Raw genomic sequence first — 53,893 nt, forward strand, 5'->3', positions numbered from 1 at the left:
GGTGATGGCGATGACGAGGGCGCATCCCACGACGACCTGGGCGACGATCTCCGCCCGCGACGGCTGGGGTGGGCGGAGAGTTGCCTCCCAGAAGGAGCGGGGCCGTAGGCCGGGTGGGTCGGCGCGCCAGATGGTGAGGATGGTGCGGTGGGGCATGACGAACAGGTGGCCGGAGGTGAGCCCGAGTTTGATCCCGCCGTGGACGGGGGTGCGGGCGATGACCTTGAAGTGGCGGTCGCCGATGGTGAGTACGTCCCCGGTGAGGATGGATGCCGGGGTGACCTCGACGCGTCGCACATCGGTGGCGGACATTGCCGGGTGTCGCTTCGGCGGGTGCTCGTCGTGCCGGTGGGTCGGGGGCCAGTAGAGGAATGGCCAGAGGATGGCGGACTCCGGAAGGTCGTCGTGATGGGTGGGGGTCAGGGGTGGCCGTGCGGCTGGTCGGTCAGGTGCGGCGGGCGGTCGCGTTCGCTCGCGCCGTCCGCCCGTGGCTGCCGGGCGGTGCCGCTTTCCTGCCGGGCGGCCTTCCGCAGCCGTGCGACGGCGGCGCGGGCCTCGTCGTGGGCGGCGTGCCGTTGGTCGGCGTCGAGCGTGCGGTCCTTCGTGCTGGCCACGGCGGCCAGCAGCCGCCCGACCGGGGCGGCGAGCGCGGGGGACTCGCCCAACGGCGCGAGCGTGGCGACCAGTTCGCCCGGAACGATCTCCGGGTAGGCCAGCCGCGTCCCGTCGTGGCGCAGCGGGTGGAAGGTGAGCGGGATCAGCCGTTCACGGACGAGGCACGGACGGCACGCGCGGTGCGTCCACCCGCCCCCCGACCCGGCATGGTGCACCGCCACCACGACCAGCGGCGGCACCGTCGTCCCGCACGACGCACAGCGTTCGCTCACGACCCACCGCCCGCCCACACGTGGGCGGCGCGGTCGCGCACCCGCTCCGGGCAGCCGAGGCACAGGGCGAGCGGCACCGCGGGCGGACAGTCCCGCCCCACGATGAGCGTAGGCGGGTCGTCGCTCAACGGCGGCGGCGCGGGAGGCAGATGCTTGACCTTCCCCGTCATGGGTACTTCACGGCGAGTAGTCACAGGGCCGATGATGGTGTCCAACGCAAGATGCCCTCTAGGTCGAGACGTGGCCACTCCCGGCCACATCGCGGCCACGCTCAGGAGCCCCCCTCATGGCGCCGCACACTGATCCCGTGCACGGCAACGACAGACTGCGAGCAGCCCGACTCAAACGTGGCTGGCGCTCGGGCGAGGCCGCGGCCAAAGGCGTGTCGGCAGCAGGACGTAAGGCGCTTGATGATCCGTATTTCGAGGTGTCGCCTCGCACATGGCGGCGCTGGGAATCCTCCCGCCCCGGCTGGCCGCGGGAGGACTACGCCATTGCCCTGCATGCCGCATTCGGCCGCTGGCCGGAGGACTTGGGGTTCGATGTCCCCGAGGGGATGCGGCCCGCGCGGGATGAGACGGTGGACGACGTGCAGCGCCGCACCTTCATCTCCGTGACGGCGGCAGCGCTCAGTGCCGGGCCGACCCCGCCGCGGCATGTCGACCCCGCGCTCATCACGTACTTCCAGGAGCAGTTGGAAGGGCACTACCGCGCTGACATGCTGCTCGGGCCCCACGACCTGATCGGCACCGTCTCCGCGCAGTACCAGCTGATAGACCGTCTCATCCGCGTGGCCGCAGGCGAGACCAGGCGCGGCCTGTTGCGAGTTGGCGCGGCCTACGCCGCTCTCGTCGGCTGGCTCTACCAGGACGCCGGGGACTTGGGGGCTGCGGCATTCTGGCGCGGTATCACCCAGGACGTCGCCATGCGCTCCAGAGACGCGCAGCTCATCGGCTACAGCCTGGTCAACCAGGCGCAGGTGCGCACCGACCTCGGCGACGGCCTCGGCGTGACCGACTTGTGTGACGCGGCGCTCGAAGACGAACAGCGCCTCGCGCCCAAGGTCCGCGTCATGGCGCTCCAGCAGCGTGCGCACGGGGCGTCCCTGACCGGAGACCGCTCGGCGGTGGACCGGCTCATCGACAACGCCGCCGTGTTGCTGGATCGGGTGGACGATGAGCTCCCATGGGGCAACGCCTGCCGCAGGACACCCGGCTACTTGGAGGTGCAACGCGCGACGTGCTACGGACGGCTCGGCCTTGGCGCGGAGGCGGGAGGGTTGTGGGCCCAGGTGCTCGGGGCTGTCCCGGCCACGGCGCGGCGTGACCGCGGGGTCTACCTCGCGCGCCAGGCCACCGCAGCGGCGACCGCTGGCGACCCGGATCAGGCCCTCTCGGTCGCCCGCGAGGCTGCGCAGATCGCCGTGGACACCGGATCGATTCGCATGCGCCGGGAGTTGACGACCCTGGAGCGCACCATGCGGCCGTGGCAGGATGCCGCGGTCGGACAGGAGTTGGCCGATGTGCTCGCGCCGGTGACCGAGAGGGGATGACCGTGGCGGATACGCCCGTTCCCCTGACCGAGGAGGAGATCGCCGAAGGGCTCCGGCGCGTGCCCGGGTGGTCGCGGCAGGGCGAGGAGATCACCCGCACCTTCGGCATCCGCTACCACGGCGGGGTGGCGCTGATCGTGCATGTCGCCGACGTGGAGCGGCTGATCGGCCACCACGCGGACATCGATCTGCGTTGGGACACCGTGCGGTTCGCGATCACGACACACGACGCGGGCCATCGGCTGACCGCTGCGGACTTCGACTTGGCCGAGCGGATCAACGCGATCGCCGCCGCGCACGACGCACGCCCCCTCGACTGACGTCACACATGACAGAACGCCCCCGCGCGGCCTGATCCACCAGAAGCGGCACAGCGCCGCCACCGAGTACGCCACCGCCCGGGCCAACTCGCTGCGTTGCGATCTCGAACAGGGCGGCACCTCTGGCCTGTCCACCCTCGGCATGCTGTACCTCGTGGCGGCCGTCGGCGCCACAGGTGGGGGACGCAGCCCCGCCGCTGTCGCCACCGCGGATGACCGCCTCGGCGCAGCGGCCGAAGTTGCCGAGCAGCAGGGCGGGGACGGGGCGGACTTCACCAGCTTCGGCACCACCAACGTGCGGCTGCACGAAGCCGAGGTTCTGCTGCGCCTCGACGACGCCTGGGCAGCGGTCGAGGCCGGTCGCCGCGTCACACCCACCGCCCTCGCGTGTCTCGGCCGGGAACGCCGCGCCCGTCACCTCGTCACCACTGCACGCGCTTTGGCCTTGACACGTCAGCGCGACGACGCTGCAGCCGCACTCGTCGAGGCCGAACACCTGGCCCCCGAGGAAGTACGCCGCCCGGCCGTGGTGGCCGTGGTGCAGGATCTCCTGCTGCTCGTGCCGTCCCCCTCCCTGGAGTTGCGCTCGCTGGCCGAGCGCTGTGGACTCCGCGCATGACCACGGTGCTGTACCTCATCGCCTGTGCGGCCGGACCCGCGCGCCACATCGACCAGGGCGTCCAGCAGGCGCGGGCCGCCGGGTGGGACGTGTGCGTCGTTCTCTCGCCGTCGGCCGCGCGCTGGTGGGCCGAGCGGCGCGCGGAGCTGGAGGAGCTGACGGGGCGCCCGGTGCGGTCCGCGTACAAGCTGCCGGGCGAGCGCGACGCGCTGCCGAGGGCGTCGGCGATGCTCGTGGCGCCGCTCACCACGACGAGCGCCTGCAAGTGGGCCGCGGGGATCACCGACACGCTGGCCATCGGGCTTCCCGCCGAGGGCGTGCACCTCGGCGTGCCTGTGGTCGCGATGCCGTTCTGGTCCACCGCCCTTGGCGCCCAGCCCGCGGTCGGCCGGGCCGTGGAGACGCTGCGGGAACAGGGCGTGCGCGTGGTGTTCGCGCCCGGCGAGCCGCACGCGCCGAAGCAGGGCGACGCCCATGCGTTCGCCTGGTCGACCGGGCTCGCCGCACTGCGCGCATGACGAACGCCCACGCCTTCCTGGTTATCGCAGCCGTCATCGCCGAAGCGCGGCGGCGTGTCTGAGCCGGGCAGTGCCCAGCCCCCGCCGCATCCAGCGGCGGGGGCTCGGCTGCGTCTCTGACGAGCACGGCACCGTGTGGCCCTCGTCCACTGCTGTACCAGCGGATCACCCCCGCGCCTGCGGGGAGCGTACTTCCTGACCTGCCCGGATTCCCGGGGCAAGGCGCGGAATGTATTACTGCGGATGCTAGCGAACGGGGCCTTGGTCGTGCGGAGAACGCAGGAAGCCCGGCCACCGGTCGCGCTCCGGACTCCGGGGCCGCGTCTCATGGTCCGTGAGCTGCGCGGACTGGCCTGCGAAACCGTAACTCTCGGGCGCGCGCCCGGGAACGGCGAACAGCCCCTTCACCGCCTCAGGTTCCGGGAAAACGAGAAGGCGTCGGTCGCGGCGTTCGAGCTGGTGCGCGAGAGGTTCACGCTGGGTGTCGTGCTCGACGCGCTGGAGCGCGTGTACGCGCAGGTGCGCGGGGCGGGGACGACGGCGCGGCGGTGATCGGGACGGCCTGGCGCCGCGTCAGCGGCGCGTTCGCTCGTGCCGTCTCGCGCGGGGTGGGAGGAAGCCGGGGAGCTGGGAGATGTGGCGGCTGGCCCATAGGACGGTGAAGCAGCCCATGTGGAAGGACTCGCCTCCGTGGAAGTGCAGGAGCTTGCCGCCGCTGGCGAGTGCGCTCATGTCGCACACGGTGTAGGGCCGTCCGCCGACGACCAGCTGGTCGCCGACCCTGACCGTGGCGGCGGTGATCTCGATCGCCACCATTCCGGTGGGGTTCATCGCGCGATCACCGCCAGGGCGATGGCGATGACGAGGGCGCAGCCGACGACGACCTGGGCGATGATCTCCGCCCGGGTGGGCGGGGGTGGGCGGAGGGCTGTCTCCCAGAAGGAGCGGGGCCGTAAGCCGGGCGGGTCGGCGCGCCAGACGGTGAGGGTGGTGCGGTGGGACATCACGAACAGGGCACCCGAGGTGAGCCCCAGCCTGACCCCGCCGTGGACCCGGGTGCGCGTCAAGACCTTGAAGTACTGGTCGCCGATGGTGAGTACATCCCCGGTGAGGATGGATGCCGTGGTGACCTCGACGCGGCGCACGCTGTCGGTCGCGGACAGCGTCGCGTGTCGCTTCCGCGGGCGCTCGTCGTGCCGGTGGGACGGGGGCCGGTAGAGGAATGGCCAGAGGACGGCGGGCTCCCAAACGTGGTGGAGGGGTCAGGGGCGGTGGTGTGGCTGCTCGGCCGGGCGCGGCGGGGCGGTCGCGTTCGATCGCGCCGTCCGCCCGTGGCTGCCGAACGGTGCTGCTTTCCTGCCGGGCGGCCTTCCGCAGGTGTGCGACGGTGGCGCGGGCGGCGTCGTGGGCGGCGTGCCGCTGGTCGGCGTCGAGCGTGCGGTCCTTCGTGCTGGCCACGGCGGCCAGCAGCCGTGCGATCGGGGCGGCGAGCGCGGGGGACTCGCCCAACGGCGCGAGCGTGGCGACCAGTTCGCCCGGAACGATCTCCGGGTACGTCAGCCGCGTCCCGTCGTGGGTGAGCGGGTGGAAGGCGAGCGGGATCAGCCGCTCGCGGATCAGGCAGCTCGCGCACGCGCGATGCGTCCACCCGCCCCCCGACCCGGCATGGTGCACCGCCACCACCGTCAACGGCGACGTCCACGTCTCGCACGACCCGCACCACCCGCTCACGACCCACCGCCCGAACGCAGGCACACCCGGTCGCGACAGCCCAGACACAGATCAAGCGGCACCGCGGGCGGACAGTCCCGCCCGACGATCACCGTGATCGGCTCGTCATCGGACAACGGCGGCGGTGCGGGTTCGGGGATGTTGCGGTTCCACTCTGGCGGCTTGGTGGTCGCCATGCGGCATACCTCCCGGGGGGTGTCCGTCTCGCAACGGCGGGTAGTGCTCGGAGCAAATCGCGCGGCATCCTGCTGACACCAGCGATGACCCGCCGCCCGCATACAGCGATGCGGGCGGCGCATATCTGGACCCGAGATCCAGCCAGGGCACGGCACCATCGAATCAAGGGCGTAAGCACATGAACTGGTCGGCGAGCAGCGTCCGCGAGGCATCACGGCGCGGCGACTACGGACGCATCGTGCGCGATGCCCGCCGGGATGCCGGGGTCTCGCAACGACAACTGGGCGACGCCTGCGGGATCAGCCAGTCCGCAGTCTCACGGTTGGAGAACCACGGCGTCGGCACATACGACATGACCATCCTGGCGAGAGCCGCGACCCACCTGCATATCCCCAGACGGCTCGTCGGCCTCGCCGACCATCTCCCCCTGGACGGAACTGTGGAACGGCGCAACTTCCTGGCGTCGGGCGCGGCGGCGGCAGCAGCCCCACTGCTCGGGTCTCCCGCGCATGAGAGGCATTTCGTAGGGGGCGAACCCGCCACGCGCCGGACGGCAACGAGCGCCTTCCGGCGTCTGGACGGAACGACTCCCTCCCGGCAGCTGATCGAGCCCGTACTCGCGCACCTGCGCCTGACACAGCACCTCGCGAGCGACACGGCGGACGACGAGAAGCGCTCGCAGTTGGCAGCCGCGGGCAGCGAGGTGGCCAGCCTCGCGGGCTGGCTGTCCTGGGACATGGGAGACCTCGGGTCCGCGCGCACCTGGTATGGGTCCTCTGTTGCCGCCGCGCGCCGGTCCGCTGACCGGCTCCTCACCGCGTACCAGCTGGGCAGTCTTGCCCAGCTCGAAGCACACGTCGAGAACGCCGCCGCGGCGCTCAACCTGACGCGCTCCGCCCGCCGTCTCCTCGGACCCGAGGCACCGGCCATCGCACGAGCGTGGCTCTCCAGCGTCGAAGCGCTGGCCCACGCGGCAGCCGGAGTCGCGCACGACGCCGACCAAGCGCTCAACGCCTCGATGGAAGCAACGGCAGACATCGCCGCCGAAGGGGCTCCACCCTGGCCCTGGGTCTTCATCTTCCTCCCCAGCAAGGTGGCCGCTACACGGATGGCCTGTGGTGCGCGCCTTGCCCGGCCGGACTGGGTGTTCGACTCCCAGGACGCGGCTGCCGCCGCGCTCTCGTCCGGCCACGAGAAGCAACGGGCACAACTCGTGCTGGACCTGGCGTTCGCGCACCTCGCGGATGGTCGACTCGATGGCGCGTTCGCTCTCGGACGGCGCGCGCTCGAAACCGGCGTCCGATGCCGTTCCGGTCGCGTGGTGGAGCGGGCACGCGCATTGCGCCGGGCGTACACATCACCAGCTCCGCCGCGCGTCGTCCGCGAGTTCGACGAGGTCTTGCACGGCGTCTACCTGTAGAGACCTGGAAGGGAAACGGCATGCGCATAGGGATCACCGGTCACCGTGGCCTCCCGATCGAGGTGGAACGGCAGGTGCGGCAGCTCATCGCCGACGAACTGCGCGCCTCTTCTCCAGACGACTTGGTGGGTATCTCGTGCATCGCCGACGGCCCCGACGCCTGGTTCGCCGAAGCCGTGCTCCAACTCGGCGGCCGGGTCGAGGTCGTTGTCCCCGCGACCGCGTACCGTGACGGTCTGCCGGACTGGCACCACCCCACCTACGACCGGCTGCTCCGAGCGGCGACCGAGGTGCACCACACCGGCCTCGCACAGTCCGATTCCAGCGCACACATGGCCGGGAGCGAGATCCTTGTCGGCCAGGCGGACCGCCTCGTAGCCGTCTGGGACGGACTGCCCGCGCGTGGATACGGAGGCACCGCCGACGTGGTCGCCTACGCGGAACGCAACGGTGTCCCCGTCCGCGTGCTGTGGCCCGAAGGCGCTACCCGGGACTGACCCTCGGCATGACGAAGCGCCCCGCGCGCGCGGCCCGAAGGCTGCATGCGGGGGCGTTGAACGGCCGCCGCCGTCACGCGGCGGCGGCCTCCCGCCACGGGGGTGTCGCACCGGTGGAGCGCTGCTCGGGATCATCCCCGCGCCTGCGGGGAGCGCCTGACCTGCCCGGATTCCCGGGGCAAGGCGCGGAATGCATTGCTGCGGACGGGAGAACGCAGAAAGCCCCCGTTCACCACGCCCCCCGGGGGGAGCGCCGTGAACGGGGGCGGTTCGGCGGAGGAGGGCGATCAGACCCGATGCGGCGCCCGCGGCACCGGCCAGGGCCGCGACGTGGGCAGCGGCCACCGGGACTGGCCTGCGAAACCGTAACTCCCGGGTGCGCGCCCGGGAACGGCGAACAGCCCCTCCATCACCTCAGGTTCCAGCACCTCAGGTTCCAGCACCTCAGGTTCCAGCACCTCGGGTTCTACGATGAGGACGTCACAGCAGGCGTCAACAGACAGGAATCCCTGGTGATATCCGCGGTCGTCATGCCCGGGCCCGAGGCGCCGCTGGAGCGGTGGGAGTTCTCCCGGCCCGATCGTGAGCCCGGCGCGATCCTGTCGCGGACCCTCGGCAGCGGGGTGTGCGGCACGGACGCCCATCCGTGGCAGGGCCAGCCCGCGGGCGTGCCCTACCCGATCAATCCGGGTCATGTCAGCGTTGGACGGATCGCCGTTCAGCCTCCGTCCCCGGCGCGGGCGGCGGCCCGCCCCGCCTCGCGGGCCTTCACGCCGATCTGCCAGCGGTAGAAGCTCATCGCCCACGCGTAGTCCCAGCCCGCGCGCCCGTCGAGGAAGCCCAGGCGGTAGACGTACGCGTAGCCGAACGACAGCAGCGGCTTGAGCGGGGCGCGGTGGAAGATCTGGCCCTGGCGGGTCTTGGCCGTGCGGATCTCCTCGCGCACCTCGGGGTGCGTCTCCAGCCAAGCCTCCCAGTCCGAGTAGCGGTTGTGCCGCTCGAACCACGTGCGCACCGGGTCGAGGTCCAGGTGCTCGATCGGCCCGCGCAGCCGGTGCACCGGGTCGGCGAGCGGCTGGTAGTGGCCCTCCTGCTCGCCCATGCCCGGCGCGGCCAGGTCGTCGGGCTCGGGGAAGCGGGCCCTGGTGCGGTCGAGCAGGGCCCGCTTCACGATGGTGTGGCCATGGCGCAGCCGCTGCCCGGCGAACCAGTAGCGCAGCGGGATGTCGAACGCCGCGGGGCGGATCGGGCGGCCGTCGAGGAAGATCCGGCGCAGCTCAAGGAGGAGCTGGCCGCTTGGCGTCTCGTCGCCGTCGAGGAACAGCAGCCACGGGATGTCGGTGCGTATGTGGTCGAGGCACCACTGCTTCTTCTTCGGGTAGGCGCCGTCCCACGCGTAGGGGACGACCTCCGCGCCCTCGGCCTCGGCCAGCGCCCGCGTGTCGTCGGTGCTGTCGGAGTCCACCACGACGACGGCGGCGAAGTGGCCGATGGCCGAACGCACCGTGCTGGCGATGTTGGCGGCCTCGTTCTTTGTGGGGATCGCCACCACGATCGGCAGTCGCGTCACTGTTCTCCTCGCGCTTCGGTCAGCAACTCGGCGTATTCGGGGCACAGATGCTCGACGGCGGCCGCCGCGTCCGGGATCTCGCCGTCGCGCAGCGCCGCGACGGCCGCCGCGCGGTCGTGGCGCTCCAGATAGCCGATCCGGTCGCAGGTCTCGGCCCCGAGGTCGAGGATGGCCCCCGGGTCCACCCCCTCGGGCACCCGATCGGTGAGATACCCCTGCTGCTCCTCGCTGAACTCCCCCTCGGGAGGGGTGAGTGCGTCGGTGGGCACGGTCTCGTCCGGGATGCCGTCGTCCGCCTCCTCCTGCTCGTCCTCGGGCCCGGGCCCGGGCGCGTCCTCGTCCTCGGGCTCGGACGCCGAGGCGGACGCGGGCGCCGTCGGGGCCGCCCCGTCATCCCCGTCCCCGTCGTCCCCGCCCCCGCACGCGGTCAGCGCGAGGGCGAGGGCGGCGGCGAACACCGCGGAGAGCGGGGCGGCGGGCAGCGGGGCGCGGCGGCGCCGCATCAGGGCGCCCCGAACGTCAGCAGCAGCTGCGGCCGGTTCCCCGCGGAGGCCGCCTCGTCCGCCCACAGCCACAGGCTGTCGGTCCCGGTGCCGGTCAGCGCCACGTCGAACGTTCCGCCGAGCGCGCCCCTGACCGTCGCGAGGTCGAGCGGGACGCTGTGCGCGCCGCCGAGCGCCGCGGGCGCGCTCAGCGTGCCCAGCACCTCGGCGCCAAGGGCCGGGCGCGTCGCATAGGTGGTGCCCGTCTCCGTCCAGGCGCCCGTGATCGGGCGGACCGAGAAGTCGTCGAGCGACCCGGCCGCCGCGTCGTTGCTCACCCGCACCCGCAGCGCGGCCGCCTTGAGCACCTGCCCAGGGGGCGCCTCGGGCAGGTCGAACGCCAGATAGCTCTCGTAGGCCGGGGTGCCGCGCACGGCGAGCTGCTGGTGGGTGCCGTGAGGGGCGTTCACCGCCGCGCCGTTGACATAGGTGTCGGCGGTGGGCGCGAGCGCGGTCACCGCGTCCGTCGGGATCGACGCCGCGTCGTGGTGCGCGGCGACGCGCGCGGCGGACAGCTGCGCGGGATAGATCGCGGTGGCGTCCTGGCGGCCCGCGACATAGTCGCTCGCCGGGCGGTTGGGCCAGCCGGAGAGGCTGTCGCCGCCCGTGCGCCAGTACCCGGTGACGCTGCGCGCCGCCGTCACCGCGCCATTGGCCGCGACCTGCTCGCCGTCGACGTAGAGCCGCATGCCGTTCGCCCCGACGGACGCCGCGACATGGTGCCACTCGCCGTCGTTGAACGACTCGGCGCTGGTGATCGTCCGGTAGGTGTTGGTGTAGACGCCGAACGTGAGGCGGCCGTCGTTCAGCATGTAGACGTTGTGGTCGCGCCGCGAGCTGGGCTCGAGGATGCGGTCGCCCATCCCGATCAGCTTGCCGCCGCGCGTGGTCGTGGTGCTGAACCACGTCTCCACCGTGTAGCGCGTCATGCCCGCGTAGGTGCGGTCGCTGTAGGTGTAGGAGTCGGTGCCGTCATAGCCCACGGCCGCCGCCGCTGGGCCTGGGACGGCGGGCGGGGTGGTGCCGCGTTGGGGGCCGCCGCGGTGGATGCCGTTGCCGCCGTTGCCCGAGGCGTCCGAGGCGAAGTTCCCTGCCGTCTCGTCGTAGTTCCAGAAGATCACCGGGTCGTCGGCGAGAACGGCGTCCGCGTAGGGCTGTCCACCGCTGGACACCGTCACGCTCACCGGGGGTGACAGCGCGCTGGTGTTCCCGGCGCCGTCGGTGGCGGTCAGCCGGTAGCTATGGGTCTCCCCGGCCGCCACATCCGGGTCGGACCAGGTGAGTTGGGGCCTGCGCCAGGGCAGGGACGAGCCCTCGGCGGTGTGCACCGGCTGGCTGCCGCCGTCCCGGTAGACGCGGTAGGTCAGCAGGCTGTCGTCCAGGTCGAGGCTGGGCGCCCATGTGACGTCGACGCGGTCGGCGGCCGGGCTCGCGGCGTGCGCCTCGGGGACCGTGGGCGCGCCCGTGTCGGGCCCTGTGGCGAAGCGCGTCAGGCCCCACTGCGGCTGCCCGTTGACCGTGGTGAAGCCGCCGCCCACCCACATGAACGCGCGGTCGTCCGTGGGGTGTTCGCCCGCCACGGTCATCACGCGCGGGCCCAGCTGCTCGCCCAGGCCGTCGTTGGTGTTCGGGAACCAGCCAAGCAGCTCGGGGTCGTGCACCGACTGAGCCAGCAGGTGGTAGCGCGGCTGGTTCGGGAAGGCGCCCATGCTGGAGCAGTCGTGGGCGTGGTGGCCGCTGTAGAGCACGTCGTCGTGCACGGCCACGGCCTGGGTGGCGCCCAGGCACGTGTCGCGCCACTTCTGGTCGAACGTCTCCAGGTCGAGCGCGATGCGCCCGTCGAAGCCGCCGGTGCCCTCGTTGGCCGTGTAGAAGCCGTTCGCGTCCACCACGAGGTCCTGCACGGTGGAGCTTGACTCGATGAACGGCAGGGGATATGTGCGGACGTTGGCGCCCGTGTCGGCGTCGACGACCGCGAGGGCGTGGGAGTCGGCGCCGTTGATCGTGAAGAAGTCGCCGCCGAGGATGACGTGTTCGCCGTCGGGGGTCAGGGCGATGGCCTTGCCGATCTCGTCGCCGTCGGCCCGCCAGCCCTGCACGGCGCCCGCGGTGGAGACCGCGCCGAAGCGGGCCCTGGCGGTGCCGTTGAGCTGGGTGAAGTCCCCGCCCAGATAGACCCGTTCGTCGCTGGCCTCGATCGCGCGGACGATGCCGTTGGCGGCGACGGGGAACGGCAGGCGCGCGCACCCTTCGCCCAGGTCGAACGCGGCGACGCTGCTGGCGCCCACGCCGTTGACCGAGCCGAACGTGCCGCCCGCGTACAGCGTTTGGCCGTCGGGGGAGACGGCGAGGGAGCGGACGGTCGCGGTGCCCGAGCCCACCGTGAACGACAGGTCGCAGTCCACGGGCGCGCCCGTGGCGGCGTCCAGGGCCACGAAGTTGGCGGCGGGGACCTCCTGGGTGCCCGACGCGGCGCCCGGCGGGCGGACCGTGGAGAACGTGCCGCCGACGTAGACCACGCCGTTCGCCTCGGCGAGGGCGTAGACGATGCCGTTGGTCTGCCACGTCGGCAGGTCGTCCGCGGTCATGGTCAGCGGGGGCGTCAGCGCCCGCGCCGGAGGCGCCGAAGGGCCCCCCGTCCCGGCAAGCAGCCCCGCCGTCAGCGCCAGCACGGCGCCGAGCGCCCCACCGCGCACGCGCCACGCGCGTCTCGCCCGTCCCGATCCCGTCCTCATCGATCCACCATTCCCCGAACTCCCCTGTCCTCGCCGTCTATGTCGACCACTTGAGGCCGCTTCTGGTTGCGCGCGGAGGCGCACGCGGCCTGAACTCACCGGTCGATGCGCACCCGCGCGCCGCTCAACTCGGCGTCGAGCGCCGCCACATCCGCCTCCACCATCAGCCCGGCCAGCTCCTTCCAGTGCACCGATGGCTGCCAGCCAAGCAGCTCACGGGCCTTTGTCGCGTCGCCCACCAACGCGTCCACCTCGCTCGGGCGTTCGTACTTGGGGTCGAAGCGCACATGCTCCGCCCAGTCGAGCCCGCCCGCCGCGAACGCCGCATCGAGGAAGTCCCGCACGGTGGCGGGCACCCCGGTGGCGACGACGTAGTCGTCGGGCTCGTCCCGCTGGAGCATGCGCCACATCGCCTCGACATACTCCGGCGCATAGCCCCAGTCCCGCACCGCGTCCAGATTGCCCAGATAGAGGCGGTCCTGGAGCCCGGCCCTGATCCGGGCGACCGCCCTGCTGATCTTGCGGGTGACGAATGTCTCCCCGCGGCGCGGCGACTCATGGTTGAACAGGATCCCGTTCACCGCGAACAGCCCGTATGCCTCCCGGTAGTTCACGGTCGACCAGTAGCTGAACACCTTGGCGCAGCCGTAGGGGCTGCGCGGGTGGAACGGGGTGCGCTCGTGCTGCGGCGGCGGCGCCGCGCCGAACATCTCGGACGACGACGCCTGGTAGATGCGGGTGTCCACGCCGCTCGCCCTGATCGCCTCAAGCAGCCGCACGGTGCCAAGGCCCGTGACGTCCCCGGTGTACAGCGGCGCGTCGAACGACACCCGCACATGCGACTGGGCGCCCAGGTTGTAGACCTCGTCGGGCCGCGTCTCGCGCAGCAGGTTCACCAGCGCCACCCCGTCGGCCAGGTCGGCGTGGTGGAGCACCAGGGTGCGCCCCGGGTCCTGCGGGCCCTGGTAGATGTGGTCGATCCGCTCGGTGTTGAACGACGACGAGCGCCGCACCAGGCCGTGCACCGTGTAGCCCTTGGCGAGCAGCAGCTCCGCGAGATACGAGCCGTCCTGGCCCGTCACCCCGGTGATCAACGCGGTCTTGCCCATGGAGGGTCCCCTTCCGAGAGGTCGGTTTCCGAGAGGCCGGTTTCCGAGAGGTCGGCACGGACGGTGCGACGCGCCCCGCGCGCCCGCGCGCCCTGGCACAATCGCGTCGCATGACGACGCTGCTCGATCCCGAGGCCCGGATCTTTGTCGCGGGCCACCGGGGCCTGGCCGGATCCGCCATCGCCCGCGTCCTCGCGGACGCCGGTCACGAGGTGCTGACCAGGACCAGGGACGAACTCGACCTGCGCGACGCGGAGGCGACCGGCGCGTTCCTGCGCGCGGCGCGCCCCGACGCCGTGGTGCTCGCCGCGGCGACGGTGGGCGGCATCATGGCCAACCACACGCGCCCCGTGCCGTTCATCGAGGACAACCTCAGGATCCAGCTCAGCGTGATCGCGGGCGCGCACGCCGCGGACATCGACAGGCTGCTGTTCCTGGGGTCCTCGTGCATCTACCCCAGGCTCGCCCCGCAGCCGATCCCCGAAGAGGCGCTGCTGACGGGCCCGTTGGAGCCGACCAACGAGCCCTACGCCCTGGCGAAGATCGCGGGCATCTCCCAGGTCCGCTCGTACCGGCGGCAGTTCGGCAGGGCGTATATCGCCGCGATGCCCACCAACCTCTACGGCCCGCGCGACAACTTCGACCCCGAGACCTCGCACGTGCTGCCCGCGCTCATCCGCCGTCTGCACGACGCGAGGGAGGCGGGCCTTGACGAGGTGGTCCTGTGGGGCACGGGGACGCCGCGCAGGGAGTTCCTGCACAGCTCCGACCTGGCCCGCGCGTGCCTGCTGCTGCTGCGCTCCTACGACGGCGAGACGGCGGTCAACGTCGGCTGCGGCGAGGACGTCACCATCGCCGAGCTGGCCGCGACGGTCGCCGACGCGGTCGGCTTCACCGGCCGGATCGCCTGGGACCCGGCCAAGCCGGACGGCACCCCGCGCAAGCTGCTCGACACCACCAGGCTGCGGGCCCTCGGCTTCGCCCCGCGGACGCCGCTGGCGCGCGGCATCCGCGAGACATACGCGTGGTGGCTCGCCGAGGGCGAGGGCGAGGGCGGGGACGAGGGGCGGCGCCAGGACCGGGACCAGGACCGGGACCAGGGTCGGCGCGAGGCCCGGCACTAGTACGCCCCGCGGCCGTCGACGACCGCGCGCAGGGTGCGCGCGAGCACGTCGAGGTCGCCGGTGAGCGACCAGTTGTCCGCGTAGTGCAGGTCGAGCGCCAGGCCCTCGTCCCACGACAGCTCCGAGCGCCCGCTGATCTGCCATGGCCCGGTCAGCCCCGGCTTGACCCCAAGGCGGCGCAGCTCGACCGCGCCGTACCTGGCGACCTCGTCGGGCAGCGGCGGACGGGGGCCGACGAGCGCCATCTGCCCGCGCAGGACGTTGAACAGCTGGGGCAGCTCGTCGAGCGATGTGCGGCGCAGCAGCCGCCCGAGGCGCGTGACGCGCGGGTCGCCGCGCATCTTGAACAGCGGCCCCGCGGTGTGGTCGTTGGCCGACTCAAGATCGGGGCGCCGCAGCTCGGCGTCGGGGACCATCGTGCGGAACTTCCACAGGGTGAACGGCGTGCCCCGGTGGCCGATCCGGGTCTGCCGGTAGAGCACGGGCCCGCGCGAGTCCAGGCGCACGGCCGCGGCGAGCAGCGCGAACAGCGGCGAGAGCGCCAGGAGCGCGACCGCGGCGGCCGCGCGGTCGAGGACGGACTTCACGAGGGGCTGCGCGCCCCGGCGCGGCGGGGGCGCGAGGTGGAGGAGGCTGAGCCCGGCGGCCGAGGAGACGGAGAGCCGCCGCGGGGCCACCTCGGTGAGCCCGGACGCGACGGCCAGTGGGATGCCCGCGTCCTGCACGGCCCAGGTCAGCCGCCGCAGCCGTTCGCCGCCCAGCACGGGCCCGGGGATGACCAGCACGAGGTCGGCGTCCTGCCGCCTGGCGGCGGCCAGGACGGTGGTTCCGTCCTGGCCGTCGGGTATCAGGTCGGGGACGGCGGGGGTGCGTTCGGGGCAGATGGCATCCAGGCGGCCCAGCTCGGGGATGCCGCACTCGGTGGCGCCGGGGCCCGCCAGCACGGTGCCCACCACGACATACGCGTGGTCGGTGCGGGCGGCCAGGCGCGCGGCCACGGCGTCCACGGGCCCCGGCTCGCCGATCAGCAGCACGCGCCGCAGCGCCTGAGCCCGGTGCCGTTGCCCCGTCAGGTGCTGGTGGATCAGGGCGCAGGTGAGCCCGGTGATCAGGGGGGCGGGCGCCAGGGCGAGGAGCGCGGAGTCCACGGCCGAGCTCTCGCCGGTGAGGGCCCGCAGCCCGGCCAGCACGCCGAGCAGGACGAGCCAGTCGTGCGCGGCGGCGAGCAGGCCACGGGTCTCGCCGAGGTTTTTGCGGAGGTAACGGCGGTGGCCCGCGCGGATGGCGAGCCAGCACAGGCCCGCGGTGGCGGCGGCGGCCAGCGGGCGGGGCTCGGGGGCCAGCGCGTAGACGGTCAGGACGGGGACGAACACGCCCGAGGCGTCGGCGGTGACGGCGACGGGCGCGTACCAGCGAGCGGTGTCACGGTGGGGCAGGGGGCGCCGACCGGCCACGGATGGTCTTCGGATGCCGCCGTAGCGCGACGATGCCTGTGGATGACGCATGAACCCCCCAAGGTCTGATGCGGCAACACTGCGGAGATTGCGTGAAGGACTGGCGCGACAAAGAAGGCGCGCCTTCATCTCCCCGTGAGTGCGCGCCCTGCCGCTGGAAAAGGGTAGGGCATCCCACTGGCGTTTGGCGGCTGTTCGCGGGAACTTTCCGAAAGCGCCAGGTTCAGGGGGCTGGTCTTCCAGGCCGCCGCGGCACCACGAGGCGGGCGCCCGTGCGGGGGTGGGGAAGCACCTCGACGGGGTGCTGGTAGACGGCGCTCAGCAGCTCCTCGGTCAGCACGTCGGCGGGCGACCCGTCGGCGGCGATCCGCCCGCCGTCGAGCACCGCTGCGCGGTCGGCCCACGCGGCGGCGAGGCCGAGGTCGTGCAGCACGACCACCACGCCGGGGCCCCGCGCCGCGCGCTCGCGGCAGACCCGGAGCACCAGCTCCTGGTGGCGCAGGTCGAGCGCGGCCGTCGGCTCGTCGAGCAGCAGCAGCGGCGCCCGTTGCGCCAGGACCCTGGCGAGCGCGACGCGGGCGCGCTCGCCCCCCGAGAGCGCGGCGAACGGGCGGTCGTGGAACGCGGTGACCTCGGCGTCCTCCATCGCCTCGGCCACGGCCGCGTCGTCCTCCTCCCGCGCCGGCGTGCGAGCCCAGGGCGCACGCCCCATGCGCACCACCTCGGACACGGTGAAGGGAAAGGCCAGCGTGGACATTTGCGGCAGCACAGCGCGGCGCATGGCCAACTCCGGCGCGCGCCAGGCGTGCGCCGGGCGCCCCGCAAGGGTCACCTCCCCCTCGTCGGGGGCCACGTCGGCGGCGAGCGCGGCCAGCAGCGTGGACTTGCCCGCGCCGTTGGGCCCCACGAGCGCCAGCACCTCGCCCGCCGCGACGCCCAGGTCGACGCCGTCGAGCACCGTGCGCCCCCCCAGGCGCACGGTGAGCCCCTTGGCGGCGGCCAGGGTCAGCCCGGGCACGGGGGCGTCGGGCGGCGCGGGGCCGCCCCCGGCGAGCACCCGGGCCAGCCGCCGTCGCACGCCCGAGGAGCTGATGCCCTTCACGCCGTTCACGCCGTTCACGCCCAACCCCCTTGCCTGCGGCGGGTGCGCATCAGCAGCCAGAAGAAGAACGGGCTGCCCACGAGCGCCGTCAGCACCCCGAGCGGCAGCTCGGCTGGCTGCACCGCGGTGCGCGCCGCGAGGTCGGCGGCCAGCAGCACGAGCGCTCCCGCGAGCGCGCTGCCCGGCACCAGGAAGCGGTGCCCAGGGCCCGCCGCCATCCGCAGCAGGTGCGGGACCACGAGGCCGACGAACGTGATGACTCCGGCCACCGCGACCGCGGCGGCCGTGAGCAGGGCCACCACCAGGATCAGCGCGAGCCGCAGCCGTTCGACGTCCACGCCCAGATGGCGCGCGGGCCGCTCGCCGAGCGCCAGCAGGTCGAGGCGCCGGGCGTACGCCGGAGCGATCAGCAGCCCCGCGGCGGCGCACGGCAGCACCGCGAGCACCTTGGGCCAGGTCGCCTGGGACAGCGAGCCGAGCTGCCAGAAGGTGATCTGGGTGATCTGCGCGTTGTCGGCCAGGAACACAAACAGGCCGATCAGCGCGCCCGCGAAGGCGTTGACCGCGATGCCCGTGAGGATCAGCGTCACCACCTCGGTGCGCCCCCCGGCGCGCGACAGCGCATACACCACCACGACGGTCACAAGACCCGTCGCGAACGCGAAGACGGTGACGGTCCACGTGCCGAGGAACGTCCACCCGAACGCGATCGCCCCCACCGCCCCCACGGCCGCGCCCGAGGAGATGCCGATCACCCCGGGCTCGGCGAGCGGGTTGCCGAACACCCCCTGCATGAGCGCGCCCGCGCAGCCGAGCGACGCCCCCACGAGCAGCGCGAGCGCCACGCGCGGGAACCGCACGTCCCACAGCACGCTCTCGCCCACCCGGTCGAGCTCCGCGCCGCCGAGCCCCACCCGGTGCAGCACCGAGCCGAGCACGTCGCCCGGCGGGATCGGGTACGCGCCCGTCGCGGCCGAGACCAGGGCGAGCGCCGCGAGGGCCGCCGCGAGCCCGGCCGCGAGGAGGAAGGGCCGCCGCGCGGGGGCCCGTTCCCCCGCGTCCCGACCCGTCGGGCCCTTCGGGCCCGCCTCCCCCGCCTCACGCGTGGGCCTGGTGGCGGTGTTCACGCGCCGCCCCCGTGCAGCTGCGCGGCGAGCGAGGCGAGCACCTGGTCGGTGCGCGGGCCGTAGTTCAGCAGGACGCCGTCGTCGATGTGCGCGACGCGGCGGTCAAGACCCGCGGGGGTCTGCGCGATGCCGGGGATGTCGAGCAACCCGTCGACGCCGCCCACGGATTCGAGCCCCTTGGTCATGACCAGGATCACATCGGGCGCGGCGGCCGCCAGCGCCTCGCTCGTGATCGGCGTGAAGTCGCCCGTGAGCCCCGACTCCACGCCCGCGTCCAAGCCGCCCGCCGCCTCGATCAGCGACGTGGCCCCCGACTCGGGGCCGCCCAGCAGATAGACGGACGCGGAGCCGCGCAGATACAGGAACGCCACCCGAGGCCGTTCGCCGCCCTCGGGGATCCCGCCCCGAGCGGCCTCGATGCGCTCGGCGGTGCGCTCGGCCAGCTCCCCGCCCGCGGCCTCGACGCCGAGCGCCCCGGCCACCGCGTCGATGCGGGGCCCGATGTCGTCGAGGGACAGGGCGGGTTCGAGCACGAGCAGCGGAACGCCCGCCGCCCTGATCTGCTCGACGGCCTCATCGGGCCCCGTGGTGGACTCGGCGAGCACCACATCGGGGTGGAGCGACAGCACGCCCTCGGCCGAGACGTCGTGCCCGCGCGTGATCAGCGGGAGGTCGGCGGCCTGTTCGAACGTGGCCGTCACGTCGCGGGCCACCACCCGGTCGCCGAGCCCGAGGGAGTACACGATCTCGGAGAGCGACCCGGAGAGCGGCACGATCCGCTCGGCCGAGGCCACCGTCACCGTCTCGCCGTCGGCCGAGGCGACCGTGACAGGCAACGCGGGCTCGGGCGGCGGCCCTTCGAGCGGCTCCACCCGATCGGGCGGCGCCTGCGCCGAGTTGGCCGAGGCCCCGGGGCCATCGCCGCCGGACGACGAGCCGTCGGACCCGCCGCACGCGCCCAGCGCGAGCACGAGCGCGAGGACAAGCGCGAGGACAGGGCCAAGGGCAAGGGCGGGCGGCGGGGCGAGCGTTGCGAACGGGGGGCCTGTGCGTCTGAGCCGGTGCGCCACGTGCGTCCACCTCTCTCGGGGGGGTGCGGGCTGGGCCGCGGATGACTTAGGTTAGCCTAACCTCACTTATCCGCCCCGGGGTGACTGGGAGGACCCTAGGATGCTGCCCGCACCGCAGCGCAGACGCGCGCTGACCGGGATACTGACCGCGCTCGCCGTGCTGCTCCCGCCCGCCGCCGCCCAGGCCGCGCCCTCCGTCCAGGCCGCCCCCTCCGTCCAGGCTGCCCAGGAGCGGACGATCGCGGGCGGGCGCCTCGACTGGGGCATCAGGTCGTCGTTCCAGACCTATGTCACCGGGCCCATCGCGAACGGCAGTTGGACGCTGACCGGGGGCGCCGCGACGGTGGGCGAGAGCCAGTTCCGCTTTCACTCGGCGAGCGGCGACTACGACCAGGACACCGGCGCGTTCACCGCCGCATACGCCGGGGGCGTGCACTTCACCGGGCACCGCGATGAGGACGGCACCCATCAGCTCGACCTCACGATCAGCAACCCCACCGTCCGCGTCGAGGGCGGCTCCGGCACCCTCCACGCGGACATGCGCAGCCGCGACCGGGACACCGGGGCGTTCACCGAGTCCGCCCAGGTCCCGCTCGCCGACCTGGACTTCGGCGGCGTCGAGCTGCGCGGCGGCACCCGGCTCGCCGTCACGGGGATCCCCGCGACGCTCACCGCCGAGGGCGCCACGGCGTTCGCCGGGTACTACGTGGCGGGCGACGCGCTCGACCCGGTGACGCTCACCGCCGACACCGAGGAGCCCGCCGCGCCGGTGCCCGACGAGCCCGAGCCGTCGGACGAGCCGGACGACGAGGGCCAGGACGCGGAAGGGGAGCGGCAGATCGTGGACGCCGCCGTCGACTGGGGCGTGCGGCGCACCTATCGCGAGTACGTCACGGGGCCCGTCGCCGAGGGCGCGTGGGAGCTCGAAGGGGGCGCGCTGGACGGCGGTGCGCTCTTCCGCTTCCCCGAGGGCCGGGGCACCGTGGATCCCGGCGCTGGCACCGCCGAGGTCGCGTTCGCGGGCGGGGTGCGCTTCACCGGCACCGGGCTCGACCTGCGGCTCGACGGCGTCACCGTCACCGTGGCCGACGGCACGGGCACGCTGGCCGCCGATGTGACCGTGGAAGGGGCCACCGAACAGGACCAGCCGCTGGTCACGTTCGAGGCGGGCCCCGGCGAGCCGGAGAGCGGTCTGCTGCTGCTGAGCGAGGTGCCCACCGAGCTGACGGAGCGCGGTGCCTCCGCGTTCGGCGACCTCTACGCGCCCGGCACCGCCATGGACCCGCTCACCCTCGCCATCGCCGTGGAGGAGGGCGCCGAGCTGCCCGCCCTGCCCGACCTCGGCAGCGAGCCAGCCGCCGATGCGCCCCCGTCCGACGAGCCGTCCGACGATCCCGAGCCGACGCCCGCCGCCGCCGACGCCGGGGACGGCGGCGGCTCGTCGACCACCGCGCTGATCGCCACCGGGGCCGCCGCGCTCGGCGCCCTCGCGGTCGCCGCGTTCCTCCTGCGTCGCCGCGCCGCGCGCGCCGCGGGGCCCACCCCCACCACCGAGGAAGAAACCCCATCCACCCCCTCCCCATCGAACGAGGAGTCCGACCCGTCATGACTGCCCTCAGATCCCGCACGCTCACCCGCGGCGGCCTGCTGCTCGCCACGGCCACCGCGACCGCGCTGGCCCTCACCGCCCCCGTCACCCCGGCGTTCGCCCAGGAGGGCCCGGGCCAGCAGGCCATCGGCCTCACCGACGGCACGCTCGACTGGGGCGTCAAGGAGTCGTTCCGCCGCTACATCACCGGGCCGATCGCGCACGGAAGCGCCACCGCGGCGGACGGCGCCGAGGCCACGGAGAGCGGTTTCCGCTTCACCGGGGGCACCGGCTCCTACGACCTCGCGACGCACGCCGTGGACACGGAGTTCGACGGCAGCGTCCACTTCGTCGGCCACGGCGGGCTGCTCGACCTGAAGCTGTCCGCGCCCCGGGTGGTGACGGAGGGCACCGAGGGCACGCTGGTCACCGATGTCACCATCGCGGGGGAGACCACGGAGGGCGTGGAGTTCGCCGAGCTCGACCTGACCGGCGTCGCGCCGGGTTCGGGCGAGGGCGGGGCGCTGGTGTTCGCGGACATCCCTGCCACGCTCACGGCCGAAGGCGCCGAGGCGTTCTCGTACAACGGCACCCCGATGTACGCCGAGGGCACCGCGCTCGACCCGGCGACCCTGACGGTGACCCCCGAGACCCCGGGTGGCGAGGACCCGGGTGGCGAGGACCCGGGTGGCGAGGACCCGGGCGGGAACGACCCCGGGGGGAACGAGGAGCCGCTGGGGTCGGTCCACGACGGCACGCTCGACTGGGGCGTGAAGGAGTCGTTCCGCTCCTATGTGACCGGGCCCATCGCGAACGGCGAGGTCGAGCTCACCGGTGGCGCGACCGAGATCGCCGACGGCTACCGCTTCCCCGGCGCCACCGGCGCGTATGTCGCCGAAACGCCCGCCCTGGACGCCGAGTTCGACGGCGCGGTCCGCTTCACGGGCCACGAAGGCGCGCTCGACCTGTCGTTCTCAGGGCTGGCCGTGGACATCGAAGGCGCGGAGGGCGCGCTGATCGCCGATGTGTCGTCCAAGGACCGCGAGACCGGCGAGGTCTCCGCGTACCAGGACGTTGTCGTCGCCGAACTCGACGTTCCCGAAGGGGCGTTGACCCCCGATGGCGACGTGATCACCCTGGAGGCGGTGCCCGCGGCGCTCACCGCGGACGGCGCCGAGGCGTTCGCGGGCTTCTATGCCGAGGGCGAGGCGCTCGACCCGGTCACCGTGACCGTCGCCCTGACCGAGGACGCCGACCTCCCGGCCAACCCCGCCGACCCGGACGGCTCGGGCGACGACACCCCTGGCGGCCCCGCGCCCCAGGGCGGCGCGGCGGGCGGCGCGCTCGCCGCGACCGGCGGCGGGAGCGACACCGCGGCCCTGCTCGGCGCCGCCGCGGCCCTCGCCGCCGCGGGGGGCGCGGCGATCCACCTCGCGCGCCGCCGCACCACCACCCACACCCCGTAACGCAACGCACCGCGCGCCGCGGCGCGGTCACGGATCCGACGGCTCCGTCCGGTCCGCGACCGCCCGCAGCGCCGCGGCGAACGCCTGGACCGGCAGCGCCGCGGGCGGCCTGCCGTAGATCGCGAGCGACACACACCGCCGGTCCTCGGGCAGCCGGTCGGCCCGCACCCCGGGGTGCCGGTGCGCCCGCAGCGCGAGCCCCGGAAGCACCCCGACCCCGAGCCCGGCCGCGACAAGCGCCTGCACGGCCACGTAGTCGTCCGTCTCGAACGTGATCCGCGGCGCGAACCCCGCCCGCGCGCACAGCGCCGACAGGTGCGTCCTGCACCGCTCGCACCCCGCGATCCAGTTCTCGCCCCCGAACGTCGCCAGCGAGGTCATGGGCCCCTCCCACCGCGCGCCCCCTGGCGTCACCACATACATCGGCTCGTGCAGCAGCGGCGTCACCGTGGTGTTGCGCCGGTCGCCCGGCAGCGGCTCGTCGTGGTCGAAGATCAGCGCCGCGTCCACCTCGGCGCTCCGCAGCGCGGCCAGCGCCTCGGGCGGCTCCGCCTCGCTCAGCGCCAGCTCGACCCCCGGATGGTCCCCCGCGAGCAGCGCCGCGGCCGCGGGAACGAGCGTGGCGAGCGCCGAGGGGAAGGCCGCGAGCCGCACACGCCCCGTCGCGAGCCCCGCGTGCGCCGCCAGCTCCGCCTGCGCCGCCTTGACCTGGCCCAGGATCTCCTCGGCCCGCGCCGCGAGCAGCCGCCCCGCGTCCGTCAGCACGATCCCGCGCCCCGCCCGGCGCACCAGCACCACGCCCGCCTCGGCCTCCAGCTTCGCCAGGTGGTGGCTCACCGACGGCTGGGCGTAGTGCAGCGCCTCGGCCGCCGCGGTGACCGAGCCCTCCCGCGCCACCGCGACCAGCACCCTCAGCCGCGTGAGATCCAGCATGGCCGCGAGCGTAACCCCCACCCATAGGCGGCGTCGATGGGTTCAGAGAAGACCGGCATTGGATCTATCGATCCAGGTCATGGCACGGTACAGACATGTCAACGCCGCGACGCCCCACCATCACCGACGCGCTGCGCGCCCGCCGCCTCCTCGCCGCCCACCTGCCGCCCACCCCGATGTGGTCCTATCCCCTGCTCGACGCCACCGCGGGGGCGACCGTCCTGGTCAAGCACGAGAACGTCCAGCCCACCGGCGCGTTCAAGGTGCGCGGCGGCCTGACGCTGCTGGCCGGGATGGACGAGGCCGAGCGCGCCAGGGGCGTCGTCGGGTACTCCACGGGCAACCACGCCCAGTCCCTCGCCTACGCCGCCGCCCGCTTCGGCGCGCCCTGCGCGATCGTGATGCCCGAGCGCCCCAACCCGGCCAAGGCGCACGCCGTTCGGGCTCTTGGTGCCGAGCTGATCGAGGCGGGCGCCGACCTGGGCGAGGCCGCCGAGCGCGCCGCCGCCCTCGCGGCGGAGCGCGGCATGCGGCTGGTCAGCCCGGCCGACGAGCCCGACCTGATCGCCGGGGTGGCCACCGCCTATCTGGAGGTGTTCGACCGCGAGCCGGGGCTCGACGCCCTGGTCGTCCCGGTCGGCGGCGGCAGCGGCGCGGCGGCGGCCTGCCTGGTTGCCGCCGCGCTTGCGCCGCGCTGCGAGGTGATCGCCGTCCAGGCGGCGGCCTCGCCCGCCGCCCACGACACGTGGCACGCGGGCGGCGCGCCCCTGACCCGCCCGAACCGCACGCGCGTCGAGGGACTTGCCACCGGGCGCGCCTTCGCGCTGACCCAGGAGCTGATGCGCGGCGGCCTCGCCGACTTCGTGCTGGTCGGCGACGACGACATCGCCGCCGCGCAGTGGGCGTTGATGCGCGACGCGCACACCCTCGCCGAGGGCGCGGGCGCCGCCGCCCTGGCCGCGGTGCTCACCAGGCCAGCCCGCTTCGCCGGGCGCAGGGTCGCGGTGATGTGCAGCGGCGGCAACGCCAGCGAGCACGAGATCCTGGCGTGCGGGCGCGGCCCCCGCGTCGCCCAGCGCACCGCGGGCTGACCCGGCGCCCTTCAGGGCGCCCGCGTCAGCAGTCGCAGCAGTCGCAGCAGTTGCAGCCGCAGTCGCAGGCGTTGTCGCGTCGCTTCCTCCACGTGTGCCGATCCCCGCCCCGGCCGCAGCGCGTGCGGGTGCCCCGGCCCTTCGACGGCTTCTCCCAGTGCCCGCCACCGCCCGAGGAAGGCCCACCGGCCGAGGCGAACGTCCGGCGCACCGCGTGCTCCAACTCGTCCGTCAGCAGCGCCCGCACCAGCCGGTCGTCGGTGAACTCCGCCTCGGCCAGCGCCAGTCGGACCCCGAGCACGGCGTCGTCGCACAGCCGCCGCGCCTCGGTCAGCGGGGTGCCCGTGGCGGTGAGGGGGTTCCAGGCGCCGTTCGCCCGGTCCTCCGCCTGGTCCTCCACCGCGTCGAGCAGGTGCGCGACGCGCCCGAAGAGGCGCCCGACCTCGGCGAGCGGCGCGACGTTGCCCGGGCGCTCCGCGAGGCGCGCGGTGTGCGCGATCGCCGCGGCCGTGGCCGTCTCGGTGGGCTCGGTGACCGTCAGCAGCGGGGTGCCGGGGCCCGCAAGGGACTCGATGCCCTGCTGCCGGTCCACCGCGTCGACCAGGACCGCCGTGTCGAAGCCGACGTCCGCGCCGCCGCGCGCCCCGGCCGCGTCCCAGCCCCTGGCGACCCGCCGCGCGGCGGTGGCCGCCGCCCTGCGCGCCAACAGCCCGTCGCCGTCCGCCACATGGTCGCGGATCTTCGCCGAGGCCAGCACGAGCGAGACGGCGGCGGCCAGGGTCGGCCCCTGCCCGCGCGCCACATCGGCCCGGCGCATCCCGCGCAAAGGGCAGGGTCCGGCGGTGCGCCGGGCCCCTTCGGTCCGCTCGGTCTGGGCTTCCAGGAGGACGGATATCAGCAGGCCGTCATAGTTCGTCGCCATGCGCGCGGCCTGCCCCTCGATGCCGCGCAACGCCAGGCAGAGGCCGCACAGATGGGCCATCCACTCCTGGCGCAGCCCTCCGGGCAGCCGGTGTTGGCACGGCCTGATGATCCCAAACAAGGCAAGCCCCCTGATTCCACTCTCGAACGATGGGGGCTCATGATGCCAGAAGCGCCTCGACCTCCCGCATCTGCGCCTCCGTCAGCGGCCCGAACGCCAGCGCGCCCGCGTTCTCCTCGGCCTGCGCGACCGTGCGGATGCCGGGGATCGGCACGGTGTGCGGGCCGCGCGCCCACAACCAGGCCAACGCCCCCTGCGCCGGTGTGCGCCCCCCGCTCGTGAGGATCGAGCGCACCGCGTCGAAGCGCGCCTGCCACGCGGCGGTGACCCGCCCGTTCTCGAAGAACGTCAGCCACTCGGGCGGCCTGGCGCGGATGTCGCCCGCGCCGAGCGTGGCCGTGCCGCTTGGCCCGTACTTGCCGGAGAGCGCGCCCATGGCGAGGGGGCCCCTGATGACCGCGCCGAGGTTCAGCTCGGCGCACAGCGTGAGCATGTCGGGGGCGTCCGCCAGGACGTTGCAGCTGACCTGGACGGTCGCGCAGTGCGGCCCCGCGGCGAACAGCCTGGCCCGCTCGGGGTCGTCGGTCGACCAGCCGTACGCCCTGATCAGCCCCTCGGCGACAAACTCCTCGCATACCTCCCTGAGCTCGGCCGCGGCGTCGAGCGGGCCGTCGTTGACATGGAACTGGTAGAGGTCAAGGCGGTCGGTGCCCAGCCGCCGCAGCGTGTCGGTGAGGGCGCGGCGGGCGTGCGCGGGCGTGACGTCGAACGCGCCCGAGCTGGTCCTGGTCGCCGGGTCGAACACGCTGCCCCACTTGGACGCCAGCAGCACCTCGTCACGCCGCCCCGCGACCGCGCGGCCCAGCACCTCCTCGCTGTGCCCCGTGCCGTAGACATCGGCGGTGTCGAAGAAGGTCACGCCCAGGTCGATGGCGCGCCTGATGGCGCGCACCGACTCGGCGTCGTCCACCGGGCCCCAGCCGAGCGGGCGGCCGTCGGCGGCGAACCACTCGCCGCCGATGGCCCAGCAGCCGAAGCCCAGCGCGCTGACCGGAATGCCGCTGCGCCCCAGCACGCGTGTCTGCGTCGTGTCGTTCATGCCGGGCACTCTGCCGTGTGGAGCGCACTCCACCGGAAGCCCCGCGGGGGCGCTCCCGCGGGGCTACAGCGCGAAGATGCCCCAGCCGAATCCCTCGGCGGCGACCCGCCCGTCCTCGACCCGCACCCCTTCGCCCTCCACGCGCCGCCCCGGGGCGATCGAGGGCGAGGACAGCACGAACTCGGCCGCGTCCCTGCGGGGGTTGATGACCACCAGGTAGCGCCCGCCGCGGGTGTAGACCAGCGGGTAGCCGGTGTGCAGCACGTCGACCGTCGTGTGGCTGCCCAGCTCGGGCGTGCTCTTGCGCAGCGCGATCAGGCGGCGCACCAGGTGCAGCAGCGAGCCCTCGTCGGCGCGCTGCTCGGCGACCGTGGGCCGGTCGGACGCCGGGTCGATCGGCAGGTAGAGCCGGTCGTGCGGGGCGGTGGAGAAGCCCGCGTTGGCCGAGGTGTCCCACTGCATCGGGGTGCGCGACCCGGCGCGGTTGTAGCGGGGGCCCAGGACGCTGCCCTCGTGGTCGTCGAGGTCGGGGATGTAGCGCATGCCGATCTCGTCGCCGTAGTAGATGGCGGGCAGCGTCGGCCAGGTCAGGTGGAACGCGAACGCCGCGGGCAGCTGCTCGGCGGTGCGGGGGCCGCAGGCCAGGCGGGAGAAGTCGTGGTTGGCGGTGGGCAGCGTGATGAAGCCGCAGTCGGAGGTGACCGCGTTCAGCGACTCCCACGCGGTGACGAACGTGCCCGCGGTGCCGCCGCCCTCGGCGTCGAAGTAGCAGTGGCGCTGCGTCCAGTGGTCGGCGACGGTGCCGTGGCCGTTGTTCCACAGGGAGCGCAGCGGCAGGCCGTCGGACGGGCCGCCGAACTGGAGGAGGAAGTCCGAGTGGAAGCCCGCGGGGACCGAGACGGCGGGGTCGCCCCACTCGGCGAGGAGCGCCGCCTCGGGGTGGGCGGCGTCCAGCCACCGGCGCAGCTCGGTCCACAGCTTCGAGGTCTCGGCCAGGTCGTGGTCGTCCTTGACGAGCGAGTGCGCCATGTCCACGCGGAACCCGGCGAGCCCGAGCCGCAGCCAGTGGTCCATGATCTCGCGCAGCGCGGCGCGGTTGGCGCGCGGCCCCTCGGCGTCCACGGGCTGGCGCCACGGCTCGGCCGGATCGGTGCGCGCATAGCCGAAGTTGAGGGCGGGCTGGCTGTCGAAGAAGTTGGGCAGATAGCCGCCTGGCCTGGTCCCAGGGGAGGGGACGAAGCGGTCGGGCAGCGGCGCGCCGTCCCCCGGCTCGGCCCAGATGTAACGGTGGTCGTCCGGGTGGTCGGCCGCGCGCCTGAACCACGCGTGCTGGTCGGACGTGTGACCCGCCACCAGGTCGAGCATCACCCGGATCCCGCGCCCCTTCGCCGCCTCGACGAGCGCGGCCAGGTCGTCGGCCGTGCCGTAGCGCGGAGCCACCGAGAGGTAGTCGGACACGTCGTAGCCCGCGTCGCGGAACGGCGAGGCGAAGCACGGGTTCAGCCAGACGGTGTTGACGCCCAACCACTCGAGGTGGTCGAGGCGCTCCGTGATGCCCGCGAAGTCGCCGATGCCGTCGCCGTCGGAGTCGGCGAAGCTCTGCGGATAGATCTGGTAAAGGACGGCGTCGGCCAGCCAGGAGGGCGTGGGGCGGCTGAAGGTTGGCATGGTGACGGGGGACCTTTCGTGGGGCGAAGAACGGGAGCGGCCCGGATCAGCCCTTCACGGCGCCCGCGGTCAGGCCCGAGACCACGGCGCGGCGGAAGACCAGGACGAGGAGGGCGATGGGCAGCACCGAGACCGTCGCCGCGGCGAAGATCGTTCCATAGGGCACCGTGAACTGGCTGCCGAACAGCGCGAGACCCACCGGCATCGTCCGGTACCGGTCCGCGGTGTTGAGCGTCAGCGCGATCAGGAACTCGGTCCAGCAGGCGGTGAACGTGAAGATCGCCGCGGTGAACATCCCTGGCCTGGCCTGCGGCAGGATCACCGTCAGCACGGTGCGCACCGGCGAGGCGCCGTCCACCCACGCGACCTCCTCCATCTCCTTCGGGATCCCCAGGAAGAAGTTCCGCAGGATCCAGACCGCGAACGGCACATTGAGGGCCGTGTAGACGATGATCAGCCCTTGATAGCTGTTGAGCCAGCCGACGTCGCGCATCAGCAGAAACAGCGGCGCCGCCAGGGCGATGGTCGGGAAGAGCGAGATCATCAGCAGCGCCACCATGATCGGCGCCTTGCCGCGCAGCGGCAACCGTGCCAGCGCGTACCCCGCGAACGAGCTGAGGCTGAGCACCAGGACCGTGGCGATCACGGACACCAGCACGGAGTTGAGCAGATAGGTGCCGAAGTTGTTGTCGGAGAACGCCTCGCTGTAGTTCTCCCACGTGGGGTGGTCGGCGAAGACGGTCGGGGGGTTGGCGCCGATCTCGTCCTTCCCCTTGAACGAGGAGACCGCCATCCAGTACAGCGGCGCCGCCACGAGCAGCGCGATGACCAGCGCCGCGAGATGGACCCAGGTGAAGCGGACGCGACGCGCGCGCTCGACGATGCGGCTCATGCCGTGGTCTCCTCGTCGGCGACCCGGGCCTTGAACGCGCGCAGGAAGAGCAGGCAGCCGACGAGCACGAGCAGCGCCGTGCTCGCCGCCACGGCCGCGCCCGGCCCGAAGTCGAGGTTGGTGAACATCACATGCCAGCCGAGCAGGGCCATCGACTCCGTCGCGTCGCCAGGGCCTCCGCCCGTCAGCACGAACGGCAGGTCGAAGATGCCGAACGCCTGGAGGATGCGGAAGAGCACCGCGATGGTCAACGCGGGCCGCAGCAGCGGAAGCCGCACCTTCCAGAACGCCGTCCACGCCCCCGCGCCGTCCACCTTCGCCGCCTCGTTGACGTCGTCGGGCAGCATCATCAGCCCGGCAAGCACGATGATCGCGACAAAGGGCGTGGTCTTCCACACGTCCGCGACCGCCATCGAGATGATGGCGGGGAATCGGGTCCCGAGGAACTGCACCGGATGCCCGGTGATCCCCTCGGAGATGCTGGTGAGGACGCCGTACACGCCGTTGTACATGTACGCCCACAGCTGCGCCGAGACGACCGTGATCATCGCCCAGGGCAGCAGCAGCAGCGCCATCATCCAGCCGCGGCCGGGGCCGCCGAGCCGTTCGAGCACCAGCGCGATGATCGTGCCGAGGATCAGCTCGGCCAGCACGGTCCCGATCGTGTACAGGACGGTGAAGATCAACGCGTGCCACCAGCGCCCCGAGCGCAGCAGCAGCCCGTAGTGCTCCCCGGTGAAGCCCGAGAGGTGGAAGCCGCCCGCGGACACCTCCACATGGCTCAGGCTCATCGCGACCGAGTAGGCGATCGGGAAGAGGGTCACCGCGAGCACGACAAAGAGCGCCGGGGTCGCGAAGCCCCAGCCGAGCCGCGCGAAGCGGCGTTCGAGCACGGTGCGCTCCACCCGGCCGAGCCTGGGCACGCGGTTGCGCTTGCGCGGCGGCGGCCCGCTGGCCGTCGCCGCGCCCTTGGCCGACGGGCGCCCCTTCGCCGCCCGCTCGCGCCTGCCGCGCCCGTACGCGACCGTGTGCCCGTCGTCCCCGTCGGACGGCTGTTCGGCCCGGGGGACGCCCTCCGGGGGAGTGTCACTCATAGGGCGTTGTGCTCCAATGCGCGCTGGATGTCGTCGGAGGCCGAGCGCAGCGCGGTGACCGGGGTGGTGGACCCGGCGAGGGCGCCGTTGACATTGGTGAAGATGCCGTTGCTGACCTGCGGGTACCTGGGGGTGCCGGCGGGCCTGGTGACCAGTTGCGCGTCGGCGGCCAGGGCCAGCACGGGGTTCTTCTCGTGCAGCTCCTCGTCGTCGAGCACGTCGGTGGCCGTCGGCAGCACCCCGTTCTCGGCGAGGATGCGCTGCGCCTCGTTCCCGGTCATCCACTCGATGAAGGCCAGCACCGCGCCGATCGCCTCGCTGTGCGGGTTGACCATGAGGTTCCAGCCGCCCAACGCGCCCTTGCCCGGGCCCTTCTCGCCCTCGAACGTCGGCAACTCGGCGACGCCCACCTTGCCGACCACGCTCGAGGTGTCGGGGTTGTCGGACTCGGCCAGGCCGTGCGACCAGTTGCGGTGGAACGCGGCGTCGCCCTCCACGAACGTCTGGAGCGACTGCGGCTCCTGGAAGCTGGTGTTGGCCGAGGGGGCGACCCCGTCGGTGATCATCCCGCGCATGAACTCCACGACGCGCCGGTTCTCCGGGGAGTCGATGGCCGCGTCGTGCTCCCCTTTGGTGACGCTGCGGCCGCCCGCCGCGGCGGACAGCTCGGTGAAGTTGACCGTCAGGCCCTCGTAGTTGGCCCACTGCGCCACATAGCCGTACCGCACGTCCCCGCCGTCCTGGAGGCGTTTGGCGGCGTCCCGCAGCTCCTCCCAGGTCTTGGGCACGTCGATGCCGTGCTTCTCCAGGAGGTCCTTGCGGTAGTACAGGAACCCCTGGTCGCTGTAGAGGGGCGCGGCGACGTGGTTGCCCTCGTGCTCGGTGACCCGGGCGCGCTGGTCGGTGTAGCGGTCCCAGAAGTCGTCGGGCAGGTGCTCGTCCAGCGGCATGGCGAGGCGCGCCGCGCCGAACTGGGCGGGCCAGATGACATCGCCGTTGAAGACGTCGATGCTCCCCGAGCCCCCCGTGATTTCGGTGGTCAGGGTGGCCCGCATGGTGTCGGTGTTGTTCGGTGCCGGCTGGTACTTCACCGAGATGTCCGGGTGCTTCTTCTCGAACGCGTCGATGAGCTTCTGCGGCAGGCCCTCGGGGCCGAAGTTGATGGCGTACCAGGTGATGGAGCCCTTCGCCGGGCCCACGTCCTTCGGATCGACCGATGCGGTGCCGACACTGGAGCCGCAGGCGGTCGCGGCCAGCAGGACGGGAACGGCGCAGAACACCACCGCTCTGCGGATGGACGTACCCAGGGCGTACTCCTTATGGATGGCCGCGTACTGGGTGTCAGCGTCCCGTGCCCGCCCCCTCAGACGAAGCGGAAAACGCGCTTATCGGAAATATTCACCGAAATGGGGCAGGTCGGCGTCAGGGCAGCGTGAGGATCTCCGCGCCGTCGTCCGTCACCACGAGCGTGTGCTCGAACTGCGCGGTCCTCCTGCGGTCCTTGGTGACCACCGTCCAGTTGTCCGCCCACATGTCCCACTCGTGGGTGCCGAGCGTCAGCATGGGCTCGATCGTGAACGTCATCCCCGGCACCAGCTCGGTCGTCGCCGTCGGGTCGTCGAAGTGGGGGATGATCAGGCCCGAGTGGAACGCGGTGTTGATGCCGTGGCCCGTGAAGTCGCGCACCACGCCGTAGCCGAAGCGGGCGGCGTACGCCTCGATGACCCGGCCGATGACGTTGATCCGCCGCCCGGGGCGCACCGCCTTGATCGCCCGGCTCAGCGCCTGGCTGGTCCGCTCGACCAGCAGCCGCGACTCCTCGTCCACCGCGTCCTCGCCCCCGACGAGATAGGTGGCGTTGGTGTCCCCGTGCACGCCGCCGACGAACGCGGTCACGTCGAGGTTCACGATGTCCCCGGCGTTGAGGACCGTGGAGTCGGGGATGCCGTGGCAGATCACCTCGTTCACCGAGGTGCACAGCGACTTGGGGAAGCCACGGTAGCCGAGCGTCGAGGGGTAGGCGCCGTGGTCGCACAGGTAGGCGTGCGCCACCTCGTCGAGCCGGTCCGTCGTCACGCCTGGCGCGATGTGGGACGCCGCCTCGGCCATGGCCCGCGCGGCGATCCGCCCGGCCACCCGCATCCGCTCGACCGTCTCCGCGTCCTGCACGTCGGGCCCGGTGTAGCGGGCAGGGGCCTTGCGGCCGACGTACTCGGGGCGCCGGATGGCCGAAGGCACCGTGCGCTGCGGGGAGATCCTGCCGGGAACGAGAAGCGACTGACCAGACATGCGGGTGAGTTTAAGGCCGGGCAGGATGAGGGCATGGCTGCACTCTTCCGGCGCAAGGCGTCGGGGCGACCCGGCGAGTGGTACTACTGCCTGCGGCACCGCACGGTCGAGGAGGGCCCCGACTGCCCGGGCAAGGATCGCTTCGGGCCCTATGCCACCAGGGCCGAGGCGGAGCGTGCCATGGAGACCGCCCACGAGCGCGACGCCGCCTGGCGCCACGACCCGCGCTGGAACGACCGCGACGAGGCGGACCGGGACGGCGACGAGGACTGAGCCGGGGCCTCGGGCGGGGGTCAGCGCGGGCAGTGGCAAGATTCAGGCATGACTTCACAGACGCCCGCCGCGAAGGACCCCTGGGATCTGCCCGATGTCTCGGGGTTCGCCGTCGGCGTCCTCGGCGGCACGGGAGACCAGGGCAGGGGACTCGCCTACCGGCTGGCCGTCGCGGGCCTGCGGGTGACCATCGGATCGAGGGCCGCCGAGCGCGCCGCGGCCGCCGCCGAGGAGATCGGCCACGGCGTCAGAGGGCTGGACAACGCCACCTGCGCGCGCGAGAGCGACATCGTGATCGTGGCCGTGCCCTGGGAGGGCCACGCCGCGACCCTCACCTCGCTCCGCGACGAGCTCGCGGGCAAGCTCGTCGTGGACTGCGTCAACCCCCTGGGCTTCGACAAGAAGGGCCCCCACCCGCTGGTCCCCGACGAGGGCAGCGCCGCCGAGCAGGCTGCCGCCCTGCTGCCCGAGTCCCGCGTCACCGCCGCGTTTCACCACCTGTCCGCGGTGCTGCTCCAGGACCCGGCCGTTGAGAAGATCGAGACCGATGTGATGGTCCTCGGCGAGGACCGCGCCGACTGCGCCACCGTGCAGGCCCTGGCCGGTCTCATCCCCGGGATGCGCGGCATCTACTCGGGGCGGCTGCGCAACGCCCACCAGGTCGAGGCCCTGACCGCCAACCTCATCGCGGTCAACCGCCGTTACAAGACCCACGCGGGGGTCAGGCTCACCGGCCTGTGACCCGCGCGCCCCGAACGACCACCACGGAGACCTTCGGCCATGCCATCCCCCTCGCCCACCCAGCAGCGCCGCCTGGCCCTCTACGCCCTCGCGCTGTGCGCGCTCACGATCGTCGCCGCGGTGATCTCGTTCGCCTCGGGGAACTGGCTGGGCATCGTCTGGGTGCTGATGACCGGGCTGTCGTCGAACATGGCCTGGTACTACCATCGCCGCGCCAAGCGCGACGGCGCCACGGGGCGGGCCCGCCCGACGGCCTGAGGCCGCGCGGACGGGCCCGCCCCGGCCGGTCGGGATCAGTGGAAGCTGTGCTCGTCGGCCGGATACGCGCCGCCCACCACGTCGTCGGCGAACGCGCGCGCCGCGTCGCCCAGCGCCTCACGCAGCCGCCCGTACTGCTTGACGAACCGCGGCACCCGGCCGCCGGGCCACTCGGTCATCCCCGCCATGTCCGTCCACACCAGCACCTGGGCGTCGCACTCCCCGCCCGAGCCGATGCCGACCGTCGGGATGTGCAGCCCCCGGGTGACCTCGGCGGCGAGCTCGGCCGTCACCAGCTCGAGCACCACCGCGAACGCGCCCGCGTCCTGCACCGCCTTGGCGTCCCGCAGCAGCTGCTGCGCCGCCTCCTCGCCGCGCCCCTGCACCGGGTGGCCGCCGTAGGCGTGGACCGACTGCGGCGTCAGGCCCACATGCGCCATCACGGGGATCCCGGACTCGACGAGCAGCCGGATCTGGTCGGCGGACCGCTCGCCGCCCTCCAGCTTCACCGCGCCGACGCCCGCCTCCTTGACCAGGTGGGTCGCGCTGCGCAACGCCTGCACCGCGCCCTCCTGGTACGAGCCGAACGGCAGGTCGCCCACGATCAGCGCCCGCCGCGTGCCACGCACCACCGCGCCCGCCAGCATCGTCATCTGCTCGAGCGTGACCGGCACCGTGCTGTCGTAGCCGAGGTGGGCGTTCCCCATGGAGTCGCCCACCAGCATCACCGGGATGCCCGCCTCGTCGAAGACGGAGGCGGTCATCGCGTCATAGGCGGTCAGCATCGGCCACTTCTCGCCGCGCCGCTTGGCCGCCGCTATGTCCCTGACCGTGATCCGACGGCTGCTCGTGCCGCCGTAGAGCCCCGGTGTGGCAGGCTTCTGCCCTGTCATCGCGCTGGTCATAGCGCTGCTCCTGTTCGTCGTCTCGAAGCGCCGTCGAACGGCGTCCCCGGATCACCTCCCATGGTGGCACCGACGCCGCGCACCCGGAAAGAGGGTGCTGATATAACGGAACCTCGCGCGCTCCCGTGACCGTCTTGAGATCAGACGTGTGTCCGGGTCGACCGAGAGGGACCCGGTGCGGAGCGCGAGGTCAGCGAGGGCGGCGGATGGCACCTGTGTACACCCCTCAGACGCGCCCCGACGAGGGCTCGGAAGGCGAGGGCCCCGGCGGTGAGGGCCCAGGCGGCTCCGGCGAGAGCCCCGGCCGCCCAGGCGGCTCGGGAGGCGGCGGCGACCGGGAGCGGCCCCGCTGGCGGGACGCCACGGGGCGCTGGCGCCGCGGCTGGGTGGTCGCGGCCATCGCCCTGCTGCTCGCCCTGATCATGCTGGCGCACTCCAAGGTGCCCAACACCATCGGCAACCTCGGCAGCCTCCTCCAGACGTTCCTGCCCTGGCTCGGCCTGCCCGTGCCGGTGCTCATCGGCTGCGCGGTCGTGCGCCGCTCCGCGACCGCGCTGGTCGCGGTGCTCGTGCCGGTGCTCGTGTGGTTCAACCTCTTCGGCGGCCTCGTGCTCGACAAGACGGGCTCGGGCGGCGCCCTCATGGTCGTCAGCCACAACGTCGACGCCGGGAACGCCGACCCCGAGGCCACCGCGAGGCAGCTCGGCGGCACGGGCGCCGACCTCATCGCCCTCCAGGAGCTGCCGCAGAGCTCCGTGGACGCCTACGAGGAGGCGCTGGCCGCCACGCACCCCCACCACACCGTGCAGGGCACGGTCGGGCTGTGGAGCCGCCACCCGCTGAGCGACACCGCGCCCGTGGACATCGGCATGGGCTGGACGCGCGCGATGCGGACCACCGTGGCCACGCCCGACGGCACCGTCGCCGCGTATGTGGCCCATCTCCCCTCGGTGCGCGTGCAGTTCCGCGCGGGGTTCACCGCGGGGCAGCGCGACGACGCGGCCGACCTGCTGGGGCAGGCCATCGCCGCCGAGCCGGTCGAGCGGGCCGTCCTGCTCGGCGACCTCAACGGGACGATGAACGACGGCGCGCTGGCCCCGTTGACCTCGCAGCTGCGCTCCACGCAGGGCGCGGCGGGCGCCGGGTTCGGCTTCAGCTGGCCCGCGGGGTTCCCGATGGCGCGGATCGACCAGATCCTGGTGCGCGAGCTCGAGCCCGTCTCCTCCTGGACCCTGCCCGCCACCGGCAGCGACCACCTGCCCGTCGCGGCCCGCGTCGACCTCTGAGGGCTCCTTTTCCGGTTTGGCCGGGAACGTCTTACTTTTGAGAGAGACGTTCCGGAAACGACCGGATGGAGGGGAGGAGCGATGGCCCGCACGCGCTACGTGCCCGACCGGGGGCTCACCCGCCGCATGGCGCTGACGATGTTCCTGATCGGGCTGCTCTACGTCGTCTTCGTCGGCGTGCTGATCGCCGCGCTCGGCAAGGCGTGGCCGCTGATCATCCTGCTGGTGGGCGGCCTGTTCGTGGCGCAGTTCTGGTTCAGCGACCGGATCGCCGCGTTCAGCATGGGCGCGCGCGAGGTCACCCCCGAGCAGGCGCCCGAGCTGCACGGGGCCGTGGACCGGCTGTGCGCGCTCGCCGACATGCCCAAGCCGCGCGTGGCCATCGCCGACTCCGACGTGCCCAACGCCTTCGCCACGGGCCGCAGCCAGAAGAAGTCGCTGGTGTGCGCCACCACCGGGCTGCTGCGCCGCCTTGAGCCCGACGAGCTGGAGGGCGTCCTCGCGCACGAGCTGTCGCACGTCGCCCACCGCGACGTGGCCGTGATGACGATCGCGGCGTTCCTCGGCGTGCTGGCCGGGCTGATCACCCGGGTGGCCCTGTGGACCGGGCTGTTCGGCCGGGGCGCGCGGAACAATCAGAATGTGTTTCTGCTGCTGATCCCCCTGATCAGCGCCGTCGTCTATGTGATCAGCTTCCTGCTGACCCGGCTGCTGTCCCGCTACCGCGAGCTGTCGGCCGACCGGGCCGGAGCCCTGCTCACCGGGCGCCCTTCGGCGCTGGCCTCCGCGCTGACCAAGGTCTCGGGCCAGATGGGCCGCATCCCGACACGCGACCTGCGCAGGGCCGAGCCGTTCAACGCGTTCTTCTTCGCCCCCGCGCTGGCGTCCAACGGCGGGCTCGGGCGGCTGCTGTCCTCGCACCCCACGCTCGAGCAGCGCCTCGACCGGCTCGGGCGGCTGTCCGCCGAGCTCGGGCGGTGAGCCCCGCATGGGCTTCCTCGACGCGATCCTCGGCCGCCGCAAGCCGGTGCGCCCGGACCTCGACCAGCTCTTCGCGGTCCCCTCGGCGGCCGTGACGCTTGAGGCGGGCGCGGGCTTCCGGCCGACCGGGCGCGGCTCGGTCTGCTTCGCCTCCGTCGAGGGCGGCGCGTTCGCCCGGGTGCGCGACGAGGTCCGCGAGCTGCTCGACGCCGACGCGGCGCCAGGGCATGGCGTGCCCGTGGAGTTCAGCCAGGACACCTACGGCTACACATGGCTGCTCGCCACCCACGCCCCCGAGGACATCGGCGCGCTGGTCAACGACCTGCACGCGGTCAACACCCTGCTCACCGAGGGCGGCTTCGGGCCCCAGCTGCTGTGCTCGCTCACGGGATTCGAGCGCGAGGGAGCGCCGCTCGCGCTGGTGTACCTCTACAAGCGCGGCACGTTCTACCCCTTCGCGCCCGTGCCTGGCGCCATCGAGCGCCGGGAGGTCGGCGTCGAGCTCCAGGTGCGCGCCCTGATCGAGAACGACCTGCGGGTCGAGCCCGAGCTGGCCCGCTGGTTCCCCGTGTGGGGCGCGCCCGGGCTGTGAGGCGGCCGGGCCGCGCGGCTACTCGCGCCAGCGGTTGGTGAGCGGCAGCCTGCGGTCCTTGCCGAAGACCTTCGCGGAGATCTTGGTCCCCGGCGGGTACTGCCGCCGCTTGTACTCGGCGGTGTCGACCATCCGCAGGATCCGGGTGACCAGCTCGGGCGGGTGCCCGGCCGCGATGATCTCCGCGCGCCCCTGGTCGCGGTCCACATAGAGCGTGAGAACGGCGTCGAGCTCGTCGTAGTCGGGCAGCGAGTCGGTGTCCACCTGGCCGGGGCGCAGCTCGGCGCTCGGCGGCTTGGCGATCGAGTTCTCCGGGATGGGCGGGGTCTCGCCGCGCCGCCTGGCCGCCTCGTTCCGCCAGCGCGCCAGCCGGTAGACGCCCGTCTTGTACACGTCCTTGATCGGTGCGTACGCCCCCACCGAGTCGCCGTAGAGCGTGGAGTACCCGACGGCCAGCTCGCTCTTGTTGCCCGGGGCGAGCACGATGTGCCCGTCCTGGTTGGAGACGGCCATCAGGAGCGTGCCGCGCAGCCGCGACTGAAGGTTCTCCTCGGCGAGCCCGGTCAGCTCGACGGCCGCCATGTAGGCGTCGAACATCGGGCCCACGGCCACGGTGCACAGGTCGAGGCCCGTGCGCCTGGCCAGCTCGGCGGCGTCGTCGCGCGAGTGCTCCGACGAGTACGCCGACGGCATCGACAGGCCGAACACGTGCTCAGGGCCGAGCGCGTCGCACGCGATCGCCGCGCACAGCGCCGAGTCGATGCCGCCGGAGAGGCCGATCAGGACCGAGCGGAAGCCGTTCTTCCTGACATACGCCCGCACGCCCGCGACCAGCGCCTGGTACATCTCCTCGGTGTCGTCGAGGCGTTCGGCCTCGCCGCCGGTGTGCTCGGCGGGGTAGGGCGCCACCGGCTCGGCCGAGAGCGTCACATGGTCCACCACCAGGCCGTCCTCGACCCGCCCCGACGGCGGCTCGGGGGCCGCGGCCGGCAGGTCGAGGTCGAGCAGGACGCACTCCTCGGCGAACTGCGGCCCGCGGGCGATCACATCGCCCTCCCGGTCCACCACGAGCGTGTCGCCGTCGAAGACCAGCTCGTCCTGGCCGCCGACCATCGCGAGATACGCCAGCGTGCAGCCCGCCTCGCGCGCTCGCTTGCGCACCAGGTCGAGGCGCGTGTCGTCCTTGTGTACCTCGTAGGGCGAGGCGTTGATCACCAGCAGCAGCCCGGCCCCCGCCGCGCGCGCCGCGGGGACCCGGCCGCCGTCCTGCCACAGGTCCTCGCAGATGGCGAGGGCCACGTCGACGCCGCCGACCCGCACCACGGGCAGCGTGTCGCCCGGCACGAAGTAGCGGAACTCGTCGAACACGCCGTAGTTGGGCAGGTGGTGCTTGGCGAACGTCAGCGCCACCTCGCCGCGGTGGAGCACCGCGCCCGCGTTGCGCGGGGCGCCAGCGGGCTGGCCGACGCTCTCCTCAAGCCGCTCGGCCGCCCGGTCCAGATAGCCGACCACGACCGGCACATCGCCAAGACCCTCGTCGGCGAGGCGCGCCGCCAGGCGCGCAAGCTCGGTCCTGCTCGCGGAGACGAACGACGCCCGCAGCGCCAGATCCTCCACCGGGTAGCCGGTCAGCATCATCTCGGGGAACGCCACCAGGTGCGCGCCGCGCTCGACGCCGTGCCGGGTCCAGCGCAGCACGGCGTCGGCGTTGCCGGAGAGGTCGCCGACGGTCGAGTCGATCTGATTCAGGGCGATACGTAGCTGTGGCACGCGCCCGAGTCTAATCGTCTGATTGACATTATGGCGGCGCGGGGCGCGCGTGAACCGGCCCGATCGACATCGCCGCCCGGCATATTCGGCCAGGATGCGGCGCCCTGGGTTGCCCGAGGGCGCGCGAGGGCAGAGCTACCGCAGGTCGCCACCCCACGTCGCCACCCCACGTCGCCGACCCATGCCGAAGGCGGATGGCATGCCGCAGGACGTCTGTCTCTTCCTACCCTTCAGGGCCCGGGCCAATCCCGACGCCGAGCGCGCGCGGGAGCGGCACCTGGAGTGGGTCGTGGGCCACGGCCTTGTCAGGGGCGTCGCCGCGCTGCGCCGCTACCGCGCCCTGCGGCTGGCCGACCTCGCCTCGTCGGCCCACCCCGAGGCCACGGGCGACGACCTCGACCTGGTCACCGACGCGGTGTGCGTCGGCTTCACGCTGGGGGAGCGATACGGCGACCCACGGGTCACCCCGCCGGAGCGCATCGCCCGAATCAGCACCGAACTCGCCGCCATCGCCTACCGGTTGCCCGGCACCCCGCCCCTGCTCGACCTGCCGCTGACGCGCGCCCACGCCGACGTGTGGCGGCGCTGCGCGGCCGGGATGTCACCGGCGTGGCGGGCGCGGGCGGCGGGGAGCCTGACGCGTTTCTTCCGCGCCCGCCTCCAGGAGGCGCACAACCGGGCCCTGGGCGTTCGGCCGCGCGAGGACGCCTACCTCGGGCCGCGCAGGAGCGCCGTCGGGGCCGCGCCGTGCTTCGACCTGATCGAGCGGGCCGGGCGCTTCGAGGTGCCGCCCGCCGCCTACTGGAGCCGCGAGCTGCGCGCCCTGACCCGGCACGCGGGCGACGTGGTCCTGCTGTGCGACGACCTCCACTTCGCCGAGCGCGCCGAGGCCGCGGGCGATCCGCACAACCTCGTGCTGATCCGCCAGCGCGAGCGGGGCTGCACGCGCGCGGAGGCCAGGGGGCAGGTGGCGGACCTGGCGCGGAAGCGGGCCGAGGCGTTCCTCGCGGTGGCCGCCGCCGTTCCCGGGCTGCTGGGAGCCTGGCGCCTCGACGCGCGCGGCGCCGCCGCGGTGGAGCGCTACCTGGCGGGGCTGCGGGCCTGGATGGTCGCGCGCCAGGCGTGGGGCGCGCGCCAGGCCGCGGGCCCGCCGGTCGCGGGCCTGCTCAGCGGCCGAGCAGCCGCGCGAACGCCGCGCGCCCCGCACGCGCCACCCGCCGATGGAACGCCGGTGGTGGCCTGAGGGGCCCCGCCGCCTCGGGGGCGCGAGGCGCGGCGGGAACGGACGGCGCGGGCGCCGGGGCGCGGGGCGCTGGGCGGCGCGCGGTGAACGCCACGGGCAGCGCGTCCAGATGGCGCGCCCAGGTGGACGCCGACCACGTCAGCTCGTCGGGCTCCACCGCGAGCCGCACGTCGGGCAGCCGCCCGAGCAGCGCGTCGATCGCGGCCACGGCGATGGCCCGCCCGATGTCCCCTCCCGGGCACTCGTGCGGGCCACCGGCGAAGGCCAGGTGCGAGCGGTTCCCGCGCATCGGCGCGCCTGGACCCGATCGGATCCGCGGGTCGGCGTTGGCCGCCGCCAGGCCGAGGAGTAAGACGTCGCCCGCGTGGATGCGCTGCCCGCCCAGCTCGAGGTCCTGCGTCGCGAAGCCGCCGGGGCACACCGAGATCGGCGGCTCGTCCCACAGGACCTGCTCCACGGCCCCCGGCAGCGTGATCCGGCCGCCGAACAGCGAGCCGCGCAGCGGGGGACGGGCCAGGACGGCGCGCAGGGTGTTGACAACGAGGTTGGTGGTGGACTCGTTCGCCGCGACCAGCACGAGCCGCAGCTGGTGGACCACCTCGTCGTCGGTCAGGTCGGCCGGGTGCGCGATCAGCCAGGACGCCAGGTCGTGCCCAGGCGCGGCGTGCTTGTGCTCGACGGTGGCGCGCAGCACGCCGTGGATGTGCCGGTCGCTCGCCACCGCGTCCTGGGCGCCCAGGAGCAGCAGGCGCCCGGCCTCGACGAGCGCGGGGCCCTCGTCCCGCGGCAGCCCGAGCACGTCCGTGAGCGTCAGCATGGGCAGCCGCCTGGCGTACCGGGACAGCAGCTCCGCGTGGCCATCCCCGGCGAAGCCGTCGATCAGCCGGTCCGCGTGCCGCCCCACCAGGCGGCGCAGCCCGCGCCGGTCGAAGCGCCGCAGGCTCTCGTTGACCGCGGCGCGCAGCCGCTGGTGCTCGGCGCCGTCCTGGTGCGCGCAGTCGGGGCCCCACGCCAGCACGGGCGCGAGGGGCGACCGCGGCCCGACCCTGCCCTCGCGCCACGCGGTCCACAGGCGGCCGTCGCGGCTGAACCGCCTGGGGTTGCGCGTCACCTGAAGCACCTCGTGGTACCCGACGACCAGCCACGCGGGCTCGTCGCCTTCGAGCAGCACCGGCACCACGGGCCCGTGCTCGGCGCGCAGCCGCTCGAACAGCGCGGCGGGATCGGCCGCCACGGCCGGTCCGTTGAGCCGGGTGATGCCACCGGGCCCGAGCCACGCGCCCTGGCACCCTGGGCGCTCGGCCGCGGGCCGCTCGGACCCCGGCCCCTGGTCCTCGGGCAACGGGTCCTCGGGCAACGGGTCCTCGGGCAACGGGTCCTCGGGCAATGGGTCCTCGGGCAGCCGGGCCGGTTCTGACGAGGTGGAACACACGGGTCGGCCTCCTTGAAGGGGTCGGGGGTCGGGTGGGGTCAGAGCCGCTGCGGCCCGCCGATCCTGGGCCCCGGCGGGCGCTTGCGCCGGGGCAGCCCGCTGGCCGTGCGCCCTTCGGCGCCACCTGGGCGCTCGCCGGGGCCCGCGGGGCCCGGTGGCCAGGGCACGAACGGGCTCGGCCTGGCGTACGTCGGCCAGCCCGTGGGGGGCGGGACCGTGAACAGCTCGTCCGGCAGGAACACCACCGCCCGCACCCCGGCCCCCGTCGAGGGGCGCAGCGAGATCCGCGCCCCGTGGTGCGCGGCCAGGATGCCCGCGACGCGCAGCCCGATCCTCGCCGTCTCGCCGAGGTCCATCACGTCGATGCCGTCCACGCCCTGCCGCAGCAGCGCCTCGGCGCGCTCGGTGGCCTCGGGGGTCAGGCCGCTTCCGCAGTCCTCGATGGACACCTCGATGCCGTGCGCCACCTCCTGGGCGTTCATCACGACCTTGGTGTTCGGCGGGGAGAACCGCGTGGCGTTGTCGAGCAGCTCGGCCATCATGAGCATCAGCGACTCGGCCGCCTCGCCCACCACCGCCGCCTCCACCACATGGTGCTGCGTCACGCGCGCGTACTCGGTGATCGGGCCCGAGCCCGCGCGCAGCACGTCCGCCAGCGGGACGGGCGCCCGCCTGCGGCGCAGCGGGGCGCCGCCGCCCAGGACGGCGAGCGCGGTGGCGTGGCGGCCCGCGACGTTCACGCCGTGCTCGACCTCCATCAGCTCGCCCATCAGCTCGGGGCTGTCGTGGCGGAACTGCATCGCGCCGACGCGGTGCTGGAGCCGGTGGATCTCGGACTGGATGCGGCCCGCGACGTTGACGATGGCCCGCTTCCCCGAGTCGCGTTGCAGCTCCTTCTCGCGGGCCATGTCCACGAGCGCGAACAGCAGCGTCTCGTGCGCGGCGCTGACCCGGACGTCGGAGAACGGGCCCGGCGCCAACGGCGGCGGCACGTCTCCCTCCACCTCGCCGTCGCGCAGCCGCCTCAGCAGGGGCGGCACCACGTCGTAGACCAGCGTGGCGGTGTCGTCGGCCTGCTGGTCGAGCCGCTCGCCGAGCGCGGCGACGAGCCTGCCGCGCCGGGCGGTCTCGCCCGCCAGGACGCCCACCGCGAGCGTGGCCGCGGCGCCGCAGCCGAGCACGGCGGGCCGCGCGCCCTCGGCGACGAGCAGCGCCGCCGCCACGGCGAGCAGCCCCACCAGGGCGGGCGCGGCGGCCCACCGTCCCGTTGAGGTGGCCCCGCGGTGGTCTCTCGGTAAGGGTTCGGCATGCACGATGGGTCCTCACTGGCTCGGCAACGGGCCTTGGCGCACGCGTCGGCGACGAGCCGTGACGGCGTCAACTCGCTCTGTGAGAGGGAGAGTAGAGCGCGCCGAAGGCATACCGCAGGCGGTTGCCCCAACGTCCTCCGAACGAGGGGCGCCGAGGGCCCCGGCGCGGCTGGGCCGGTGCGCCGCGGGTGCCCCACAATGGAGCCGGGCCGTCGCGGTCGCGTATGCGCAACGCGGCGGAAATCCTGTGATGGGATGCTCTTCGAGCCCCGCAGGACCCCGCGGGCGGGGGAAGAGCCGTCTGACCAGCGAGGATGGGTGGAAATGGAGAAGCAGCAGGAGTTCGTGCTCCGCACGCTGGAGGAGCGGGACATCCGCTTCGTCCGGCTGTGGTTCACCGATGTGCTGGGCTTTCTCAAGTCCGTCGCCGTGGCCCCCGCCGAGCTCGAGCAGGCATTCGAGGAGGGGATCGGCTTCGACGGCTCGGCCATCGAGGGATTCGCCCGTGTGCACGAGTCCGACATGATCGCCAAGCCCGCCCCGAGCACGTTCCAGATACTGCCCTGGCGCGCCGAATCCCCCGGCACCGCACGGATGTTCTGCGACATCCTGATGCCCGACGGCTCCCCCTCGTACGCCGACCCGCGCTATGTGCTCAAGCGCGCCCTCGCCAAGTCGTCCGACCTGGGCTTCACCTTCTACACCCACCCCGAGATCGAGTTCTTCCTGCTGGACTCCAAGCCGGTCGACGGCACCAGGCCCGTGCCCGCCGACACCTCCGGATACTTCGACCACACCCCGCAGGCCGTGGGCATGGACTTCCGCCGCCAGGCCATCACGATGCTGGAGTCCATGGGGATCTCCGTGGAGTTCTCCCACCACGAGGGCGCCCCAGGCCAGCAGGAGATCGACCTGCGGTACGCCGACGCGCTCTCCACCGCGGACAACATCATGACGTTCCGCCTGGTGATGAAGCAGGTGGCGCTTGAGCAGGGCGTGCAGGCGACGTTCATGCCCAAGCCGTTCTCGGAGTACCCGGGCTCCGGCATGCACACCCACCTGTCGCTCTTCGAGGGCGACCGCAACGCCTTCCACGAGACCGGCGCCGACTACCGGCTCTCCAAGATCGGCCGCTCGTTCATCGCCGGGCTGCTCAGGCACGCGGGCGAGATCTCCGCCGTCACCAACCAGTGGGTCAACTCCTACAAGCGCATCTGGGGCGGCACCCAGCGCACCGCGGGCGCGGGCGGCGAGGCGCCCTCGTACATCTGCTGGGGCCACAACAACCGCTCCGCGCTGATCCGCGTGCCCATGTACAAGCCGGGCAAGACCGGCTCGACCCGCATCGAGGTCCGCTCCCTGGACTCCGGCGCCAACCCCTACCTGGCCTATGCGGTGCTGCTCGCCGCGGGCCTCAAGGGTGTCGAGGAGGGGTACGAGCTGCCGCCCGGCGCCGAGGACGACGTCTGGGCGCTGAGCGACCGCGAACGCCGGGCCCTGGGCATCGAGCCCCTTCCGCAGAACCTCGGCGAGGCGATCAACCTCATGCAGCACAGCGAGCTGGTCGCCGAGACGCTGGGCGAGCACGTCTTCGACTTCTTCCTGCGCAACAAGCGGCAGGAGTGGGAGGAGTACCGGAGCGAGGTCACGGCGTTCGAGCTGCGGAAGAACCTGCCCGTGCTGTGACCCGGGGTCGCTAGGCTTCCTGGGACGGATCAGCCTGGGACACGGATCAGCCTGGGACACGGATCAGCCTGGGACACGGATCAGTGCGGAGGGGACGACAGCGTGCCGTTGGGCGGGCGGCGGGACAGCCGATTCGGGCAGCTGCTGCGGCGGGGGTTCACCGACCCCAGCGGCGCGGAGCGGCTGCTGGACGCGCCCGCGCTGCGTTCGGCCGCCGCCGACGGGATGCTGCTCGACGCGCTCGCCGCCACGGCGGACCCCGACGCGGCCCTCGGCGCCCTGGTCAGGCTGGCCGAGGCCCAGTCCGACGGCGAGCGGGCCGCGTTCCTCGACACCCTGCTGGCCGCCAAGCCGCTGCGGGACCGGCTGCTCGCCGTGCTCGGCGCCTCCGACGGGCTCGCCGACCACCTTGTCCGCCACCCCACCGAGTGGCGGGCGCTCGTCGCGTTCGAGAGGGCCGATCTCCACCCGGGCACCGAGGAGTTCGAGGCGGCCCTCGCGGGCGCCGCCGACCCCGACGGGCTGCGCGTCGCCTACTACCGCGCCCTGCTGACCATCGCCGCGCGCGACATCACCGGCACCACCGGCGTCGCCGAGACCGCCGCCGAGCTGGCCGACCTGGCCACCGCCACGCTCCGCGCCGCCCTGCGGATCGCCGCCGCCGCGGCCCCCGACGACGCCGCCGCGTGCCGCCTCGCCGTCATCGGGATGGGCAAGTGCGGGGGCCGCGAGCTGAACTACGTCTCCGACGTGGACGTCATCTTCGTCGCCGAGCCCGCCGAGGGCGCCGACGAGGGCCCCGCGCTCCAGGCCGCCACGCGCCTGGCCGCCCACCTCATGCGGATCTGCTCGGACACCACGGCCGAGGGCACCATCTGGCCCGTGGACGCCAACCTCCGCCCCGAGGGCAGGAACGGCCCCCTGGTCCGCACCCTCGTGAGCCACCTGGCGTACTACCGGCGCTGGGCGAAGACCTGGGAGTTCCAGGCGCTGCTCAAGGCCCGCCCCGTCGCGGGCGACGCGGCGCTCGGCGCGGAGTACGCCGCCGCCGTGGCCCCGCTCGTGTGGCAGGCCGTCGAACGCGAGAACTTCGTGCCCGACGTGCAGCGCATGCGCCGTCGCGTGGAGAGCTCCATCCCCGCGGCCCAGGCGGAGCGCGAGCTGAAGCTGGGCCCCGGCGGCCTGCGCGACGTCGAGTTCGCCGTTCAGCTCCTCCAGCTCGTCCATGGCCGCACCGACGCCGAGCTGCGCCGCGCCAGCACCCTGGACGCGCTGGCCGCGCTCGCCGCTGGCGGCTATGTCGGCCGCCAGGACGCGGCGTCGCTCGACGCCTCCTACCGCTTCCTGCGCACCGTCGAGCACCGCATCCAGCTGCGCCGCCTGCGCCGCACCCATCTGATGCCCACCGACGAGGCCGAGCTGCGCAGCCTGGGGCGCTCGCTCGGCTTCACCGTCGAGCCCGTCAAGGAGCTGACCGCCGCCTGGCGCCGCCACACCGCGGGCGTCCGCCGCCTGCACGAGAAGCTGTTCTACCGGCCGCTGCTCGACGCCGTCGCCCGCCTCGACGCGGGGCAGCTGCGGCTCGGCCAGGACGCCGCGAAGGAGCGGCTTGTCGCCCTCGGCTTCGCCGACCCGGGCGCCGCCCTGCGCCACCTCTCCGCGCTCGCCTCGGGCGTCACCCGCAAGGCCGCCATCCAACGCACGCTGCTGCCCGTCCTCATGGCCAGCTTCGCCGACTCGGCCGACCCCGACTCCGGGCTGCTCAACTTCCGCAAGGTGTCCGACGCGCTGGGCACCAGCCCCTGGTATCTGCGGCTGCTGCGCGACGAGGGCGCCGCCGCCGAGAACCTCGCGCGCGTCCTGTCCGCCGGGCGCCTGGCCCCCGACCTGCTGCTGCGCGCCCCCGAGGCCGTCGCCCTGCTGGGCGCGGCCGAGGGCCTTCGGCCCCGCCCGCCCGCCGCGCTCGCCCAGGAGATCAGGGCCGCCGTGGGCCGCGCCGAGAGCGCCGAGAGCGCCGTCGCGGTGGCCCGGGGGGTGCGCCGCCGCGAGCTGTTCCGCACCGCCGCCGCCGACATCGTCGGCGCCTACGCCCCCGGCGAGGCCCCGGCCGAGGCGCCGGGCCCTGCCCTCGACCGCGTCGGCTCCGCCCTCACGGCGCTCAACGCCGCCACCCTCGCGGGCGCCCTCGCCGCCGCCACGGCCGCCATCGGCCAGGACCCGCCGCCCGCCAGGCTCGCCGTCATCGCCATGGGCCGCTTCGGCGGGCACGAGCTGAGCTATGGCTCGGACGCCGACGTCCTCTTCGTCCACGAGCCCGCCGAGGGCGCCGACGAGCGCGCCGCCGCCGAGGCCGCGTCGGCCATCGCCCACGAGATGATCCGGCTGCTCCAGCTCCCCAGCATCGACCCGCCCCTGCTGGTCGACACGCATCTGCGCCCCGAGGGCAGGAACGGCCCGCTGGTCCGCTCGCTCACCAGCTACGCCGCCTACTACCGCCGCTGGTCGCTCGGGTGGGAGAGCCAGGCGCTGCTGCGCGCCGAGCCGGTGGCGGGCGACGCGGACCTCGGCCGCGCGTTCACCGAGCTGATCGACCCGCTGCGCTATCCCGCGGGCGGCATCGGCCAGGACGCGATCCGCGAGATCAGGCGGCTCAAGGCCAGGATGGAGGCCGAACGCCTGCCGCGCGGCGCCGACCCCACCCTGCACACCAAGCTGGGCCGCGGCGGGCTCAGCGACGTCGAGTGGACCGTTCAGCTGCTCCAGCTGCGCCATGCCCACGAGGTGGCGGCGCTGCGCACGACCCGCACCCGGGGGGCGCTCGCCGCAGCGGTGGGCGCGGGGCTGCTGGACGCGGAGGACGCCGAGGTGCTCGACGAGGCGTGGGTGCTGGCCTCGCGCGTGCGGAACGCCGTGATGCTGGTGCGCGCGCGCCCGCAGGACACGTTCCCGGCCGACGCCCGCGAATCGGCGGCCGTGGCGCGCTATCTGGGGTACGAGCCGGGGACGGTCGGGCGGATGCTCGACGACTACCGGCGCACGACGCGCCGCGCCCGCACGGTCGTCGAGCGGCTGTTCTACGAGGGTTGACGCCCGCGAGGGTTGACGCCTGCGAGGGGCGGCGTCTGCGAGGGGCGGCGTCTACGAGGGCGCGGGCGCCTTCTCCTCCGGCACCTTGCGCGGCAGCCGGTAGCACAGCCTGCCGTACCACAGGTAGGCCACCGCGAACCCGAAGGCCAGGCAGACCATGCCGCCCACCGCGTCGAGCCAGAAGTGGTTCGCCGTGGCCATGATGACCACAAGGGTGAGCACGGGGTAGAGCACGCCCAGGAGCTTCACCCACAGCGGCCCGGCCAGCACGGCGATGGTGATGCCGCACCACAGCGACCAGCCGATGTGCATCGACGGCATCGCGGCGTACTGGTTCGACACGGAGGCCATCGCGCTGCCCTCGGCGGACAGCGATCCCCAGGTATGGTGAACGGCCGCGGTGTCGATGAAGTTCATGCCCTCCATCAGGCGGGGCGGGGCCAGCGGGTAGAAGTAGTACCCGAGCAGGGCGACGGTCGTGGTGGCGAACAGCACCAGGCGCGTCGCCCCGTACCGGCCGGGGTGGCTGCGGAAGACCCAGACCAGCACGACGATCGTGACGATGAAGTGCAGCGTCGCGTAGTAGTAGTTCATCGCGACGATGAGCCAGGTGACATCGGCGGCCGCGTGGTTGAGCCCCAGCTCGAAGTCGAGGCCGAGGGAGCCCTGGAGCTCCCAGATCCAGCGGGCGTGGGACTGCGCCTGGTCCTCGCGGAGGGGGGCGGCGTTGCGGATCATCGAGTAGATCAGGTAGCTGATGGCGATGAGCATCAGCTCGAACCAGACCCTGGGCCGTCGAGGGCGCCGCAGCGAGCCGAGGCGTCTCGGGGGTGCCGCACCGTTGTCGCGGTCGGTCACGGGTCGTGCCGGATCCACTCGCTTCACTTTCGAACTGACGCTGGTTGTTGCCCCCATGGGCGAACAGTTTGCCAGAGGACTGACACCGGCCCGATCATCCTCCGGTCTGGTCTTCGCCCCGGGCCCCTCATCCGCGCGGCGGACGGCACCGGCTCACCCCCGAGGGGAAACCCCCGAGGTCACGCGCCTCCCGGTCATGTCTTCTGTATCACCGGCGCGGTGGCCGTCGAGCTGCGGACCACCAGCTCGGGGATGAAGACGAACTCGCTGTGCGGGGCGGGCGTTCCGCCGATCTCCTCAAGCAGCGCGCGCACCGCGGCCTGGCCCATCGCGGGGACGGGCTGGCGGATCGTGGTGAGGGGCGGGTCGGTGAACGCGATCAGCGGGGAGTCGTCGAAGCCGATGACCGAGCAGTGCTCGGGGACGTCGAGGCCCCGCTGGCGGGCCGCGCGGATCGCGCCGAGCGCCATCATGTCGCTCGCGCAGACGACCGCGGTGCAGTCGCGTTCGAGCAGCGCGGTGGTGGCGGCCTGGCCGCCCTCCAGGGTGTAGAGCGAGTGCTCGACGAGCCGCCGCGCCTCGGCCTCCTTGACGCGCAGCTCGTCCGCCATGCCCGCGAGGAAGCCCTCGACCTTGCGCTGGACGGGCACGAAGCGGGCCGGGCCGAGCGCGAGCCCGATGCGCCGGTGGCCGAGCGACACCAGGTGGGTGACGGCAAGGCGCATGGCCGCGCGGTCGTCGGGCGAGACAAAGGGGGCGCGGACCTTGGGGGAGAAGCCGTTGATCATGACGAACGGCACCCCGAAGCCGCGCAGCCGCTCGTAGCGCTCCATGTCGGCGCTGGTGTCGGCGTGCAGGCCCGAGATGAAGATGATGCCCGAGACGCCCCGCTCGACGAGCATCGTGGTCAGCTCGTCCTCGGTGGAGCCGCCGGGGGTCTGGGTGGTGAGCACCGGGGTGTATCCCTGGCGGGTGAGGGCCTGGCAGATCACCTGGGCGAAGGCGGGGAAGATAGGGTTCTCGAGCTCCGGGGTGATCAGTCCCACAAGTCCCGCGCTGCGCTTGACGAGCCGGGCGGGGCGCTCGTAGCCGAGGAGGTCGAGCGCCGTCAGGACGGATTCGCGGGTGGCGGCGGCGACTCCCGGCTTGCCGTTGAGCACACGGCTGACGGTCGCTTCGCTGACTCCCGCCTGGGCTGCGATGTCAGCAAGCCGTGCGGTCACAGTTCGGGACCTTACCGGTCACCGGTGACGCTGCCCACCAGAGGCCGAGAAACGTACCGGAATGTATGAATTTCGAGGAGTGACTCGCGCATGGGCTCAGTCTTGCAGCAATTTGCCGCAAGCTCTTTCCAAAGTGTGGCAGCGCTGTTACGTTCCTGCCAGTCCGGCGCCGCAGCGGTGCGGTGCGTAGGGTGGACAAACCACCCTTGATCGGGCGTAAGGCTTGAAGGAGTTCACATGCGGCGCAGCATAGGAACGACGGCCGTGGTTGCCGTGCTGGCTCTTGCGGCAACGGCTTGCGGCGGGGACGACGGGGACGGGGGTGGCGGGGGAGGCGGTGACGGCGAGCTCTCGGGCACCGTCACCTACTGGGACACCTCGAACGAGACCGAGGCGGAGGTGTTCGAGGCCGTCGCGGCCGACTTCGAGGAGCTGCACCCCGGGGTCACGGTCGACTACGTGAACGTCGGCTTCGACGACGCGCAGAACCGCTTCAAGAACGCGGCGGGCGCGAACGAGGCCCCCGACGTGATGCGCACCGAGGTCGCCTGGGTGGCCGACTTCGCGAGCCTGGGCTACCTCTACCCGCTGGACGACACCGCGGCGCTCGAGGACCAGGAGGACTTCCTGCCCACCCCGTGGGCCTCCACCCAGTACGAGGGCCAGACCTACGCGGTCCCGCAGGTGACCGACACCCTCGCCCTCTTCTACAACCAGGCCCTGCTCGACCAGGCCGGGGTCGAGGTGCCCGCCTCCCTCGCCGACATCGAGGCGTCCACAGGGGCGTTCGACGAGGACGGCGTCACACCGCTGTATGTGCGCGGCGACGACCCGTACTGGTTCCTGCCGTTCCTCTACGGCGAGGGCGGCGACCTGGTCGACGCCGACGCCCAGGAGGTGACGGTCGACAGCGCCGCGGGCGTGGCCGCGTTCGAGGCGATGCAGGGCCTCGTCGACTCGGGCGCCGCGATCACCGACACCAGCGAGGGCTGGGAGAACATGATGTCGGCGTTCGGCAACGGCGACGTCGCCATGATGATCAACGGCCCCTGGGCCATCGCCGACGCCACCGCCGCGCTCGGCGAGGACCTGGGCGTGGCCCCCGTCCCCGCGGGCGGCCAGGCGCAGGGCTCGCCGCTGGGCGGCTGGAACTACGCGGTGTACGCCGGGACTCCTGACGCGGAGGCGTCGTTCGAGTTCGTCAAGTACATGTCCTCGGTCGAGTCCCAGACGCGGATCACCGAGGAGCTGAGCCTGCTGCCCACGCGCGCCTCGGTCTACGAGGACCCGGCGGTGCAGGGGAACGAGATGGTCGGCTTCTTCAAGCCCGCCGTCGACATCGCCCACGAGCGGCCCTGGATCCCGCAGGCGCAGTCCCTCTTCGAGCCGCTGCGGGTGTCCATCGAGGCCATGCTCACCGGCTCCGCCTCGCCCGATGAGGCCGCGGCCGACACCGGCGACGCCTACCGCGACCTCCTCGAGGACTGGCAGTAAGGGAGGCACCCCATGACCTCACCCACCATCGCCTCCCCCGAGGAGGCGGGGGCCGCGGGCGCCGAGCGCGCCCGCGGCCCCCGCCGCGGGGCGGGCGGCGGCCCTGGACGGCTGCGCCTGGCCCTGTCCACGCACTGGTACGCCTGGGCGATGATCGCCCCCGTCGTCCTGGTGATCGCCGCGATCATCGGCTGGCCGCTCGTCAGGGGCGTCTATCTCTCCCTGACCGACGCGGACGAGGCCAACGTCGAGCGGACGATCGGCGTCAACTCCATACCGGCGACGTATGAGTTCATCGGCCTGGACAACTATGCCGACATCCTCGGCGACGACACCTTCTGGGACCGCCTCGGCTGGACCGTGGTCTGGACGGTGGCCTGTGTGGCGATCACCTTTGCCATCGGCCTGACCCTGGCGAACATGCTCAACCGCCAGTTCCGCGGGCGCACCGTCTACCGGATGGCCCTGATCCTGCCGTGGGCCATCCCGGCGTTCGTGTCCGTCTTCGCGTGGCGGATGCTCTACAACGAGCGCAACGGCCTCCTCAACAGCCTTCTCGAGGGCCGCGGCATCGACGGCATCGCGTGGCTGTCCGACCCCACATGGGCCAAGGTCGCCGTGATCTCCGTCAACGTCTGGCTGGGCGTGCCGTTCATGCTCGTCGCCATGCTGGGCGCGCTCCAGTCGATCCCCGCCGAGCAGTACGAGGCGGCCGAGATGGACGGGGCGAGCGCGTGGCAGCGCTTCCGCTTCATCACGCTGCCCGGCGTGCGCTCGGTGTCGATGACGGTGGTGCTGCTCAGCACGATCTGGACGTTCAACATGTTCCCGGTGATCTTCCTGCTGACCAGGGGCGGACCCGCGGGGTCGACGGACATCCTGGTCACCGAGGCGTTCCGGCTGGCCTTCACCGCCAGCCCGCGCGACTTCGCCAACTCGGCCGCGTGGGGCGTGCTGATCCTGCTGCTCCTGGTCCTCTTCGCGATCTCCTACCGCAGGGCACTCCGCAAGCAGGGAGAGGTGTGGTGACGATGGCCACCGACGACATGACCCGGCCCTCGGCCCGCCCCTCGGCCCGCCCCTCGGACCGGCCCGCTTCCCGGCAACGCCGCGCGCCCCGGCAGCGAAGGCGCGGGGAGCGTTCCCGCGCGGCCTCGGTGGGGCTGCACGCGACGCTGCTCGTGGCGGCGGTGATCGCGGTGTTCCCGCCGCTGTGGCTGCTGGTCACCTCGTTCAAGCCGAAGACCGACACGTTCACGCGGTCGCTGGTCTCCGGCTTCACGCTGGACAACTACGACCACGTCATCAACGACACGGAGTTCCTGACGTGGTTCGGCAACTCGGTCGTGATCGTGCTCGCCACGACGCTGATCGGCGTCTTCATCTCGTCGACCACCGGCTACGCGCTCAGCCGCTTCCGCTTCCCCGGGATGCGCCCGCTGATGTGGACCCTGCTGCTGACGCAGATGTTCCCGATGGCGGTGCTGATCGTGCCGCTGTACAACCTGATGTCCCGCTACGGGCTGCTCAACCAGCCGGTCGGCCTCGTCGTCACCTATCTGACGATCGCCGTGCCGTTCTGCGCGTGGATGATGAAGAGCTTCTTCGACACCATCCCCGTGGCCATCGACGAGTCGGGCCGGGTCGACGGGCTCAACCCCTTCGGCGTCTTCTGGCGGCTGATCATGCCGCTGGCCAAGCCGGGCCTGGCCGTCACGGCGTTCTACTCCTTTGTCACGGCGTGGGCCGAGGTCGCCTTCGCCACGGCGTTCATGACCGGCGAGCAGAACCTCACGCTGGCCGGTGGCCTCCAGACCTTTGTCAACCAGCACACCCAGGACTGGCACCTGATGACCGCCGCGGCCGTCCTCATCGCCGTCCCCGCCATCCTCGTCTTCGGCTACGCGCAGCGTCACCTCCAGTCAGGACTGACCGCGGGCGCGACCAAAGCCTGACCGAATCTCCCCAGGGATGACATGACCCAGCACCTCGCCGACCGCGCCCAGCCCGCACCGGGCCCCGCCACGTCTCCCGCCACCGAGCCGGAGTGGTGGCGTGACGCGGTCATCTACCAGGTCTACCCGCGCTCGTTCGCCGA

At 73.2% G+C, this 53,893-nt stretch carries 52 protein-coding genes; 24 read left to right on the top strand and 28 right to left on the bottom strand.

Annotated features, from left to right (window positions below; genetic code table 11):
- The 3 genes from DEH69_RS17600 to DEH69_RS31585 all read right to left on the bottom strand — a co-directional run.
- A partial coding sequence (locus DEH69_RS17600) for a hypothetical protein (RefSeq protein WP_147255664.1) occupies nt 1-312 on the bottom strand: 312 nt, incomplete at its 3' end.
- 107 nt (nt 313-419) lie between these two features.
- Nucleotides 420-887: a hypothetical protein gene (locus DEH69_RS17605; RefSeq protein ID WP_147255666.1), complete on the bottom strand. Its 468-nt coding sequence runs from the start codon at nt 885-887 to the stop codon at nt 420-422.
- Nucleotides 884-1,057: a hypothetical protein gene (locus DEH69_RS31585; protein ID WP_181727476.1), complete on the bottom strand. Its 174-nt coding sequence runs from the start codon at nt 1,055-1,057 to the stop codon at nt 884-886. Before DEH69_RS31585 ends, DEH69_RS17605 begins: the two co-directional genes overlap by 4 nt.
- Nucleotides 1,058-1,194: 137 nt before the next feature.
- On the opposite strand from DEH69_RS31585, the gene DEH69_RS17610 reads away from it, so the two are divergent.
- The 5 genes from DEH69_RS17610 (at nt 1,195) to DEH69_RS17630 (ending at nt 4,448) form a co-directional block, all read left to right on the top strand.
- A complete protein-coding gene (locus tag DEH69_RS17610) occupies nt 1,195-2,439 on the top strand; it encodes a Twin-arginine translocation pathway signal (protein WP_113687982.1) in 1,245 nt (414 codons plus the stop codon).
- Complete coding sequence (locus DEH69_RS17615; RefSeq protein ID WP_113687937.1) at nt 2,436-2,759, top strand: 4a-hydroxytetrahydrobiopterin dehydratase; 324 nt, start codon at nt 2,436-2,438, stop codon at nt 2,757-2,759. The genes DEH69_RS17610 and DEH69_RS17615 overlap by 4 nt, the downstream gene beginning before the upstream one ends.
- Nucleotides 2,760-2,901: 142 nt before the next feature.
- Nucleotides 2,902-3,378 (top strand): hypothetical protein, encoded by a 477-nt coding sequence (locus DEH69_RS17620; protein WP_113687938.1) that lies wholly within the window; start codon nt 2,902-2,904, stop codon nt 3,376-3,378.
- On the top strand, nt 3,375-3,896 hold the full coding sequence (locus tag DEH69_RS17625) for a flavoprotein (RefSeq protein WP_113687939.1): 522 nt from the start codon (nt 3,375-3,377) through the stop codon (nt 3,894-3,896). Before DEH69_RS17620 ends, DEH69_RS17625 begins: the two co-directional genes overlap by 4 nt.
- A 327-nt stretch (nt 3,897-4,223) precedes the next feature.
- Nucleotides 4,224-4,448 carry a hypothetical protein gene (locus DEH69_RS17630; RefSeq protein ID WP_113687940.1) on the top strand — a complete coding sequence of 75 codons (225 nt, stop codon included), beginning with the start codon at nt 4,224-4,226 and terminating at the stop codon, nt 4,446-4,448.
- Between the two features lie 21 nt (nt 4,449-4,469).
- Here DEH69_RS17630 and DEH69_RS31590 read toward each other — a convergent pair whose 3' ends face one another.
- The 3 genes from DEH69_RS31590 to DEH69_RS31040 form a co-directional block, all read right to left on the bottom strand.
- Nucleotides 4,470-4,727, bottom strand: coding sequence for a hypothetical protein (locus tag DEH69_RS31590; protein ID WP_181727477.1), 258 nt, complete (start codon nt 4,725-4,727; stop codon nt 4,470-4,472).
- Entirely contained in the window at nt 4,724-5,041 is a 318-nt protein-coding gene (locus DEH69_RS31595) for a hypothetical protein (protein WP_181727478.1), read from the bottom strand. The genes DEH69_RS31590 and DEH69_RS31595 overlap by 4 nt, the downstream gene beginning before the upstream one ends.
- Nucleotides 5,042-5,623: 582 nt before the next feature.
- Nucleotides 5,624-5,803: a hypothetical protein gene (locus DEH69_RS31040; protein WP_147255670.1), complete on the bottom strand. Its 180-nt coding sequence runs from the start codon at nt 5,801-5,803 to the stop codon at nt 5,624-5,626.
- Between the two features lie 179 nt (nt 5,804-5,982).
- Between DEH69_RS31040 and DEH69_RS17640 the strand changes: the two genes are divergently transcribed.
- The 3 genes from DEH69_RS17640 (at nt 5,983) to DEH69_RS33660 (ending at nt 8,512) form a co-directional block, all read left to right on the top strand.
- The gene (locus DEH69_RS17640) at nt 5,983-7,224 is read left to right on the top strand and encodes a helix-turn-helix domain-containing protein (RefSeq protein ID WP_113687942.1); all 1,242 of its coding nucleotides are present in this window, start codon (nt 5,983-5,985) and stop codon (nt 7,222-7,224) included.
- Nucleotides 7,225-7,244: 20 nt separating this feature from the next.
- Complete coding sequence (locus DEH69_RS17645; RefSeq protein WP_113687943.1) at nt 7,245-7,721, top strand: hypothetical protein; 477 nt, start codon at nt 7,245-7,247, stop codon at nt 7,719-7,721.
- Between the two features lie 530 nt (nt 7,722-8,251).
- Complete coding sequence (locus DEH69_RS33660) at nt 8,252-8,512, top strand: alcohol dehydrogenase catalytic domain-containing protein (protein ID WP_369008274.1); 261 nt, start codon at nt 8,252-8,254, stop codon at nt 8,510-8,512.
- Here the strand turns inward: DEH69_RS33660 and DEH69_RS17655 are convergent.
- The 4 genes from DEH69_RS17655 to gmd form a co-directional block, all read right to left on the bottom strand.
- Nucleotides 8,440-9,291, bottom strand: a complete 852-nt coding sequence (locus DEH69_RS17655) for a glycosyltransferase family 2 protein (RefSeq protein ID WP_113687945.1) — start codon at nt 9,289-9,291, stop codon at nt 8,440-8,442. The genes DEH69_RS33660 and DEH69_RS17655 overlap by 73 nt on opposite strands.
- Nucleotides 9,288-9,794, bottom strand: a complete 507-nt coding sequence (locus DEH69_RS17660) for a hypothetical protein (RefSeq protein WP_113687946.1) — start codon at nt 9,792-9,794, stop codon at nt 9,288-9,290. The genes DEH69_RS17655 and DEH69_RS17660 overlap by 4 nt, the downstream gene beginning before the upstream one ends.
- On the bottom strand, nt 9,794-12,568 hold the full coding sequence (locus DEH69_RS17665) for a LamG-like jellyroll fold domain-containing protein (RefSeq protein WP_113687947.1): 2,775 nt from the start codon (nt 12,566-12,568) through the stop codon (nt 9,794-9,796). Before DEH69_RS17665 ends, DEH69_RS17660 begins: the two co-directional genes overlap by 1 nt.
- A gap of 95 nt (nt 12,569-12,663) precedes the next feature.
- The gene (gmd, locus tag DEH69_RS17670) at nt 12,664-13,677 is read right to left on the bottom strand and encodes a GDP-mannose 4,6-dehydratase (protein WP_113687948.1); all 1,014 of its coding nucleotides are present in this window, start codon (nt 13,675-13,677) and stop codon (nt 12,664-12,666) included.
- 110 nt (nt 13,678-13,787) lie between these two features.
- On the opposite strand from gmd, the gene DEH69_RS17675 reads away from it, so the two are divergent.
- The gene (locus DEH69_RS17675; RefSeq protein WP_113687949.1) at nt 13,788-14,801 is read left to right on the top strand and encodes a GDP-L-fucose synthase; all 1,014 of its coding nucleotides are present in this window, start codon (nt 13,788-13,790) and stop codon (nt 14,799-14,801) included.
- Here the strand turns inward: DEH69_RS17675 and DEH69_RS17680 are convergent.
- The 4 genes from DEH69_RS17680 to DEH69_RS17695 form a co-directional block, all read right to left on the bottom strand.
- Entirely contained in the window at nt 14,798-16,306 is a 1,509-nt protein-coding gene (locus DEH69_RS17680) for a sugar transferase (protein ID WP_113687950.1), read from the bottom strand. The genes DEH69_RS17675 and DEH69_RS17680 overlap by 4 nt on opposite strands.
- Before the next feature lie 172 nt (nt 16,307-16,478).
- Nucleotides 16,479-17,312, bottom strand: a complete 834-nt coding sequence (locus DEH69_RS17685) for a heme ABC transporter ATP-binding protein (protein ID WP_258534748.1) — start codon at nt 17,310-17,312, stop codon at nt 16,479-16,481.
- Nucleotides 17,313-17,371: 59 nt separating this feature from the next.
- On the bottom strand, nt 17,372-18,484 hold the full coding sequence (locus tag DEH69_RS17690; protein ID WP_113687951.1) for an iron ABC transporter permease: 1,113 nt from the start codon (nt 18,482-18,484) through the stop codon (nt 17,372-17,374).
- Nucleotides 18,481-19,455, bottom strand: coding sequence for a hemin ABC transporter substrate-binding protein (locus DEH69_RS17695; protein ID WP_258534749.1), 975 nt, complete (start codon nt 19,453-19,455; stop codon nt 18,481-18,483). Before DEH69_RS17695 ends, DEH69_RS17690 begins: the two co-directional genes overlap by 4 nt.
- Nucleotides 19,456-19,654: 199 nt before the next feature.
- On the opposite strand from DEH69_RS17695, the gene DEH69_RS17700 reads away from it, so the two are divergent.
- Both DEH69_RS17700 and DEH69_RS17705 read left to right on the top strand, forming a co-directional pair.
- Entirely contained in the window at nt 19,655-21,163 is a 1,509-nt protein-coding gene (locus tag DEH69_RS17700; protein ID WP_113687953.1) for an HtaA domain-containing protein, read from the top strand.
- Nucleotides 21,160-22,608 (top strand): HtaA domain-containing protein, encoded by a 1,449-nt coding sequence (locus DEH69_RS17705; RefSeq protein WP_113687954.1) that lies wholly within the window; start codon nt 21,160-21,162, stop codon nt 22,606-22,608. Before DEH69_RS17700 ends, DEH69_RS17705 begins: the two co-directional genes overlap by 4 nt.
- A gap of 27 nt (nt 22,609-22,635) precedes the next feature.
- Here DEH69_RS17705 and DEH69_RS17710 read toward each other — a convergent pair whose 3' ends face one another.
- Entirely contained in the window at nt 22,636-23,541 is a 906-nt protein-coding gene (locus DEH69_RS17710; protein WP_113687955.1) for a LysR family transcriptional regulator, read from the bottom strand.
- 95 nt (nt 23,542-23,636) lie between these two features.
- Between DEH69_RS17710 and DEH69_RS17715 the strand changes: the two genes are divergently transcribed.
- Complete coding sequence (locus tag DEH69_RS17715; RefSeq protein ID WP_113687956.1) at nt 23,637-24,632, top strand: threonine/serine dehydratase; 996 nt, start codon at nt 23,637-23,639, stop codon at nt 24,630-24,632.
- 25 nt (nt 24,633-24,657) lie between these two features.
- Here DEH69_RS17715 and DEH69_RS17720 read toward each other — a convergent pair whose 3' ends face one another.
- From DEH69_RS17720 to map, 7 genes are all read right to left on the bottom strand, one after another.
- Nucleotides 24,658-25,674, bottom strand: coding sequence for a DUF5685 family protein (locus DEH69_RS17720; RefSeq protein WP_113687957.1), 1,017 nt, complete (start codon nt 25,672-25,674; stop codon nt 24,658-24,660).
- 37 nt (nt 25,675-25,711) lie between these two features.
- On the bottom strand, nt 25,712-26,713 hold the full coding sequence (locus DEH69_RS17725; protein ID WP_113687958.1) for an aldo/keto reductase: 1,002 nt from the start codon (nt 26,711-26,713) through the stop codon (nt 25,712-25,714).
- Nucleotides 26,714-26,776: 63 nt separating this feature from the next.
- Nucleotides 26,777-28,381: an alpha-amylase family glycosyl hydrolase gene (locus tag DEH69_RS17730; protein ID WP_113687959.1), complete on the bottom strand. Its 1,605-nt coding sequence runs from the start codon at nt 28,379-28,381 to the stop codon at nt 26,777-26,779.
- 46 nt (nt 28,382-28,427) lie between these two features.
- Complete coding sequence (locus tag DEH69_RS17735; RefSeq protein WP_113687960.1) at nt 28,428-29,273, bottom strand: carbohydrate ABC transporter permease; 846 nt, start codon at nt 29,271-29,273, stop codon at nt 28,428-28,430.
- Nucleotides 29,270-30,367: a carbohydrate ABC transporter permease gene (locus DEH69_RS17740; protein ID WP_113687961.1), complete on the bottom strand. Its 1,098-nt coding sequence runs from the start codon at nt 30,365-30,367 to the stop codon at nt 29,270-29,272. The genes DEH69_RS17735 and DEH69_RS17740 overlap by 4 nt, the downstream gene beginning before the upstream one ends.
- Complete coding sequence (locus DEH69_RS17745) at nt 30,364-31,650, bottom strand: ABC transporter substrate-binding protein (protein WP_181727479.1); 1,287 nt, start codon at nt 31,648-31,650, stop codon at nt 30,364-30,366. The genes DEH69_RS17740 and DEH69_RS17745 overlap by 4 nt, the downstream gene beginning before the upstream one ends.
- Nucleotides 31,651-31,789: 139 nt before the next feature.
- Complete coding sequence (gene map, locus DEH69_RS17750) at nt 31,790-32,656, bottom strand: type I methionyl aminopeptidase (protein WP_113687963.1); 867 nt, start codon at nt 32,654-32,656, stop codon at nt 31,790-31,792.
- Between the two features lie 33 nt (nt 32,657-32,689).
- Between map and DEH69_RS17755 the strand changes: the two genes are divergently transcribed.
- From DEH69_RS17755 to DEH69_RS17765, 3 genes are read left to right on the top strand one after another with little or no spacing between them, the layout of a single operon-like run.
- Nucleotides 32,690-32,929, top strand: coding sequence for a hypothetical protein (locus tag DEH69_RS17755; RefSeq protein WP_113687964.1), 240 nt, complete (start codon nt 32,690-32,692; stop codon nt 32,927-32,929).
- Nucleotides 32,930-32,977: 48 nt separating this feature from the next.
- The gene (npdG, locus tag DEH69_RS17760; RefSeq protein ID WP_113687965.1) at nt 32,978-33,670 is read left to right on the top strand and encodes an NADPH-dependent F420 reductase; all 693 of its coding nucleotides are present in this window, start codon (nt 32,978-32,980) and stop codon (nt 33,668-33,670) included.
- 39 nt (nt 33,671-33,709) lie between these two features.
- A complete protein-coding gene (locus tag DEH69_RS17765) occupies nt 33,710-33,928 on the top strand; it encodes a hypothetical protein (RefSeq protein ID WP_113687966.1) in 219 nt (72 codons plus the stop codon).
- A gap of 35 nt (nt 33,929-33,963) precedes the next feature.
- Here the strand turns inward: DEH69_RS17765 and panB are convergent, their stop codons facing one another.
- The gene (gene panB, locus DEH69_RS17770) at nt 33,964-34,833 is read right to left on the bottom strand and encodes a 3-methyl-2-oxobutanoate hydroxymethyltransferase (RefSeq protein WP_113687967.1); all 870 of its coding nucleotides are present in this window, start codon (nt 34,831-34,833) and stop codon (nt 33,964-33,966) included.
- Nucleotides 34,834-35,039: 206 nt separating this feature from the next.
- On the opposite strand from panB, the gene DEH69_RS17775 reads away from it, so the two are divergent.
- The 3 genes from DEH69_RS17775 to DEH69_RS17785 all read left to right on the top strand — a co-directional run bounded on the left by DEH69_RS17775 (nt 35,040) and on the right by DEH69_RS17785 (nt 37,692).
- Entirely contained in the window at nt 35,040-36,119 is a 1,080-nt protein-coding gene (locus tag DEH69_RS17775; protein ID WP_113687968.1) for an endonuclease/exonuclease/phosphatase family protein, read from the top strand.
- 81 nt (nt 36,120-36,200) lie between these two features.
- Nucleotides 36,201-37,100 carry a zinc metalloprotease HtpX gene (htpX, locus tag DEH69_RS17780; RefSeq protein ID WP_113687969.1) on the top strand — a complete coding sequence of 300 codons (900 nt, stop codon included), beginning with the start codon at nt 36,201-36,203 and terminating at the stop codon, nt 37,098-37,100.
- A gap of 7 nt (nt 37,101-37,107) precedes the next feature.
- Nucleotides 37,108-37,692 (top strand): hypothetical protein, encoded by a 585-nt coding sequence (locus DEH69_RS17785; protein ID WP_113687970.1) that lies wholly within the window; start codon nt 37,108-37,110, stop codon nt 37,690-37,692.
- 18 nt (nt 37,693-37,710) lie between these two features.
- Here the strand turns inward: DEH69_RS17785 and DEH69_RS17790 are convergent, their stop codons facing one another.
- Complete coding sequence (locus DEH69_RS17790; RefSeq protein WP_113687971.1) at nt 37,711-39,462, bottom strand: NAD+ synthase; 1,752 nt, start codon at nt 39,460-39,462, stop codon at nt 37,711-37,713.
- 199 nt (nt 39,463-39,661) lie between these two features.
- Here DEH69_RS17790 and DEH69_RS17795 point away from each other — a divergent pair, with 199 nt between their 5' ends.
- Nucleotides 39,662-40,705, top strand: a complete 1,044-nt coding sequence (locus tag DEH69_RS17795; protein ID WP_113687972.1) for a hypothetical protein — start codon at nt 39,662-39,664, stop codon at nt 40,703-40,705.
- Here DEH69_RS17795 and DEH69_RS17800 read toward each other — a convergent pair.
- Nucleotides 40,629-42,137 carry a cytochrome P450 gene (locus DEH69_RS17800; RefSeq protein ID WP_181727480.1) on the bottom strand — a complete coding sequence of 503 codons (1,509 nt, stop codon included), beginning with the start codon at nt 42,135-42,137 and terminating at the stop codon, nt 40,629-40,631. The genes DEH69_RS17795 and DEH69_RS17800 overlap by 77 nt on opposite strands.
- Nucleotides 42,138-42,175: 38 nt before the next feature.
- On the bottom strand, nt 42,176-43,450 hold the full coding sequence (locus tag DEH69_RS17810; protein WP_147255672.1) for an ATP-binding protein: 1,275 nt from the start codon (nt 43,448-43,450) through the stop codon (nt 42,176-42,178).
- 321 nt (nt 43,451-43,771) lie between these two features.
- Here DEH69_RS17810 and DEH69_RS17815 point away from each other — a divergent pair, with 321 nt between their 5' ends.
- On the top strand, nt 43,772-45,133 hold the full coding sequence (locus tag DEH69_RS17815; protein ID WP_113687975.1) for a glutamine synthetase family protein: 1,362 nt from the start codon (nt 43,772-43,774) through the stop codon (nt 45,131-45,133).
- A gap of 102 nt (nt 45,134-45,235) precedes the next feature.
- The gene (locus DEH69_RS17820; RefSeq protein ID WP_113687976.1) at nt 45,236-48,220 is read left to right on the top strand and encodes a bifunctional [glutamine synthetase] adenylyltransferase/[glutamine synthetase]-adenylyl-L-tyrosine phosphorylase; all 2,985 of its coding nucleotides are present in this window, start codon (nt 45,236-45,238) and stop codon (nt 48,218-48,220) included.
- A 51-nt stretch (nt 48,221-48,271) separates the two neighbouring features.
- Here DEH69_RS17820 and DEH69_RS17825 read toward each other — a convergent pair whose 3' ends face one another.
- Together DEH69_RS17825 and DEH69_RS17830 are read right to left on the bottom strand one after the other, a co-directional pair.
- Nucleotides 48,272-49,078, bottom strand: coding sequence for a phosphatase PAP2 family protein (locus DEH69_RS17825; protein ID WP_258534747.1), 807 nt, complete (start codon nt 49,076-49,078; stop codon nt 48,272-48,274).
- Between the two features lie 194 nt (nt 49,079-49,272).
- Nucleotides 49,273-50,301, bottom strand: a complete 1,029-nt coding sequence (locus DEH69_RS17830) for a LacI family DNA-binding transcriptional regulator (protein WP_113687978.1) — start codon at nt 50,299-50,301, stop codon at nt 49,273-49,275.
- 237 nt (nt 50,302-50,538) lie between these two features.
- Here DEH69_RS17830 and DEH69_RS17835 point away from each other — a divergent pair, with 237 nt between their 5' ends.
- From DEH69_RS17835 to DEH69_RS17845, 3 genes are read left to right on the top strand one after another with little or no spacing between them, the layout of a single operon-like run.
- The gene (locus tag DEH69_RS17835) at nt 50,539-51,795 is read left to right on the top strand and encodes an extracellular solute-binding protein (protein ID WP_113687979.1); all 1,257 of its coding nucleotides are present in this window, start codon (nt 50,539-50,541) and stop codon (nt 51,793-51,795) included.
- A gap of 12 nt (nt 51,796-51,807) precedes the next feature.
- Nucleotides 51,808-52,824 carry a carbohydrate ABC transporter permease gene (locus DEH69_RS17840; protein ID WP_113687980.1) on the top strand — a complete coding sequence of 339 codons (1,017 nt, stop codon included), beginning with the start codon at nt 51,808-51,810 and terminating at the stop codon, nt 52,822-52,824.
- Between the two features lie 2 nt (nt 52,825-52,826).
- Nucleotides 52,827-53,750, top strand: coding sequence for a sugar ABC transporter permease (locus tag DEH69_RS17845; protein WP_113687981.1), 924 nt, complete (start codon nt 52,827-52,829; stop codon nt 53,748-53,750).
- Nucleotides 53,751-53,893 lie beyond the last annotated feature (143 nt).

This window comes from Streptomyces sp. PT12, assembly GCF_003311645.1.
GTDB lineage: Bacteria > Actinomycetota > Actinomycetes > Streptomycetales > Streptomycetaceae > Streptomyces.

Bases quoted from the DNA above. Each gene is read 5' to 3' on its own strand.
- DEH69_RS17765 (WP_113687966.1), top strand. From the start codon at position 33,710: ATGCCATCCCCCTCGCCCACCCAGCAGCGCCGCCTGGCCCTCTACGCC.
- DEH69_RS33660 (WP_369008274.1), top strand. From the start codon at position 8,252: ATGCCCGGGCCCGAGGCGCCGCTGGAGCGGTGGGAGTTCTCCCGGCCC.
- DEH69_RS17700 (WP_113687953.1), top strand. From the start codon at position 19,655: ATGCTGCCCGCACCGCAGCGCAGACGCGCGCTGACCGGGATACTGACC.
- DEH69_RS17755 (WP_113687964.1), top strand. From the start codon at position 32,690: ATGGCTGCACTCTTCCGGCGCAAGGCGTCGGGGCGACCCGGCGAGTGG.
- DEH69_RS17785 (WP_113687970.1), top strand. From the start codon at position 37,108: ATGGGCTTCCTCGACGCGATCCTCGGCCGCCGCAAGCCGGTGCGCCCG.
- DEH69_RS17740 (WP_113687961.1), bottom strand. From the start codon at position 30,367: ATGAGTGACACTCCCCCGGAGGGCGTCCCCCGGGCCGAACAGCCGTCC.
- DEH69_RS17835 (WP_113687979.1), top strand. From the start codon at position 50,539: ATGCGGCGCAGCATAGGAACGACGGCCGTGGTTGCCGTGCTGGCTCTT.
- DEH69_RS17680 (WP_113687950.1), bottom strand. From the start codon at position 16,306: ATGCGTCATCCACAGGCATCGTCGCGCTACGGCGGCATCCGAAGACCA.
- DEH69_RS31590 (WP_181727477.1), bottom strand. From the start codon at position 4,727: ATGAACCCCACCGGAATGGTGGCGATCGAGATCACCGCCGCCACGGTC.
- DEH69_RS17815 (WP_113687975.1), top strand. From the start codon at position 43,772: ATGGAGAAGCAGCAGGAGTTCGTGCTCCGCACGCTGGAGGAGCGGGAC.
- DEH69_RS17715 (WP_113687956.1), top strand. From the start codon at position 23,637: ATGTCAACGCCGCGACGCCCCACCATCACCGACGCGCTGCGCGCCCGC.
- DEH69_RS17710 (WP_113687955.1), bottom strand. From the start codon at position 23,541: ATGCTGGATCTCACGCGGCTGAGGGTGCTGGTCGCGGTGGCGCGGGAG.
- DEH69_RS17645 (WP_113687943.1), top strand. From the start codon at position 7,245: ATGCGCATAGGGATCACCGGTCACCGTGGCCTCCCGATCGAGGTGGAA.
- DEH69_RS17735 (WP_113687960.1), bottom strand. From the start codon at position 29,273: ATGAGCCGCATCGTCGAGCGCGCGCGTCGCGTCCGCTTCACCTGGGTC.
- DEH69_RS17730 (WP_113687959.1), bottom strand. From the start codon at position 28,381: ATGCCAACCTTCAGCCGCCCCACGCCCTCCTGGCTGGCCGACGCCGTC.
- DEH69_RS17660 (WP_113687946.1), bottom strand. From the start codon at position 9,794: ATGCGGCGCCGCCGCGCCCCGCTGCCCGCCGCCCCGCTCTCCGCGGTG.
- DEH69_RS17675 (WP_113687949.1), top strand. From the start codon at position 13,788: ATGACGACGCTGCTCGATCCCGAGGCCCGGATCTTTGTCGCGGGCCAC.
- DEH69_RS17840 (WP_113687980.1), top strand. From the start codon at position 51,808: ATGACCTCACCCACCATCGCCTCCCCCGAGGAGGCGGGGGCCGCGGGC.
- htpX (WP_113687969.1), top strand. From the start codon at position 36,201: ATGGCCCGCACGCGCTACGTGCCCGACCGGGGGCTCACCCGCCGCATG.
- gmd (WP_113687948.1), bottom strand. From the start codon at position 13,677: ATGGGCAAGACCGCGTTGATCACCGGGGTGACGGGCCAGGACGGCTCG.
- DEH69_RS31585 (WP_181727476.1), bottom strand. From the start codon at position 1,057: ATGACGGGGAAGGTCAAGCATCTGCCTCCCGCGCCGCCGCCGTTGAGC.
- DEH69_RS17775 (WP_113687968.1), top strand. From the start codon at position 35,040: ATGGCACCTGTGTACACCCCTCAGACGCGCCCCGACGAGGGCTCGGAA.
- DEH69_RS17625 (WP_113687939.1), top strand. From the start codon at position 3,375: ATGACCACGGTGCTGTACCTCATCGCCTGTGCGGCCGGACCCGCGCGC.
- DEH69_RS31040 (WP_147255670.1), bottom strand. From the start codon at position 5,803: ATGGCGACCACCAAGCCGCCAGAGTGGAACCGCAACATCCCCGAACCC.
- DEH69_RS17845 (WP_113687981.1), top strand. From the start codon at position 52,827: ATGGCCACCGACGACATGACCCGGCCCTCGGCCCGCCCCTCGGCCCGC.
- DEH69_RS17640 (WP_113687942.1), top strand. From the start codon at position 5,983: ATGAACTGGTCGGCGAGCAGCGTCCGCGAGGCATCACGGCGCGGCGAC.
- DEH69_RS17620 (WP_113687938.1), top strand. From the start codon at position 2,902: ATGCTGTACCTCGTGGCGGCCGTCGGCGCCACAGGTGGGGGACGCAGC.
- DEH69_RS17665 (WP_113687947.1), bottom strand. From the start codon at position 12,568: ATGAGGACGGGATCGGGACGGGCGAGACGCGCGTGGCGCGTGCGCGGT.
- DEH69_RS17615 (WP_113687937.1), top strand. From the start codon at position 2,436: ATGACCGTGGCGGATACGCCCGTTCCCCTGACCGAGGAGGAGATCGCC.
- DEH69_RS17630 (WP_113687940.1), top strand. From the start codon at position 4,224: ATGGTCCGTGAGCTGCGCGGACTGGCCTGCGAAACCGTAACTCTCGGG.
- panB (WP_113687967.1), bottom strand. From the start codon at position 34,833: ATGACCAGCGCGATGACAGGGCAGAAGCCTGCCACACCGGGGCTCTAC.
- map (WP_113687963.1), bottom strand. From the start codon at position 32,656: ATGTCTGGTCAGTCGCTTCTCGTTCCCGGCAGGATCTCCCCGCAGCGC.
- DEH69_RS17795 (WP_113687972.1), top strand. From the start codon at position 39,662: ATGCCGCAGGACGTCTGTCTCTTCCTACCCTTCAGGGCCCGGGCCAAT.
- npdG (WP_113687965.1), top strand. From the start codon at position 32,978: ATGACTTCACAGACGCCCGCCGCGAAGGACCCCTGGGATCTGCCCGAT.
- DEH69_RS17705 (WP_113687954.1), top strand. From the start codon at position 21,160: ATGACTGCCCTCAGATCCCGCACGCTCACCCGCGGCGGCCTGCTGCTC.
- DEH69_RS17725 (WP_113687958.1), bottom strand. From the start codon at position 26,713: ATGAACGACACGACGCAGACACGCGTGCTGGGGCGCAGCGGCATTCCG.